31 protein-coding genes and 1 pseudogene are annotated in these 42,237 nt (G+C 39.8%); 13 read left to right on the forward strand and 19 right to left on the reverse strand.

Annotation, left to right across the window (positions count from 1 at the left end; translation table 11 throughout):
- Positions 1-530: 530 nt before the first annotated feature.
- The 6 genes from FHS60_RS10555 to mazG all read right to left on the reverse strand — a co-directional run bounded on the left by FHS60_RS10555 (position 531) and on the right by mazG (position 7,489).
- Positions 531-791 (reverse strand): integrase core domain-containing protein, encoded by a 261-nt coding sequence (locus FHS60_RS10555; protein ID WP_183698026.1) that lies wholly within the window; start codon positions 789-791, stop codon positions 531-533.
- Positions 716-1,384 carry a DDE-type integrase/transposase/recombinase gene (locus tag FHS60_RS09605; protein ID WP_183697978.1) on the reverse strand — a complete coding sequence of 223 codons (669 nt, stop codon included), beginning with the start codon at positions 1,382-1,384 and terminating at the stop codon, positions 716-718. Before FHS60_RS09605 ends, FHS60_RS10555 begins: the two co-directional genes overlap by 76 nt.
- Before the next feature lie 38 nt (positions 1,385-1,422).
- Positions 1,423-1,797, reverse strand: coding sequence for a transposase (locus FHS60_RS09610; protein ID WP_183697980.1), 375 nt, complete (start codon positions 1,795-1,797; stop codon positions 1,423-1,425).
- Positions 1,798-2,106: 309 nt separating this feature from the next.
- The gene (locus FHS60_RS09615; RefSeq protein ID WP_183697982.1) at positions 2,107-4,380 is read right to left on the reverse strand and encodes a GumC family protein; all 2,274 of its coding nucleotides are present in this window, start codon (positions 4,378-4,380) and stop codon (positions 2,107-2,109) included.
- Between the two features lie 147 nt (positions 4,381-4,527).
- On the reverse strand, positions 4,528-6,531 hold the full coding sequence (locus FHS60_RS09620; protein WP_183697984.1) for a family 20 glycosylhydrolase: 2,004 nt from the start codon (positions 6,529-6,531) through the stop codon (positions 4,528-4,530).
- Positions 6,532-6,661: 130 nt separating this feature from the next.
- The gene (gene mazG, locus FHS60_RS09625) at positions 6,662-7,489 is read right to left on the reverse strand and encodes a nucleoside triphosphate pyrophosphohydrolase (protein ID WP_009346673.1); all 828 of its coding nucleotides are present in this window, start codon (positions 7,487-7,489) and stop codon (positions 6,662-6,664) included.
- A gap of 160 nt (positions 7,490-7,649) precedes the next feature.
- Here mazG and FHS60_RS09630 point away from each other — a divergent pair, with 160 nt between their 5' ends.
- From FHS60_RS09630 to FHS60_RS09645, 4 genes are all read left to right on the forward strand, one after another.
- Complete coding sequence (locus FHS60_RS09630; protein WP_183697986.1) at positions 7,650-8,564, forward strand: ribonuclease Z; 915 nt, start codon at positions 7,650-7,652, stop codon at positions 8,562-8,564.
- A gap of 103 nt (positions 8,565-8,667) precedes the next feature.
- Entirely contained in the window at positions 8,668-10,650 is a 1,983-nt protein-coding gene (locus FHS60_RS09635; RefSeq protein ID WP_009346671.1) for a fructose-bisphosphatase class III, read from the forward strand.
- Positions 10,647-11,855, forward strand: coding sequence for an L-serine ammonia-lyase, iron-sulfur-dependent, subunit alpha (locus FHS60_RS09640; RefSeq protein ID WP_009346670.1), 1,209 nt, complete (start codon positions 10,647-10,649; stop codon positions 11,853-11,855). Before FHS60_RS09635 ends, FHS60_RS09640 begins: the two co-directional genes overlap by 4 nt.
- Before the next feature lie 103 nt (positions 11,856-11,958).
- Entirely contained in the window at positions 11,959-12,501 is a 543-nt protein-coding gene (locus FHS60_RS09645) for a 30S ribosomal protein S16 (protein ID WP_009346669.1), read from the forward strand.
- Between the two features lie 270 nt (positions 12,502-12,771).
- Here FHS60_RS09645 and FHS60_RS09650 read toward each other — a convergent pair.
- From FHS60_RS09650 to lon, 4 genes and pseudogenes are all read right to left on the reverse strand, one after another.
- Positions 12,772-13,995 (reverse strand): annotated as a pseudogene (locus tag FHS60_RS09650) (DEAD/DEAH box helicase); the annotation flags it as partial.
- A 12-nt stretch (positions 13,996-14,007) separates the two neighbouring features.
- A complete protein-coding gene (locus FHS60_RS09655; protein WP_183698028.1) occupies positions 14,008-15,123 on the reverse strand; it encodes an LptF/LptG family permease in 1,116 nt (371 codons plus the stop codon).
- A gap of 96 nt (positions 15,124-15,219) precedes the next feature.
- Positions 15,220-16,377, reverse strand: a complete 1,158-nt coding sequence (gene tgt, locus FHS60_RS09660; protein WP_183697990.1) for a tRNA guanosine(34) transglycosylase Tgt — start codon at positions 16,375-16,377, stop codon at positions 15,220-15,222.
- The gene (gene lon, locus FHS60_RS09665; RefSeq protein ID WP_183697992.1) at positions 16,364-18,829 is read right to left on the reverse strand and encodes an endopeptidase La; all 2,466 of its coding nucleotides are present in this window, start codon (positions 18,827-18,829) and stop codon (positions 16,364-16,366) included. The genes tgt and lon overlap by 14 nt, the downstream gene beginning before the upstream one ends.
- A 147-nt stretch (positions 18,830-18,976) precedes the next feature.
- On the opposite strand from lon, the gene FHS60_RS09670 reads away from it, so the two are divergent.
- The 4 genes from FHS60_RS09670 (at position 18,977) to dnaB (ending at position 24,421) form a co-directional block, all read left to right on the forward strand.
- The gene (locus FHS60_RS09670) at positions 18,977-19,675 is read left to right on the forward strand and encodes a tRNA1(Val) (adenine(37)-N6)-methyltransferase (protein WP_183697994.1); all 699 of its coding nucleotides are present in this window, start codon (positions 18,977-18,979) and stop codon (positions 19,673-19,675) included.
- A gap of 145 nt (positions 19,676-19,820) precedes the next feature.
- Complete coding sequence (locus FHS60_RS09675) at positions 19,821-20,741, forward strand: peptidoglycan DD-metalloendopeptidase family protein (protein ID WP_183697996.1); 921 nt, start codon at positions 19,821-19,823, stop codon at positions 20,739-20,741.
- Between the two features lie 650 nt (positions 20,742-21,391).
- Complete coding sequence (locus tag FHS60_RS09680; protein WP_183697998.1) at positions 21,392-22,825, forward strand: hypothetical protein; 1,434 nt, start codon at positions 21,392-21,394, stop codon at positions 22,823-22,825.
- Between the two features lie 123 nt (positions 22,826-22,948).
- Positions 22,949-24,421 carry a replicative DNA helicase gene (gene dnaB / locus FHS60_RS09685; RefSeq protein ID WP_420837966.1) on the forward strand — a complete coding sequence of 491 codons (1,473 nt, stop codon included), beginning with the start codon at positions 22,949-22,951 and terminating at the stop codon, positions 24,419-24,421.
- Here dnaB and FHS60_RS09690 read toward each other — a convergent pair.
- A complete protein-coding gene (locus FHS60_RS09690) occupies positions 24,418-25,311 on the reverse strand; it encodes a glycosyltransferase family 2 protein (protein ID WP_183698002.1) in 894 nt (297 codons plus the stop codon). The genes dnaB and FHS60_RS09690 overlap by 4 nt on opposite strands.
- 196 nt (positions 25,312-25,507) lie before the next feature.
- Between FHS60_RS09690 and FHS60_RS09695 the strand changes: the two genes are divergently transcribed.
- From FHS60_RS09695 to udk, 5 genes are all read left to right on the forward strand, one after another.
- Positions 25,508-25,711, forward strand: coding sequence for a winged helix-turn-helix domain-containing protein (locus FHS60_RS09695; RefSeq protein ID WP_009346659.1), 204 nt, complete (start codon positions 25,508-25,510; stop codon positions 25,709-25,711).
- Between the two features lie 216 nt (positions 25,712-25,927).
- On the forward strand, positions 25,928-27,739 hold the full coding sequence (locus tag FHS60_RS09700; protein ID WP_183698004.1) for a BatD family protein: 1,812 nt from the start codon (positions 25,928-25,930) through the stop codon (positions 27,737-27,739).
- Between the two features lie 7 nt (positions 27,740-27,746).
- Positions 27,747-28,484 carry a tetratricopeptide repeat protein gene (locus tag FHS60_RS09705; protein ID WP_183698006.1) on the forward strand — a complete coding sequence of 246 codons (738 nt, stop codon included), beginning with the start codon at positions 27,747-27,749 and terminating at the stop codon, positions 28,482-28,484.
- 24 nt (positions 28,485-28,508) lie between these two features.
- The gene (locus tag FHS60_RS09710; RefSeq protein ID WP_183698008.1) at positions 28,509-29,132 is read left to right on the forward strand and encodes a hypothetical protein; all 624 of its coding nucleotides are present in this window, start codon (positions 28,509-28,511) and stop codon (positions 29,130-29,132) included.
- A gap of 102 nt (positions 29,133-29,234) precedes the next feature.
- Positions 29,235-29,861, forward strand: a complete 627-nt coding sequence (udk, locus tag FHS60_RS09715; protein WP_009346655.1) for a uridine kinase — start codon at positions 29,235-29,237, stop codon at positions 29,859-29,861.
- A gap of 398 nt (positions 29,862-30,259) precedes the next feature.
- On the opposite strand, the gene lpxA is transcribed toward udk, so the two are convergent.
- The 8 genes from lpxA to FHS60_RS09755 all read right to left on the reverse strand — a co-directional run bounded on the left by lpxA (position 30,260) and on the right by FHS60_RS09755 (position 41,994).
- Complete coding sequence (gene lpxA, locus FHS60_RS09720) at positions 30,260-31,057, reverse strand: acyl-ACP--UDP-N-acetylglucosamine O-acyltransferase (RefSeq protein WP_183698010.1); 798 nt, start codon at positions 31,055-31,057, stop codon at positions 30,260-30,262.
- A 22-nt stretch (positions 31,058-31,079) separates the two neighbouring features.
- The gene (locus FHS60_RS09725) at positions 31,080-32,465 is read right to left on the reverse strand and encodes an efflux transporter outer membrane subunit (protein WP_183698012.1); all 1,386 of its coding nucleotides are present in this window, start codon (positions 32,463-32,465) and stop codon (positions 31,080-31,082) included.
- A 58-nt stretch (positions 32,466-32,523) separates the two neighbouring features.
- Complete coding sequence (locus tag FHS60_RS09730; protein WP_183698014.1) at positions 32,524-35,730, reverse strand: efflux RND transporter permease subunit; 3,207 nt, start codon at positions 35,728-35,730, stop codon at positions 32,524-32,526.
- 19 nt (positions 35,731-35,749) lie between these two features.
- Positions 35,750-36,919 carry an efflux RND transporter periplasmic adaptor subunit gene (locus FHS60_RS09735; RefSeq protein ID WP_183698016.1) on the reverse strand — a complete coding sequence of 390 codons (1,170 nt, stop codon included), beginning with the start codon at positions 36,917-36,919 and terminating at the stop codon, positions 35,750-35,752.
- 283 nt (positions 36,920-37,202) lie between these two features.
- Complete coding sequence (locus FHS60_RS09740; protein WP_183698018.1) at positions 37,203-38,489, reverse strand: bifunctional folylpolyglutamate synthase/dihydrofolate synthase; 1,287 nt, start codon at positions 38,487-38,489, stop codon at positions 37,203-37,205.
- Between the two features lie 39 nt (positions 38,490-38,528).
- Entirely contained in the window at positions 38,529-39,698 is a 1,170-nt protein-coding gene (dnaJ, locus tag FHS60_RS09745) for a molecular chaperone DnaJ (protein ID WP_183698020.1), read from the reverse strand.
- A 5-nt stretch (positions 39,699-39,703) separates the two neighbouring features.
- On the reverse strand, positions 39,704-40,297 hold the full coding sequence (locus FHS60_RS09750; protein ID WP_183698022.1) for a nucleotide exchange factor GrpE: 594 nt from the start codon (positions 40,295-40,297) through the stop codon (positions 39,704-39,706).
- An 80-nt stretch (positions 40,298-40,377) separates the two neighbouring features.
- Positions 40,378-41,994, reverse strand: a complete 1,617-nt coding sequence (locus tag FHS60_RS09755; RefSeq protein ID WP_183698024.1) for an ABC-F family ATP-binding cassette domain-containing protein — start codon at positions 41,992-41,994, stop codon at positions 40,378-40,380.
- Positions 41,995-42,237 lie beyond the last annotated feature (243 nt).

The following is a 42,237-nucleotide window of genomic DNA, read 5'->3' on the forward strand; positions in this document are numbered from 1 at the left end:
TGGCTTTACCTTTGTACTCAGTACGAGCATATGAGTAGTTCTTAACACCATATGCCTGATATAATAAGCTGTCGTTCATTTCTAATGAGGTTGGGCAACCACAAAGATAATGAATAGACAGCTTTTATTTTATAAGAAAAAAATAATACCAACGCAATTCGGGGATGAACCAGGTAATTTAGAAATACAATAATAGTATTTGTAGATTTCCTTATCGTATTTTGGGACGGAATAAGGATAAATTTCATTGTATTACTCATTTAGGTAGCCTTATTGCTCTGTCCTGAAAAAGGTTAACAGTTCTGTTTGTTAAAATATCTTTTGGTTGACAGCTCCTGAAGTTAAGTTTATGGGAGGTTGTCATTGTTATTCCTAAATCTGTTTTAGGTTGACACTTGCCTTATGGTGGCAAAGATAAGGATTTTTAATTTATTTGGCTTTCTATTTTATTTGCGATGGCTGCTAGAGGTATGAAAAACACCGAGGGGGTGCTGTCGGCAGGAGGCGAGTAGCCCCCGAGAGACATTGTGCTATGCTGCTTGTTCTAATAAGCGTTTCATTTCTTCGAGAGGTGTCCTCATTTCTAAACTTTGATGGGGGCGTACTCGATTGTATATATCAACGGCTTTTTGCACGAGTTGCTTTACTTCCTCGAAGCTCTTTTCTTGTGTTTCAAAGAGCCATCCGTTCTTTACGGTGTTGTTGATTCTCTCTGCTAGGGCATTTGTAGAGGGTCGCCTGTTTGAGTCATACTGGCTCTTATTCCGAGGTCTTTCAATAGCGCAATGTATTCATTGCAGCAATATTGAGTGCCTCGGTCGGAGTGATGGATGAGCCCTGTTAGGTTGACATGGTTGACTCTATAGAAGTCGATAGCTTTCTTCATGGCTTCTATGGGGCCGTCCTTGGATAAAGTGGGATGGAGCTGCCAACCTACTATGACTCTTGAGGCGGCATCTGTTACCAGTGAGAGGTATGCCCAACCTCTTTGAGTGGCAACATAGGTGATGTCGGCAACACAGAGTTGACCGAAATGGGTGGGCTTGAGTTTTGGGGTTGTATTAAGTAAGTCATCGAAAATGAAATAATTATGATTTGAAAAGGTTGTCCGAGGCCGTTTGCGGTAGCGCTGACACAGGCCGTTGGAACGGAAGAGATTGTAGCATTGGTCGCGACCAATGGAGAACTTAGATTGGAACTTGCGACGACACAGTTCATAGAGTTCGCGCATGCCTGCTTTGGGGAGGTCCTTGCGTAGCTCTGTGGCATATAGGACGATACTCGTTCCTAGGATTTCCTCTTCTTTTTCTTGATTTATATACTTGTAATAACCTTGTCTGCTTATGCCAAGATAATCGCAGAGAAAGGAGACATTACGCCGCACGAACGTATTCTCTTCCTAGCTCTGAGACAAAGTATTGATTACTTGGCATCGCGTTTTTTTCGGATGGGGATATTAAACATTTTCTCCGCTAAATCTATCATGGTGGAGTTGGCTAAACATCGCAATTCGGATTCAGAAAGAGCCTTCTTAAGGCGCTTAATCTCTGCCTCATAGGCTTTGCGCTCTTTAGAGAGTTGAGACTGGAGTTTATCGACAGTATTCGGGATTTTTGTTTCTTTCATAAGTCGTTCGATTGTAGAGAGATCAGGAGTGCCATATTGCTTGCAAATATAGCGGAAGGTGGTATAAGGAACTCCACGACTACGTGAAAAGTTTTTAGCGTCCATACCGCTCTGCAGGTAAGAACGCAACAACAGGACTTTCTCTGTTTCGCTGTACTTTAATCTTGACATAATCTTTTTTTGAGTTTATGAACTGTCAACTTATTTAGTACAGGACAAGAAGAATCTAGGTTGTCAATAAAAGTTGCGCTTAGAGGATGATGCTTTAAAAACTTTCTTACGTTAGAAAAAATATGATATATTTGAGTCCTGAGCGACGACGAAATTATGAATAATATTGAGAGTAATCCTTTTTCTGAATATAAGAGGTAAAAAACGATTCTCTAAATGCCTTATCTTGAACATTTAGAGAATCGTTTGGAAAAGAAACTGTATTTCTCACTGTGAGAGCTTGCTATGTTAGGGGGATCTATTAATCAATTATTCATCGCTAGTTTGTCCGTAATGTCCATAATTACCATAGCTATAACCACCATATCCGTACGAGTAACCGTAGCGATAGCTTCCGTATTTACCGCTAATATAGTTAGCGCCATTAAGGATAATAGCCATATTATTATAGCTGCTCTCCTTGTATAGTTTCTCAATTTCTGGAACGAGACGGCGATCCATAACACCAACGCGGATAACAAAAAGAGTTGCATCACAATGGGGCTTTATAATAGATGTATCGGCAACAATCTCAATAGGTGGGCAGTCGAGATATATGTAGTCGTACTTCTCTCTTACTTCTTTCATGAGTGCTGTCAATCGACTAGACTGTAGAAGCTCTGTGGGGTTAGGAGGTACTATGCCTGATGGTAAAATATCGACATTCTCACCAAAAGCATTTTTGACGATCAGTTCATCTATATTGTCTGTGATGCCACTAAGATATGCACTAACTCCATTCTTTGTTCGTTGTGGAAGCATTTGAGACAAGGAACAACGGCGAATATCCATATCTACGACAAGAACACGATGATGATTGAGTGAAATGGTTTTAGCAAGATTAGCTGTAATAAAGGTTTTACCAGAACCTTGATTGAAACTCGTTACCATAATTACTTGTGGCTTCTTATTTGTTACACCATCTGCTTTGTTTGTGATGGCTCCCAAGAAGTAGTGTAATTTTGTTCTTACAATACGGAATGATTCGTTTACCATATTGCGATTGCCTTGCTTAATGACAATTTCACGTTGCTTGTGTTGTGTCTTTTGCCACCAGTGGTTGCGAATGTCCAAGTTGGGAATCTCACCAATAAAAGGAATGTTGAGGAAGTCAATATCTTTGCGTCCACGGACTGTTTGATTTAGGTATTCGCGTAGCCATAGGAGGAAGCCTGGAACAACAAAACCAATAAATAAAGCTATTAACAGAATGCGGCTTCTCTGAGGAGATGTGGGGGCATCGCTACCAAAGGGGGGTTGGATAATACGAGTATTCCATGCCGTGTAAGTTTTTGAGAGCTCATTTTCTTCGCGTTTTTGCAGCAGATAGATGTAAAGGCTTTGCTTTACATCCTGCTGACGCTTAACGCTTTGCAGGTCTTTTTCGAGTTTAGGATTGAGTGCAATCTTATTGTTAGTTTCTGCTTCGGATCGTTGATAGTTTGCGATCTGTGACTTTATCTGTGCTATTGTATTTTGAACAGAGCGAAGAATGGCTGTCTTCAGTTGCATCAATTTTACATCGCTCTTTTTCACTTCTGAATTTTGCTCGTTACTGTTAGCTGCAATATCATTGCGTGCCAGGAGCAATGTATTGTATGCCTCGATTTGAGACTCTATATTTGCGTTGCCTACAGTATTAAGAGGAAGTAATTGCTGCTTGGAACTATTGTTTCGTAGTGACTGTTCTAGGAACTGCGTCATACTGAGCTGATTCTGTAATTCGAGCGAACGCTTATAGTTATCATTAGACTGAGACATATACATAGAGGTAGAAGCCTGCACATCAGGGGTGAGGTTGCGGCTTCGGATGCTGGCAATGTCGGAATCAACGTCACCAAGTTCTTTTGTTAGATTGCTAAGACGCTCGTTGATGAATTCACTTGTTGATTCAGCCATCCGGTTTTTATCCTTCACCCAGTTGTCATTATAAACACTGATAAGAGAACGAAGAATATCTTCGGCTCTTTCAGGGTTTTCATCATTTAGTGAAAGATCAATAATTGATGATTCTTCATCAGTCTGACCTACAGATAATCTGCTAGAATACATTGTCCCAACAGACTTTACATTATACTTATGTACTGTAATTTCTTCTCCAATCCATTTGTTGGAAAAGGATGGAGTAAGATCGATTTGTAAAGCACCATAAGGACTCTTGAACGTAATCCCAATAGGGGCTGTAAAGTCGTTTTCATGACTGAAATCGTAGAGTCTTACATGGGTCTTATCTACAATTTTAAGTTTGAAAGTAAAGGTTTGTTGTTCTGGTAAGTCTTTAAATTGTAGTGTTACAGGAGCATCATTATAAAGAGGACGCTCACGCAAGCGTTGAGGAACAGTCATCTGCAAATCCAAGTGAAGGCGTCTCACTGCCTCTACCATATTTTCAGATGCACTAATTGTTTGGATTTCATTTCGAATATTAGTATTGGTTACCCCAATTCCTAAATTTTGGAAATCCTTAACAGTGGAGTAGTTTGTGGATTTTTCATCTTTTACTAATAAAGAGGTCGCTCGGGTATAAATGGGAGGAGTCGTCATAATTTTATATACAGCGACACTTAAACTCACAAGAACGGCAAATATAAACCAATACCAGTGAGATAGGAAAAGTAGACTTAACTCTTCAAGTTTTATTCCGCCTTTATTTTCTTGTCTGATTTCTTCCAATTCTTCAGCTTGCATATTCTATTTTTTTTGTGTTACAGATATTACGAGGTTACTTACGTTGCTCTTAAAATTTCCAGTCTTTTGGCACGGGAAGAAAAGTGTACGTTGATAGTATAGCGCATTCTTTTCAATGGGGGCATACACAGTAGGAGTGAATTCGGCACCAGGCATAACGTTGAGCTTATTCTCTGGGTATATAGCCCAAACTTTTTGTGCACCAAGAGTCTCCTTGTGGTTACCATCAATATATAATTGCGTTTCTCGATTTGTCATGATAATACGGATGTTCACTTTTCCTTGTGTAGGTAAGCGATAGTTAAAGCAATTGAGATACCCATCACGTGCGAAGCCTAATTTTCCTTGTTCTGGATCTGCCAAGTAGAAAACTGAGTTATTGCTCTGAGTGAGTATAGTTCCATTATTTTCTTTACAACAATCAATATCAAAAGAAACAGTGTTGCCATATCCTGCTTCAATCACAGGCAAAATTAATGACGAATTTGGATAAATACTGCAGAGTTTTAAAGTGTCCTCGGGCAAACGTCCTAATTCATTAACCCCAGGTGCCTCAGATAGTTTTGTACGTAAAGAATCAAACGTAGCATACGACAGGGTAGTCTTTTGACCAGTCCAGCATTTCACAGAAAGGGTTTGCAATGCAGGATAAAGACGATCGTGAATGTCCTTTGTCGAAATACCATTACCATAATGGTCATTCCAAATAGCAAACATGCCTCCTCTAATGGCTGGATCTTGTTCTTCGAATTTCTTATTACCTATTTGGGCAGGAGTCCAATTATTGTACAAGAATGGGCAATTAAGATAATCATAATAATATCCAGCAGCAGGTACAATATATACATATCCATCAGGAATAGAAACTAGTTCATAGCCTTGTTTTTTCATTTCTGTTGGATTTGCATAGCCATTATACCAAATGTTCATTAAGACGCCTTTGCTTCTAACCTCAGTTTCTCCGTTTGCGTGGGTGAGAGCTCCCCATAGCATTGGCTGTTTTCCATATTTCTCAATAAGGGCTAGATAATGATCCGTAAAGGCTCGGAATTTCTCTACAACCTTTTTGTCTGAATTATTATATTCATCTGTTCCTATATTTATACGTGGGCCTCGAAATACTGGATCTTTTCCCTCGAGGTATTCTTTGTAGAGCGCATCAAGGAAAGTGTACGTTTTAGGATTAAAAAGGTCTAGGTGATCTTTACCATAATTTTCTGAAGCAATTTCAGGGCAATAATGAGTAAAAGCTAACGCATGTGCAGGGGCATCGATTTCAGGAATAATTTCTACATGATGTTCTTCTGCAAGCTTCTGCAAATCGCGAAACTCCTGTTTTGTGTAGCTTCCATCTTTTGCTGTAAGACCTGGATATGTGTCACATTCAAGTCGAAAGGCGGCTGGGGTTTTATCCCAGTCGTTTTCGAAATATTGGCGAAACCCATTATCATTAAGATGAATTTGAAGTGTATTCATCTTATAGTAGGACATGATTTTTACTAAATTTCGTAAATAATCGATAGGCATAAACTTGCGGGCTACATCAATCATTAGTCCACGCAATTTATATTGTGGAATATCGCGAGCTGTACCCTTCTTTAGTAGTCCATCTTGATTTATCATTTGAAGAAGAGTTTGTGTTCCCCAAAAGACACCCGTATTTGAGTTAGCTAATACGCAGATGTTGTTGCCGATATTTAATTTATATCCTTCATTCCCTAATGTTCTATCGTTAATAATCTCAAGGATAATATCTCCTTCTTTTTTTTTATCTTTGGCTAGTAGAAGTTTTTTGCCTGTTAGTAAGTTGTATTGTTCTACTAGCTGTTTAGCCGTTGAAGTGAGTTGACTAGACCGTATAATAACTCTGCCGCTTAGTTTGGAGATCCCTTGGCTAGCGGTCCATTCAGTTAATTCTGGTATAATAAAAGGTTTTACGCTTGATTGCGCTTTTGAGATTGTTGCAAAAAGCAATATTCCTATTATTAAGGCTAAAAGTCTTTTCATGTAAAGAGATTTTGCATTTAATATATGTGGGCAAAAATACGAACTTATTGCCAAATAGCAAAGTTTATGCAAGTTAAGGAGAGAGTCTTTAAGCTGAAAAAATGTAATGTTACATAGTGAGGTGGACTTTTTATGCTTGTTGTTTGTTGTAGGATTTATGCTGCCCTTTGCGTTTTGCCTCTTCCCAAATTTCGTTCATCTGACTAAGAGTAAGATCTTTTAGTTGAATGCCTTTTTTTAAGGTTTGTTCTTCTAGATAATTAAACCTTTGTGTGAATTTTTGGTTTGTGCACTCTAGTGCATTATCTGGGTTGATATGATAAAGGCGTGCGGCGTTTATAAAGCTAAATAAAATGTCGCCAAATTCTTGTGTTGCTTTTTCTATATCTTGCTTTTCTATCTCTGCTTCAAACTCCTGGATTTCTTCTTTTACTTTATCCCAAACTTGTGAGCGTTCTTCCCAATCAAAGCCTACTCCACGTGCTTTATCTTGAATCCTATAAGCTTTTATGAGCGAGGGCAGTGCTTCTGGAATACCACCTAAAACTGTTTTATTTCCATCTTTTTCCATAGTTTTTAGTTGCTCCCACTGTTTAGTAACCCCTTCTACCGTACTCACTTCTATTTTCTCTTCTCCTTGAGGAGGGAAAACATGAGGATGACGGAATATGAGCTTATCACAAAGTTGGTTGCAAACATCTGCTATGTCGAAGTTTCCATCTTCGCTCCCAATTTTAGCATAAAAGACAATGTGAAGAAGTACATCTCCAAGTTCTTTACAAATGTTTTTGCTGTCTCTATGTAAAAGAGCATCACACAATTCATATGTTTCTTCAATGGTATTAGAGCGCAAACTTTCGTACGTTTGTTTGTGATCCCAAGGACACTTTTCTCTAAGTGTATCCATTACATCAAGAAGGCGTCCAAAAGCTTCTAATTTTTCTTCTTTGCTGTGCATTTTATATAATCTTTTGTTTGCAAAATTATAATTTTCTTCTGTAATAAACAGGTTAACTCAGGTGTGTCATTGTTTACAAACTTGTATTGTTTCTATGAATTTCTTTTCTTTATACAAATATTCCGGCTAAATTCGCGCTCTATTAAGGAAGAGAAAACGAATGGAAAAATTTGAAATTCATATATTGGGATGTGGAAGTGCTTTGCCTACATTGAGACATCATCCAAGTTCTCAAGTGATAAACTTGCGAGAAAAATTATTTATGATTGATTGTGGCGAAGGAACACAAATTCAGTTTAGGAAAACTCGTTTAAAATTCTCTCATCTTAATACGATTTTTATTTCTCATACTCATGGAGACCATTGTCTTGGACTTATTGGGCTTATCCAGACCTTTTCAATGTTGGGACGCACAGCTCCTATCCATATATATGGACCACAAGATTTGAAAGATTTTTTACAGCCACTTTTAGAATTCTATAAAAAGAGTATAGGCTTTCCTGTGAATATTCACTGTGTGAACTCTAGGATAATGGATTTGGTTTATGAGGATAGGAGTGTAGAAGTGTATACGATTCCTTTGTCTCATAGGGCGTTATGTTGTGGCTATCTTTTCAGAGAAAAACGAGTCCTGCCGCATATCCGTAGAGAGATGATCAATTTTTATGGAATTCCTAATTATGCAATTAATAGTATAAAAGAAGGAGCGGATTGGATTCTACCTAATGGTGAATGTATTTCCAATTCGAGCCTAACTTTTCCTGGAGAAGCTCCTAGAAGCTATGCTTATTGTTCTGACACGTGCTACCTTCCTAAATTAGCTGAGGTGATTACAGGAATAGATCTATTATATCATGAGGCAACTTTTTGTGAAGAAAATGCTGCACGTGCTCAAGAAGTGATGCACACCACAGCACGCCAAGCTGCTATGCTAGCTAAGTCTGCAAAAGTTGGAAAGTTGATGCTTGGGCATTTCTCTGCTCGATATGAAAATGAATCTACTCTATTAAAAGAAGCTCAGCAAGTTTTCCCACAGACAATATTGGCGAATGAGGGCTTGGTTGTTAATGTCTAATGTTATTCACTTGGGTACTTATGCTTTCAAGAATTTCAATAGCTCTCCGTATTATCTATTGAAAGAAAAATACTTATTTTTGCATAAAGAATAAGATATAATTATGACACATCCCAATTTAAAAAGTGTATTAGATAGTGAGCGTTACTTGCGTTTACTAGCACGAGATTTTCCGACTATATCAAGTGTTACTACAGAAATTATAAACCTAGAAGCTATATTACATCTGCCAAAGCCTACAGAACATTTTATGGCAGATCTTCATGGGGAAAATGAGGCATTCCAACATGTTCTTCGCAATGCTTCTGGTAATATTAAAAGAAAGGTACAAGAGTTGTTTTCTAATTCTTTAAGAGATAAGGATATGACGGACTTGTGTACTTTAATTTATTATCCTGAACAGAAACTGGAATTAGTAAAGCAGACAGATAAGAATATAAAAGATTATTACCAGACAACGCTAAACCAACTGATAGCTGTATGCCGTCGAGTTTCATCGAAGTATACACGTTCAAAAGTGCGAAAGAGTTTACCTTCAGAATTTACATATATAATAGAAGAACTCTTGCATGAATCAACAGAAGATCATAATAAGGAGGCGTATGTAAATGTCATTATTCAAACGATTATTGGCACTAAACGGGCCGACCAATTTATTATAGCTCTTTGTTATCTTATTCAGCGTATGGCTGTAGATCAATTGCATTTATTGGGTGATATTTTTGATAGAGGTCCAGGTGCCCATCTAATTTTAAACACTTTAGAAAATTACCACCATTGGGATATACAATGGGGGAATCATGATATCCTATGGATGGGAGCTGCAGCTGGAAATCCAGTCTGTGTTGCCAGTGTACTACGTTTATCCTTACGCTATGCAAACATGCAAACGCTAGAAGAAGGCTATGCTATAAATCTTTTGCCACTTTCTACCTTTGCAATGGAAACTTATTCTGAGGATCCTTGTGAGATTTTCATTCCTAAATTAGAGGATACAGGAAGGAATTTGAGTGAAAAAGAAATCCACCTGTTAGCTCAGATGCATAAAGCAATTGCGATTATTCAATTTAAACTTGAAGGTCAGCTTTATGAGAAGTATCCCGAGTGGGAAATGAAAGACCGTGGAGTTCTAGCGGGGATTCATGATAAAAAAGTCTCTCTTTATGGTAAGGACTATGGTTTGTTAGATTCTTTTTTTCCAACGCTGGATGAATTAAATCCTTTTATGCTTACAGAAGAAGAGAGTTGGGTTGTTGAACGCCTCGTTCATAGTTTTGTTATTAGCGATAAACTCCAGCGTCATGTTCAATGTCTTTTGTCGCATGGCTCTATGTGGGGAGTATACAATTCTAATCTACTATTTCATGCTTCAGTACCACTTAATTCTGATGGTTCTTTACGAAAAGTAAAAGTATGTGAGAATGAGGTTGGTGGGCAAGAATTGATGACTCTTGTTGAACAAGAAATTCGTGCAGCATTTGATGATGGTCTTGATGCTGCAGAACGGCAACAAGCCTGTGATTATTTTTGGTATTTATGGTGTGGCCCTAATAGCCCACTATTTGATAAGTCGAAGATGGCTACTTTTGAGCGTTATTTTGTTGCTGAAAAAGAAACACATGAAGAAGAGAAAGGCTTTTATTATCATCTTCGAGAACAAGCAGATGTTTGTGACAATCTGATGGATGCTTTTGGTGTAATAGGAAAGCATCGACATATTATCAACGGGCATGTTCCTGTGAAAGTTGGTTCTGGAGAAAATCCAATTAAGGCAGAAGGTCGTTTGATGGTAATAGATGGTGGATTTGCTAAGGCCTACCATCATACAACAGGAATTGCTGGTTACACTCTTGTGTATCACAGTCGTGGTTTCCAATTAGTTCAACATGCTCCATTTAAGAGCACTGAAGATGCTATAGCTAATGGTACAGACATCAAGAGTACCATGCAAATTGTTGAAATGATGGGACATCGCGAAATGGTAAGTGATACAGACAAAGGAGAAGAACTAAGAGGACAGATTGTTGATCTTGAGAAATTGCTGATCGCTTACAGAAGAGGTATTATCAAAGAAAAAGAATTATGAAAAGTCTAAGAGAACTCTTTAGAATAGGGCAGGGACCTTCTTCTTCGCACACAATGGGACCAAGATTTGCGGCTGAAAAGTATTTAGCTCTGCATCCAGAAGCACAAAGATTTCGTGTTACTTTATATGGTTCACTTGCGGCAACAGGGCGCGGTCATTTAACAGATTATGCTATTCAACAAGTTTTTGGAGAAACTTGTGAAATTATTTGGCGAGCTGATATTATGCCAAAGTTTCATCCAAACGGAATGATGTTTGAATGTGCTGGTGCTTTGGCAGAATATGGTGATCCTTGGACTGTTTATAGTATTGGAGGTGGAGCTTTAGCTGAAGAAGGAAGCGAAGCTTTAGAAACTCCTGATGTTTACGACCTCAACCATCTTAGTGATATAAAGCAATGGTGTGAGCAACGAGGAAAATCTTATTGGGAATATGTAGAACATTGTGAGGGGCCGCAGATTTGGAGTTATCTCGATAGAGTCTGGAAAACAATGGAAGCATCTGTTGAGAGAGGTTTAGTTCATGAAGGTGTACTTCCTGGTGTATTAAATTTACGTCGTAAGGCTCCCGATTATTTTATTAAAGCGATGGGGTATGGAACTAGTTTGCAAACACGCGGTCTTGTCTTTGCTTATGCTTTGGCGGTGAGTGAGGAAAATGCAAGTGGTGGAGAGATCGTTACTGCTCCCACTTGTGGTAGTTGTGGTGTGGTTCCTGCAGTTTTGTATCATATTGCTAAATCTCGTAAGTTTCCAGAGCAGCGAATTCTCCATGCCTTAGCCATCGCTGGATTAGTTGGTAATGTGGCAAAAAGCTTAGCAAGTATTAGTGGAGCAGAATGTGGATGTCAAGCAGAAGTGGGAGTCGCCTGTGCTATGGCTGCCGCTGCTGCTAACTATATTTTCGGTGGTAGCCTTGCTAGTATAGAATATAGCGCAGAAATGGGATTGGAGCATCATTTAGGGATGACCTGTGATCCTATATGTGGGTTAGTGCAGATACCTTGTATAGAGAGGAATGCTCATGCTGCAGCAAGAGCATTAGATGCTAATATATATTCTACTTTTGCAGAAGGTCTTCATCGTATTAGTTATGACAAATGTGTCGAAGTGATGAAAGAAACCGGTCATGATCTTCCTTCTGTTTATCGAGAAACAAGTGAAGGTGGGCTTGCAAAAGGATATAGTCGTGGTATGGGAAGTTAAAATGTTTTGCATAACTATTGTAGTATAAGAAAAAAGAAGTAACTTTGCGGCCGCTATTACGAGTTAATGGCATACAATTCAAACTAATAAAATTTAATTAAAAATGGCAACAAGAATTAGATTGCAGCGTCACGGCCGTAAAGGTTATGCTTTTTATAGCATCGTAGCTGCAGACGTAAGAGCACCACGTGATGGTAAGTTTATCGAAAAGATTGGTACTTTCAATCCTAATACCAATCCTGCCACGGTAGATTTGAATTTTGAACGTGCTCTTCATTGGATTGAGTGTGGTGCACAACCCACAGATACCGTTCGCCACATTCTCAGTGCAGAAGGTGTTATGTTGATGAAGCATCTCAATGGTGGTGTACGCAAGGGGGCTTTTGATGAAGCAGCTGCAAAAGCTAAGTTTGAGGCTTGGAAGGACGCTAAGGCGAAGAAGGCTGAAGCTGATAATGTCAAGACCGCTGCTGAGAAGAAAGCTGCTGCTGCAGCACGCTTAGAAGCTGAAAAAAAGGTGAAAGAGAAAATTGCTGAAAAAGTAGCTGATAAGAAGGCTGCTGAAGCAGCTGCTAAGGCAGAGGCAGCAGTTGAATCTGTTGAAGAAACAGTAGTTGAAGTAACTGAAGCTCCTGCAGACGCATAAAATAAAAAATAATACTACAAGCAGCCCTCTTTGAGGGCTGCTTGTTCATAAGATCTTATATTCCTTGAAAAAAATATTTTCTGATATTCAGTGAATTAATTTGTACACTCTTAATAAATCTGCAAGTGTTTTTTTCTTTACGGTAAGAAACTTGCATTTTATGGTTTATTCCCAAATTGCGTTGGTATTATTCTTGAGTCCCATTATCAATGTAGGACAGTATCGTTTCTAGTGCAATTTCCTTATTATTTCTTCATCTGTAGTATTGGACTTTTGGTTGCATCTACTCTTATTTCTTTTTCTATTATGAGTATTGCGCCCTTTTCCTCTTTGTTTTTCTGGATCCTTAAGTCCTTCAGGTAGAGGTGTTCGTGCTAGTTTTTCCTTCAGTAATTTTTCAATATTATGGAGAGCAAAGAGGTCTTTTTCTCCAACAAGTGTCACTGCAATGCCGTTGCGGCCAGCACGGGCGGTTCGGCCAATGCGATGAACGTAATCCTCAGCATCGCGCGGAGCATCATAGTTAATAACCATTTGTATGTCGTTAATGTCAATGCCACGTGCCACAATATCTGTTGCAACAAGTATGTCTGTGTGACCTGCCTTAAATTTCAACATCACTTCATCGCGTTGCTGTTGGAGCAAATCAGAATGCATTGCTTCGCAATTAAAGTGAGCACGTTTTAGGAGAATATGGAGTTCTTTTACTTTTTGTTTGGATGAACAAAAGATGATGACGCGTTCCGGTTTACACTGCTTGAAAAGATGACGGATAATCGTATTCTTATCCGTTTCCCTACATACATAAATGCTCTGTTGGATTTTCTCTGCGGGTTTACTAACTGCAAGTCTGATTTCTTCCGGATTGTGCATAATGCTACGAGCAAATTTGTCGATAGTATCTGGCATGGTGGCGGAGAAAAGGATTGTTTGTCGCTTTTCTGGTAGCTGTTTTACGATTTTTAGAATATCGTCTGAAAATCCCATATCCAACATACGATCAGCTTCATCGAGGATAAGATGAGTTGTATGACTCAAGTCAAGATTCCCCAAATCAAGATGAGTGAGGAGGCGTCCAGGTGTGGCGATGACTATATCTGCGCCCTGTTTGAGGCTGCGTTTTTCTTGTTCGAAGCGCACTCCATCATTGCCACCGTAAACGGCGATACCGTTAACACTGACATAGTATCCAAATCCCTGCAAGGCTTGATCAATTTGTTGTGCTAATTCCCGCGTGGGAGCCATGATAAGACAATTAATGGCTTCCGCGGGATGGGGCTCTCTTTTCAGCAGTGTCAAAATAGGTAGTAAATAGGCCGCAGTTTTACCCGTGCCTGTTTGTGCTATACCAATGATATCTTTTCCCTCCAAAATTGTTGGAATACAACGGGCTTGAACGGGCGTACATTTTTCAAATCTCATGTCATAGAGGGCATCTAGAACATCATCAGAGAGAGCTAAATCCTCAAAATAAATATCTTCGTTTTCTTTCATATAATCATAAATTTATTGTGGAGTGCGTTTGTATAAAACAAAAGCAATAATGGCAAAAATAATGTTAGGCATCCATACACTTAGCATAGGCGACATATTTGCGTTAATAGCAAAGGTTGCACTCACCGTTTGAAAAAGGATGTATCCGAAGCTAAGAGCAAGCCCTACACCAATACTTGTTCCCATGCCGTTCTTTCTTTTCTCCGTGGAAAGAGATACGCCTATCAATGTGAGGATAAATGCGGCAAAAGGCATAGCAAATCGTTTATGATATTCCACTTCAAAGGTGCTAATACCTGCTGCACCGCGCAACTTTTGTTTATCAATAAATTCGCTCAGTTCAGGCAAGGTCATAGTTTCTTGCTGATTGCGTACGAAAAAAAAGTCACGAGGCTCCATCATGATGGTACTATCTAATTTGTCTCCTCGTTCCACTTTTTCGCACATACCGCGCAGCGTACGTTTTTCGTACATTCGTAGTGTCCAACTATAACGTTTATCTGCCAGCGTATCGTATTCAATGGTTTGTGCAGTAAGGCGAGATACGAGTTTTTTACCAGAAATCTTATCTAGTGAGAAGCCATAACCACTTTTTGTTTGGTTGTCGAAGTGTGTAATATAAGCAAAAACTCCCGTATCTACCTGCATTTGTATGTTGTCAATACTTGTAACGTCTTTCTTTTTGATGTAATGATTCTCAAAATTCACACGCGCAACATTGCCACGTGGAATAATATAAGCTCCCAAAAAGAAAGTGGTGACAGCAATGAGAGTTGCAGAAATCATATAGGGGCGAAGCAAGCGTTTAAAGCTCATACCCGTAGATTTCATAGCTATTATTTCAGAGTTGCCTGCTAGCTTTGTCGTGAAAAGTATAATAGCAATGAAGACAAATAATGGGCTGAAAAGATTGGAGAAGTAGGGGATGAAGTTGGCATAATAGTCGAAGATTATTTTATTCCAACTTGCATGACTTGAAGAAATCTTGTCAATCTTTTCGTTATAGTCGAAGATTACAGCAATGGTAATAATGATGGCTATCAAGAAGATATAGGTGGAGAGAAACTGCCACATGATGTATCTATCAATGCGCAGAAATCCTATCTTTATGAGCAAATTACCGAACATCTCCTTGAGAGAAGACTTCCTTTTGGCGGTCTTCTCTTTCTTATCTCTTCTCCATTTGAAGTGTGGAAATGTTATCTTCTTCATCTTATTACGAAATTATAAGCGGCGGCTTAATTTCTCAACCATCATTTTTTTCCATGTAGAGAAGTCATTTGCAAGAATATGCTTGCGAGCTTCTCGTACAAGCCAGAGATAGAATGCCAAATTATGGATACTACCAATCTGCATAGCAAGTAACTCTTTAGCCTTGTACAAGTGATGGAGATATGCTTTGGTATAAGCTAAGTCGACGAAGCTTGTACCATTGGGATCAACAGGAGAGAAGTCTTTAGCCCATTTAGCATTACGCATATTTATAATACCTTCTGAAGTGAAGAGCATAGCGTTGCGACCATTGCGCGTAGGCATTACACAGTCGAACATATCTACACCGCGTTCGATGCCTTCCAAGATATTGACGGGAGTCCCAACACCCATCAAGTAGCGTGGTTTGGCTTGTGGTAAGATATCATTGACAACTTCTATCATTTCATACATCATGTCCGTAGGTTCGCCCACAGCAAGTCCGCCAATAGCATATCCCTCTGCATCTAAGTCTGTTACAAAGTGCGCACTTTCTTGTCGTAGATCTTTATAAATACAGCCTTGAACAATAGGGAAGAGTGCCTGATGATAGCCGTACTTAGGTTGAGTACTATTGAATTGAGTTACGCAGCGTTTCAACCAATTATGCGTGAGTGTTAAGCTTTTTCGTGCATAAGCATAGTCTGCTGTTCCTGGCGGGCATTCATCGAAAGCCATCATGATATCTGCACCTATTGTTCGCTCTATATCCATCACTCGCTCAGGAGAGAAGAAATGCTTTGAGCCGTCAATATGAGAGCGGAATTCGCAGCCATCTTCAGTGAGTTTTCGGATTCCTGTGAGTGAAAACACTTGGAATCCTCCACTGTCTGTAAGCATAGGGCGGTCAAAGCCATTAAACTTATGCAATCCTCCTGCAGCTTCTAAGACTTCAAGCCCAGGGCGCAAATAGAGGTGATAAGTATTTCCCAAGATGATTTGTGCATTGATATCGTCCTTTATCTCCCTCAGGTGTACAGCTTTAACACTACCCACTGTTCCGACAGGCATAAAGATTGGAGTTTCAATAGTTCCGTGGTCAGTTTCAATGCGTCCAGCTCTAGCTGCAGAGTTGGTATCAGAATGTTGAAGGGTGAAGAATCCTCCAGCTCGCTTATCAGTGATGGTCATTATCTTCTTTTATGTCAAGGTTGATAGCGTCGTCTACTTTTTCTTTGAGAAGAGCAATGTCAAGAACTTCAAACACATTCTCAACAAAGTGGAATGTCAATCCATCAATATATTTTTGATTGATTTCCTCAATATCTTTTCTATTTTCCACACTCATGATGATATCTTTAATGCCAGCCCGCTTAGCAGCAAGAATCTTTTCTTTAATTCCACCAACGGGAAGAACGCGGCCACGCAATGTGATCTCACCCGTCATGGCCGTATTCGCGCGTACCTTTCGCTGGGTTAGAGCAGAAGCTAAAGAAGTGGCAATTGTGATACCTGCGGAAGGACCATCCTTTGGTGTTGCTCCTTCTGGTACGTGTACGTGGATGCTCCAATGGTCAAAGATATTACTGTCCAACTTGAGCTTTTCTGCATGAGCTTTAATGTATTCTAGTGCTAAAACAGCACTTTCTTTCATTACGTCACCCAGGTTTCCTGTCAGTGTAAGTTTGGGAGCTTTAGAGTGGCTTATACTTGTTTCTATGAATAGAATTTCTCCCCCCACACTTGTCCATGCCAAACCTGTAACTACTCCTGCGTATTTATTACCTTGGTATTTATCGCGGTTGAATAATGGTTTGCCTAGTAACTGCTCTATATTGGCAACATCAATACCTATGTCCTTAAATTTATTAGACTCTTCTATCTCAGTGAGGTAAGCCATCTTGCGATAAATTTTGTCTAATTGCTTCTCAAGTTGACGCACTCCACTTTCTCGGGTATAATTCTCAATGAGAAACTCGAAGGCTTTGGGCTTAAATTTAACCTTCAGTGGAGAGTCTGCATTTATTTTCAGTTCTTCTTCTATTTTCGGAATTAAGTGGCGTTTAGCAATCTGTATTTTCTCCTCTGTTAGGTATCCCTCCACCTCTATAATTTCCATGCGGTCAAGTAAGGGGGCAGGAATATTCTGAAGAGAGTTAGCTGTTGCAATAAAGAAAATATTGGAAAGATCATAATCTACATCCAAGAAATTATCATGGAAAGCTTTATTCTGTTCTGGGTCGAGAACTTCAAGTAAAGCGCTTTGCGGATCACCATTAAAATTGCGATCACTTACCTTATCAATTTCGTCAAGGATAAATACGGGATTGTCTGTAGCTGCTTTTTGTATGCTTTTGATAATACGCCCAGGCATTGCACCTAAATATGTTCTGCGATGTCCACGGATTTCTGCTTCATCGTGTACACCTCCCAAGCTGATACGTACGTATTGCCGGCCTAGCGCGTCAGCGATAGATTTTCCCAAAGAAGTTTTACCCACTCCTGGAGGGCCATACAGACACAGGATGGGAGCTTTCATGTCGTTGCGGAACTTCAAAACAGCCAAATGCTCCAAGATGCGTTCCTTGACCTTCTCCATTCCGTAGTGATTGCGATTCAGAACTTTCTCTGCATGTTTGATGTTGAGATTATCTTCCGTTTGTATTCCCCAGGGTAAGCTCACAAGTGTTTGTGCATAGTTGAGTTCTATGTTATAATCTGGGCTCTGGGGAGGAATACGTTGTAATTTCTTCAGTTCTTTATCGAAGATTTCACGTACTTTCGGTGGCAGATCGAGGAAACCGGCCTTATTTATTAAGTCTGTAACGTCTTCATTTTGTTCATCGCCCAATTCGCTCTGAATATTCTTAATCTGTTGTTGGAGGAAAAAATCGCGCTGTTGCTTATCTAGTTCCTCACGTGTTTGATTTTGAATATTTTGTTTGAGAATAGCAAACTGAAGTTCACGATTGAGTATAGAGAGCAATTTATAACCTCGCTGGCATTGGTCGTTTTCGTTTAAGAGTGTTGCTTTTTCATCTAGTTCAAAGGGTAAGTTCGTACATATAAAATTGAGAAGAAATACAGGATGGCCGATATTTCTAATAGCGAAAGCAGCCTCTTCTGGATATGCTTCAGAGATATGGACAAAGCGAATAGTCGTGTCTTTGCAAGCATCAGCCAATGCTCTGTATTCTTTATCATCCTTACTAGGTAAAATGTCCTCCAACTTCTCAACGTGTGCACGAATATAGGGCTTTTGGCGAGTCTCGTCTCCCAAACGGATACGACCAAAGCTCTGCAAGATTGCAGACTTGTTGCCGTTGGGAAGTTCTATGACGCGCATTACCTTTGCTACAACAGCAATGGGGTAGAGGTCAGAAACATGAGGTGTTTCAACACTTGCATCACGTTGGCAGCCAACAGCAATGACAGTACCTTTTTTTTCGGCTTGCTCTATGAGGCGAAGAGACGATTCTCGTCCAACAGTAACTGGAGCAACTACGCCGGGGAAAAGCATCAAGTTACGCAGTGGCAAGACAGGTAGAATCTCATCAAAAGGTGTTGCAAACAACTGCGCAATATCTCCCTCGAAATCAGCAATGAGAGAGAATGGATTAGCGGAAATATCTTTTTCGTTCATGATAAATCTTTCGACAATGAGAGAATAGAAAAATAAAAGATCCCAAAATGGAGAGCAAAGATAGCTTAAACGCCTCGAAGCACCAAAGGGCAATAAAAGATTGTCGTTGTTTCATACTATTTTTAGCACTTTTAAGTTTATAATGGTATGACAGATTACTTTGAGTTCAAACAATTCAAAATATACCATGATCGTTGTGCGATGAAAGTGGGAACAGATGGGGTGCTTCTTGGAGCTTGGGCGGAAGTTTCTGAATCCAGCCGAATTCTTGACATAGGTTGTGGCTCTGGACTTGTCACCATTATGGCAGCTCAGCGTTCTCAAGCAAATGTATATGGTGTTGAAATAGAGAGGAATGCAGCAGTACAAGCTATAGGAAATGCAGCGAGATCACCATGGGGGAGGCGTATCCATATTGTGTGCGAAGATATTTGTAATTTCCAAGATTCCACAGGCTTTGATACTATATTGGTTAATCCCCCTTTTTTTGAAGAAGAGCTTCTTCCACCCGATGCTGCACGATCCAGTGCGCGTCATACTGCTAGCTTGAGTTTCGCCAGTTTATTACAACAAGTTGCCCGACTTTTACGTGATACAGGACGCTTGTATGCTATCATTCCTACTGCTGCTCGTGAAAGTTTTATGCTGGAAGCTGTTGCTAGAGGTTTCTTTCTTTATCATTTAACCCACGTGGTTACTCGTCCTCTTAAAGCACCCAAGCGTTTGTTGTGTGGTTTTTCAAGAATTGACACTGCCTTCACAGAAGATACTTTACTATTGATGGATGAAAACGGGCGTCGATCTGAACAGTATCAGCAACTTACAAAAGATTTCTATATACGCTGAAAAAAATCTTTATTTGCGATCTAGATATGACTAATTTAACTAAATTTTTGAATATACTTATTGTCAGTATTCTATAAAGTCGTAACTTTGTGACCAATACATATAATAAGAAGCCTTTTTGCTTCCCCAATTGTAACACGAACGAATGAATTTTTCAGCACTTCGAAAACTTGGCTTAGGTGTTTTTTTCTTAGGATGTACGCTTTCGGCTACTGCCCAAGATATGATATCTATGCAAGCCCCTATCGATAGAAAAGTACGCTCTGTTGATTCTTTAGCACTCAATCGACTAATTCAGCGCGAGAGCGTGGAAAAACCTTCGGGCGACCTTTATTCAAGTTGGAACACCACGCGCACTCATTGTTATAGCCAAGATCAGATTCCAGAAACTTATCGTATTGATTTACGTAATTTTGCAATGCCGACCGACAGCCGACGCATTACAAGTAGAGTCGGCTATCGATCTTCATTTCGTCGCTATCATAAAGGTCTAGATATAAAGGTCTATATTGGCGATACCATCCGATCTGCATTTGATGGCCGAGTGCGCATCGTTGATTATGAGGGAGGTGGATATGGAAACTATATTGTTATTCGCCATAACAATGGATTGGAAACAATCTATGCGCATCTCTCCAAGCATCTGGTATCTGTTAATACTTATGTGAAGGCTGGCGAACCCATAGGTTTAGGAGGTAATACTGGACTCTCTTCAGGAAGTCATCTTCATTTTGAATGTCGTCTGTTAGGTGCTGTTATAAATCCTGAATTACTCTTTGATTTCCCTAACCAAGACGTGACGGGGGACTATTTTGTATTCCACAAGAATGGTAATCCAAATATGTTTACTGGAGTTGCCTCAATAGCTAGTAAAAAGAAAACAGAGATGGCTGCTCAGACAGAGCCTATGCCTGAAGTTGCTCCTTCTCGCTACCACAAGGTAGCCGTTGGAGAAAACTTAACTTCTATTGCTCGTAAGTTAGAAATTTCGCTTGATGCCTTGTGTAAAGCAAATCATATTTCTGTCACAAGCCATATTCGACCAGGACAAATTTTGAGATATTAAGAAGCTGTCGTTTGTACGCTTTATTTTATATACGGCCTAATGGGTATATATTCTCTTGATATTCCCATTAGTTTTTTTCTTTTCTTCTTTTGGTTCTAATCTTTTGCTAGTAAGATTATGATTCTTATTTTATTTCGCAGCAAAGTATTACGAAAATTAAAGTATTTCTATCTCTCTTATGTTTATTGAGAATCAAGAAAAAAGTTTTCAAATGTCTTTTCTTATAAGTCTTTTATAGATTCGGTATTTTTATCCTTGTTCTTTTTGAAAATTGAATAAGGATATCAGCTGACATCTTTATTGCATTTAAAAATCCCCTTATTTTATTTTCCCTTTGTATAGGAGAAAATACTTCCTTAGTTAGAATCATAATATTTCAAATTTGCGTTACTTCATTCGAGGGTAGAAACTTCAATCTTCAGCTATTCTGGAGAGCATAGATTGGATATAGATTGAGAAATAAAAAGGTGCTTAGCGTCTCTTTATCTTGTATTCTCTGCCTTTTGTTATGCGTGAAAAATAATTTCGACTAATTCTTTTTTATTTATGGTAGCATAAATATTTGAAGCATCTCAATGTTTTTCTGAATAATAATTATTATTATCGGAGTTTCTATGTAATAATTGGTAATGATCTTCGTTATCTTTATTATGAGCAAGTTTTTCTACATTTTTGCATTACTATTTGTTGCTATCGGCTGCGTAGATGATGATCAATATATTATTTCTAATAGTGCATCTCTACGTTTCAATAGAGACACTCTTTCGCTTGACACGATATTGGCAGGATTTCCCACTCAAACGGATACTTTCAAGGTATATAATCCCAACAATAAATCAATCCGTCTTACTCGAGCGTGGTTAGAGAGAGGAGCTAGTTCCCCTTTCCGTGTCAACATTGATGGCGAGATGCTGGCCAATGGTGTCGGAATCGATTTTGAGATCGCGAAGAAGGATAGTATGTTTGTTTTTTTCTTTCTCAATACTCCAGAAATCAATAAGGATATTCCTGAGCTAGTACAGGACCGTCTCTTTTTCCAAACGGAAGGGGGAAAAGTGCAGAATGTAGTGTTGCGAGCATACGCACAAGGAGTCTATCGCCTGAAAGGGCTCACCATTTCGTCGGATACAACCTTTACGGCAAATCGTCCTTATCAGATTTTTGATAGTTTGGTAGTAGAACAAGGAGCTACACTGAAATTGCTTGCAGGTGCACGCCTTTATTTCCATCCAGGTGCAAGTCTTATCGTGAGAGGAAAATTACAATCGGAAGGTAGTGCACAACAAAACGTGGTATTGCGTGGCGACCGTTTGGGGAATATGCTCAGCGGCATCCCTTATGATCGCATCCCCAATCAATGGGGTGGTGTTTATTTTGCTGCTGAAAGCTATGAGAATAGTTTGATGTATACAGACATACATAGTGGACAATACGGCATTCGTTGTGATAGCTCGGATGTCTCGCAAACTAAACTGACAATGAATGGCTGCATTGTTCATAACGTTGCTCGTGATGGACTTTCCTTGAAGTCTAACAAAGCGATTGTTATCAATAGTCAGTTGACCAATGCTGGTGGTGATTGTGTGAGTATCAAAGGGGGAGATGTTCAATTTATTCATTGTACCATAGCTCAGTTCTATCCTTTAGTAGGCGGCGATGGAGTGGCTCTACGTTTCTCGAATTATGATGGTAGCTATAGTCTTCCTCTGACAACGTTGAATGTCTTCAATACAATAGTGACTGGACGGAATAAAGACGATGTGCAGGGTTTGCAACAGGAAAAGGAGAGTAATATAGCTTTTAATTATTTGTTTAGAAACTGCTTGTTGAATACCGAGAAAGTTGCTGATGAGCGTTTCTTGAATTGCTTTTGGGAAGAAGATAATCCGAAAGATTTTTCTAACTCGAAAAACTTTATTCCCGTCTTTAATTACGACAAATTGATCTTTACTTTTCAGCTAGATAATTTGTCTCAAGCAGTAGGGCACGCAGACATTGGGATAAGCAATAATTACCCTACAGATCGTATGGGGCGTTCTCGTTTGCAGGATAATGCGCCCGAGATTGGTTGCTATGAGCGGTAGTGATAATCTTCATAGCTTTAGCTCTCGTAGTGTAGAAATAGTATTACTTTTGCACCTAAAATATAAGTAGAGACTATGCCCGTAACAAATACTACTCGTCGTTCGCGAAAGGCTCAGAATGTTATGCCAATACAAGATGACCTAGGTCGTCTGCAACCGCAAGAACCGAAGTTTGAACAAGCTATTTTGGGTGCTTTGATGATTGAGAAAGAAGCCTTTTTTCGTGTTTCTGACATCCTTCGCCCCACATCTTTCTATGAGCACCGCCACCAACTGATTTATACTGCCATTCAGCAGCTTTACCACGACGAGCGCCCTGTTGATATACTCACAGTTACAGAGCAGCTCAATAGGGAGGGCAAGTTAGAGGAGATAGGTGGGCCTTTCTATATCACTCAGTTGAGTGGTATGGTGGCAAGTAGTGCGCACATAGAGTATCACGCGCGAATTGTTGCTCAAAAAGCCCTTGCGCGCGAATTGATTACTTATACATCAGGGATACAGTCGAAAGCTTTTGATGCAACAACCAATGTTGACGACCTGATGCAGGAGGCAGAGGGAAAACTTTTTGAACTTTCACAATCTAATGTCAAAAAGGATTATACCAGTATTGAGCCTGTTATTAGAGATGCTATAGAGCAACTGAAGGCTGCGGCTGCACGAAAGGATGGTTTGAGTGGTATTCCTTCGGGCTATCACGAGCTAGATAGGATGACTGCCGGTTGGCAAAGGACTGACTTGATTATCTTAGCAGCACGTCCTGCTATGGGTAAGACAGCTTTCGCCTTGAGTATGGCCCGCAATATAGCGATTGACCAAAAGATCCCTATGGCTTTCTTTTCGTTGGAAATGTCCAACGTTCAGCTTGTAAATCGTCTTATAGCGAATGTCTGTGAGATACCTAGTGAAGAAATTCGTAATGGTCAGTTGAAAGAATACGAATGGCCGCAGCTAGACTCTAAGATACGTTTGATGGATGGTGCAGAACTGTATATTGACGATACGCCCAACCTTTCGGTTTTCGAACTCCGAACGAAGGCGCGTCGCTTAGTAAGAGAACATGGTATAAAGATGCTTATGATTGACTACTTGCAATTGATGAATGCGAGTGGCATGTCTTACAATTCTCGACAAGAAGAGGTAAGTACCATTAGTCGTTCGTTGAAAGGATTGGCGAAAGAGTTGAATATTCCTATTATTGCTTTGAGTCAGTTGAATCGTGGTGTTGAAGGACGTGAGGGAATCGAAGGAAAGCGCCCTCAATTGAGTGATTTGCGTGAGTCGGGAGCCATAGAGCAGGATGCCGATATGGTTCTCTTTATTCATCGTCCAGAGTATTACCATATCTTTGCTGATGAGCATGGACGCAATCTCAAAGGTATGGCACAAATCATTATTGCAAAGCATCGTAATGGTTCGGTCGGTGATGTGACGCTACGTTTCAAAGGAAAATATGTGCGTTTTGAGAATCCTGAAGACGACCAGGCTATACCTTTACCTGGAGAAGAAGTAAATATCATTTCTTCGAAGATGAATCAATCTCTCCCGCAAGGATTTGATGATATGCCACCAGCTCCTAATGAGGTTCCGTTCTAAAGTTGGGAATAATAAAGTAACTTATACGTATTGAGAAGGAATACTTTTGGACGAGAGCCTAAAAGATTCCTTCTTATTTTTTTACTAAGAAGTCGGAATAAAAGGCGTAAGAGCCATGTCGTATGTAATCTTTCACAGATTGAATGATATCTTGAGGTTCCTGCTCGTAGCTGCATGGGCATTCCTAAATGTTTTAATGTTCTTAGTGAGGCTTCTGTCTTTTTTAGAAAATCCAAACTGCTGTCTATTCCTGCATGAATGAGCGGGTTATCAATGTGGAGTATATTACATTTCTCTTTTTCTAGAGTAATACCGAGAAGTGCATCTTCATATCCGTATTCTTTGCAACGCTCATCGAAAGGAAATCTCTCAAGAATATCCTTTTTGAATAATGCATTGAAGGTTGTGAATGCATCATAGGGATGACTGTTTCTGTATTGAGCCGAGCGACGTTTTTGTGCATTGTATTCATACGCATAGCGTAGTTCATGCTTCCTTCGTGGGTTGCCTTGTGGATTTTGTAGTGACCCACAAATCACATCTGCTTCGTGCCTATGTGTCCAATAAGTTCGGATAAAGTCTGGAGTGCAAACTTCAGCATCGTCGTCAATGAGAATAACCCATTTGTACTGGGCCATTCCAACTAGAATATTGCGATTGCGTGCTCTTCCCGTATTTTTCTGTTGATGAATAAGCGTGCAGGAAGATATGTTTTCTAACTTTTTTCTCAAAGTTCTATAATGTTCTTCAGTGGAACAGTCATCACTCACGACAATTTCATACATAAAATCCGTTGGTAGCTCTTTGTGCAACTCTTGGCATTGTGTGCTTAAGTTGTCAATTAACTTAGAGCAATCGTATTCAAATGTAGGAATAAGTATAGAAAACATTTTATTGAGGAATACTTGCTAGATACAGATTACAAAAATAGTAAATCACAATGAAATATATGAATTATTTTATAGAAAGTATGTAAGATCTCATGGCAAACTGTTAATGATGTAAATATTACATTGAGAAAAGATTATCTTTGTCGCAAGGAAATAAAACAAAATATCTCCATTAAAAATCATTAAATTCAAGTTTATGTTTCAAGAAAAAGCTGGCGAATTAGCTGGAAAAATTTGGGAAGCTCTTAATGTAAATGGAGAGCTTTCAGGCAAAGATTTGAAGAAAGCAACAAAAGTGCGTGCCGACAAAGACCTCTATTTGGGTTTGGGCTGGTTACTTCGTGAAGACAAAGTCGTAGTAACTGAAGAAGATAAGGACATCACTGTTGTTTTGAAGTAAGTAAACGATAAAGCTAATATTTATTAGTCTTTATTGAACATAGCATTTTAAAGCTATGCCATCTTTTCCAGGTGACATAGCTTTTTTAGCACTGTAGATAAGCTGCTCTTTATAAAACTTCTTTTTTTGAACTCTTCTTGATTTCTTTGCTCTCGGCAGGATATTTGTTTATCTGCTTGGCAAGCAGTATTTTTGTAAGCAAAATTGTGAATAAGAATGATGAGGTATATTTTCTTTGCTGTTTTTTCGCTGCTTCTATCTACCTTGATGTCTGCTCAATCCCTAGTCATTAAGGCTCCATCTGTGGTTGATAGAAGTGAAAACTATTTTCGTGTGCAATTTGTAGTAGGAAGTTCTGATGTGAAAGATTTTCGTGGTCCTTCTTTTTCAGATTTTGAGGTTCTTTCAGGCCCTAATGTATCTACGTCCAATAGTATTCAAATGATAAATGGACGTACAACGTCCTCTTCTTCTACAACATATACATATATATTGTCACCACGCAAGAATGGAGTGTTTAAAATAGGCACTGCTTCTGTGACATTGAACGGACGCGTTCTTCATTCTCCCCCCTCTGTTCTTCGTGTGAAGGGAACAGCGAGTGCTGCAAATATGTCCTCCAAATATCAGCCTTCTTCTTCCGGCCAAAACGCTGTACAAAATGTGGGTTCAGCAGTAACTACTAAAGACTTGTTTATAACTGTTACACCGAATCGTAAGCGAGTATTCGAGCAAGAGGCAATTTTATTAACTTACAAGATTTATTGTCGGCTAGGGGTAGGGCTCAGTAATATTATGCTAACGCGTAAACCAGACTTTAAAGGTTTAGTATCTCAAGAGATTCCTGTTAAAAGCATACAAATGAGTAATGAGTTGGTAGGGGGAAAATCATATCGAGCAGGTGTAATCTATCAGTATGTTATTTTCCCACAAAAAACGGGAAAAGTGTCTATTCCGAGTCTTTCGTTTGATTGTGTTGTAGCGCAGCAAGAGCAATATTCTGAACTTTTGGATGCGTTCTTTGATAGTGGTATGGTAGGTGTGAAAGTAAGGCGTCAAGTTCTAGAAACAAATATCGAAGTCTTGCCTTTGCCTAAACCTAAACCTGCCAACTTTTGTGGTGGTGTAGGTCAGTTTAAGCTCACGAGTAGTTTGCAGACAAAAGTGCCAAGATCTAACGATGTGGCAACTTACCGTTTGACGCTTCGTGGAACTGGAAATTTGAAACTTATTCCTGCTCCTGTTCTGACTTTTCCGACGGATTTTGACTCATACGATCCCAAAACGACTTATCATACGACAGTAACATTTTCGGGAACAACTGGAGAGGTTTATTATGATTATACGTTTATTCCTCACAATGTAGGAAAATACGAAATACCCGCAGTCGATATGCAGGTATTTAATCCTGCGACCCAGCGTTATGAGACATTACATATAGATGCGCTCAAATTGAATGTAGAGAAAGGCGTTCGGTCTAAGGAAGAAGCTCAAGAGGAGCTGGCTCTTAGAAAGAGCGATATAAGCCCAATAATTGTAGGGCCTGTTTCTGCCTGCGATTTAGATAGTCCTTTTTGGGTTGGAAGTTGGTTTTTTTATATCTCCTCCTTATTGGTTCTGCTGTTGGGCTTTGCCGGAAATAAGTTTGCAGGGCGGTATATTTCTCAAGTCCGTGATATTTCAGGGCGTAAACGTGATAAAGCAGGTCGGGTGGCAGAACAGCGCCTGAAAGCTTTGGCTACAAAGCTTCAAGTTACAGATAGTTCAGTATTTTATGAAGAGTTTTCTCACATACTTCAAGAATATGCAGATTCTAAGTTCCATATAGCGATAAGTGACTTTAACAAGAAAAGTATTCAGCTTTATCTTCACAAAGCAGGGATTGATGAGGCTGTCGTCGAGAGGTTTGTTGGAATTGTTTCGGAGTGCGAATATGCTCGCTTTGCTCCTTCTGGAGAATTGTCTCGTCAAGAGCTATTGAGTAAGGCTTTTGATGTATTAAATAAAATGGAAATAAAGAAAAGATGAGAAGTTTATGAAATCCCATTTCTATATATTGTTGTTTTGGTTATTGGGCTTTGTAGCTACTATGGCGCAAAAGCAAACGGCAGATAGTCTTTATGCAGCAAAGAATTATGTGGAAGCTACGCGCATTTATGAAGCTGACTTGAAGAAAAGTCCCAATGTGGCAGAGTATAACAATTTAGGTAATGCCTATTATCGGCAAGATAATTTACCGCATGCTATTCTTAACTACCAACGCGCTTTGCGTTTGGAACCAGCTAATGCAGGTATACGTCATAGTTTGGAACTTAGTCAAATAAAATTACAAGATAAGTTTGATGCGCCTTCTGAAATGTTTTTTTTCGCACTGATTCGAAACATTCGTACATCTCTCAATCCTGATGCTTGGGCTCTTTGGGGGCTTTCTTTTCTGTTTCTTGCATTTGTTGTTTTAGCGCTCTTTCGTTTTGTGAGAAGTGTGTGGATGCAAAAAGTTTCTCTCTTCTCCCTTATCTTGGTTGCGATCCTAAGTTTGGCTAGCCTTACTTTTGCTTATCAACTGCGTTATCAATACTACAATAAGCAGTTGGGCGTTGTGATGAAAGATTGTGAACTTTTTGATGGTGCAGTAGCCTCGACTCGCAAGTTGCGGACATTGCATGAGGGAGTAACAGTGGAGGTTTCTTCAGAAAGTGGAATGTGGCTTCAAGTTATTTTGCCAGATGGAACAAGTGGCTGGTTAGAAAAAGCTGCTTTGGAAAAAGTTTGATAGAAAAATATTCTATAAGATCTTATGCAGTATCATTCCTTATTTCTCGATAGTTTAGCATCTGTATTGTCGCATCCTGCGTTGTGGCTACCATTGATGCTGCTCTTCGTGTATGTGTTGATACGCAATAATAATTTGCAAGAGCTGTTGCTGATATTCGTTCTGTTATTTGCTACTGTATTGTTGGCTAATCAAGGTATATATATACTTCAGAGTTATTTCTCTCCTAGCACACTATCAAAGACAGCGGTTATTCTTGCATTAAATTATCATCGGGAAGGAGTAGGACTTTTAGCCATTCTTATTCCAGCTGCGCCCGCCGTTGGAATCTTTCTAGCTTTCCTTGTGAGACATCGAAATTTAATGCTATGTCTTGCTGCATGGAGTCTTCTGAATAGTTGGACACGGTTGTATTTGTCGATAGTAAGTCCGTTAGAATGGGGGAGTGAATTTATTGGTGAGCTTCTTTTAGGCAGTTTGATGTATATACTTTTCTTGAAATTGCACAAACGTATCAATTCATCACATTTAGTAAGAATTCATGCCGTTAGAACTCTTACTGGTTATTCAGAGGCTGATGTTCGTTTGATTGTTTTAGGCCACGCTCTGACATTTTTGCTCATAGCATTCCTTGCCTTTCTTTCGTAGGAATCTCTAGATTCTTTGTTTTTCCTTATTTTTGCTCTATCTTTGCATTAACCTATTTTAAATAGGAGTAAACAACGGAAATAAAGCAAATAGATCTTTACGATGATTGTTATAGGTATTGCAGGCGGAACTGGTTCTGGAAAAACAACGGTAGTGCGCAAGATAATGGAACAACTACCAGCTAATCAAGTGTCCATAATCCCACAAGATTCTTATTATAAGCGTGCTCCTGAGGGCGTAGCCCTTTCAGAATTGCGCAAGATGAACTATGATCATCCCGATGCTTTTGATTGGGATTTGTTGGAGCAGCAAATCAAAGAATTAAAGGAGGGGAGAGCAATAGAGCAACCCACTTATAGTGTTCCAATCTGTGATCGTTTACCTGAAACTATACATGTAGAGCCGACCAATGTTATTATTATAGAAGGTATCATGGCTTTGTATCGCAAAGAGATGCGCGACATGATGGATTTGCGCATATATGTAGATGCAGATTCCGATGAACGCCTCATTAGAGTTATAGAACGTGATGTGGTTGAGCGTGGACGCACGGCCCGAGTAGTGATGGACCGCTATTTAAAAGTGCTTAAGCCTATGCATCGTGAGTTTATTGAGCCCACTAAAGAATTTGCTCACCTCATTATTCCCCAAGGAGGTGAAAACGTTCGTGCCGTAGAAATCATGAAAGTTTATATTGAAAAGATTTTGCGTGAACAAGCAAAAAAATAAACTGCAGATTGGCAGAAATTCCTATCCGCAATATCTATAAGCAGATATTGCGGTTTTTTTATTTGTCAGAGTTATTTTTCTATCTGCTCTTTTATAATCTCTATAAGTCATTTGTTAAATTCGCTTTACTAGGTTGTTTTACAGTCTTTTATCGCTGTTGAAAATACAATAAGGATGTTGGCCGACAGAATAAGGATATCAGCTGATATCCTTATTGTATTTGCAAATTTAATAAGGATATTTTTGATGCTCTTAGAGATAAAAACGAGAGCGATTTTCTTTGTTTACTCAGCTGCAAAGATGCTACTCTATAGATTTTAGAAAACAATAAAAAAGACACGGAAAGTTCTTTACTTTCGTGTCTTTTTATGTGTCTTATATTGTGAGTTTAAGTGTTATTATTCTTCTTCTTTGATTCGTCTCACAATGCCCCGTTCTGAGCCTTTGATGAAATTGACGATATTGTCAATTTCTTTGCTCTGTGGAATCTGCTGTCCAACACGGATGAGGGCATCTTCAAGAGAAAAGTTGCCCATATATATGAGACGATAGGTATTGGAAATATGGCGAAGAATTTTTTCACTGAGACCCACATATTGTGAGAGAATGTCAGCATTTACCCCGTGGTATGTCGCAGGATTTCCACCAAGAATGATATAGGGTGGAATGTCCTTCCTTGTACGGCAGCCGTTTTGTACAAGGCTGTACCGACCTACACGGACTTTATGTTGTAGGATAACTGCCGATGAAAGGATGACATGGTCTTCTATTAAGCAATCTCCGGAAATCTGCGAATGAATTCCAACAACGCAGTGATTACCTATTTGTACATCATGGCAGATGTGCACGCCATCCATGATGAAGTTTTCATCACCAATGGTTGTAGCATGGTCTGCATCTAGAGATCCAGATATTACTACATTTTCGCGAATGGTATTGCCGTTGCCAATAACTATGCGACTGTCTCCTCCCTTGTAGCGGAAACTCTGTGGTTCTGCTCCTACTACTGCATTTTCAAAGATGCGATTGTCAGAACCGATAGTAGTACGTGGGAGGATTGATACATGAGCGTGAATGTCGCAGTTGTTGCCAATGACGACATTCTCACCAATTACTGCAAAAGGTCCTACTTTGATGTTCTCGCCTAGTTGTACCGAAGCAGCAATAGAGGCAAGTGGGCTAATTTGATTTGCCATAAGTTAGAGGTTAAATAAAGGTTTAGTCGCGGCCACCGCCGAGTGCTTGATAGAGGCTGATGACGGCTTGGACTTTATCGAGTTTTGCACTAATGAGATTCAGCTGAGCTTGAAGAAGGCTTTGTTGAGCAGTAAGTGTTTCAAGATAAGATACAGAATTGTCGTTCTTGAAAATGAAATCGGTGGTTTCAACACTCTTCGTGAGTTCTTTTACTAGTTCCTTATTGCCGTCAACGCGGAGCTTTGCCGCATTATAGTTGTCGATAGCTTCGTTCACTTCGTTTCCCGCATCAAGAAGTTTTTGCTCAAAACTGAGTGTGGCACTTTCTTGTTGAGCTTTAGCAATGTCAAGATTTGCACGAAGTTTTCCTTGTGCAAAGAGCGGCTGAACAAGAGAAGCTACAGCAGACGCTAGTATTTTCCCTGGGTTCACAATGCCCAAGCCTCCACTATTTGTCCAAGATGCTGCACCAGAAAGTGTGATTTTCGGATAGAAAGCACCACGCGCACCAAGAACTCCGTAGAAGGCATACGCCATTTGAAGTTCTGCACTTCTCACATCTGGTCTATTGGAGAGCAACTGCATAGGAATACCTGCAGAAAGTGTCGAAGGAAGTTTGACGTCTTCCAATACTCCACGCTCTATGGTGTATGGAGATTCATGAAGAAGCGCACAGAGAGAATTCTCTACTTTCTGAATACTTGCTTGCATTGTGGGAATGGTTGTAAGAATAGAAAGTCGGTTGGCTTTTGCTTGTGAGACAGCAGAGCTATTAGTGAGTCCTGCCTTAAACATCGTTTCCATTGCTGCTACATTTTTATCCCAAAGTTCTGCTGTAGCTTTGGTTGTTGCAAGTTGGGCATCGAGCATCTCAAGGGTGTAATAGAGATTGGCAACAGAAGCAATAATTGCTGTGCGTGTGGCCTGTTTGGCAGCACGCGTTTGCATCAAGCTCTTTTCGCTCTGTTTCTTAGCATTGCGCAATGTGCCAAAAGCATCAATTTGCCAGCTGGCTTGTACAGGAACGCTGTAAGTCTTTGTTGCCTTACTAAAGTCCCAGCTTGTAATTGTGCCTTGAGGGGATAGACTTACGCTAGGAAGAAAAGCCAAACGACTAATCTTTAATCCAGCTTCAGCTTGACGAATGGTTAAGTCAGCCTGGCGTAAGTTTGTGTTATTGGTAATAGCCTTCTCTATGAGATTTTGAAGGCGTGAATCAACAAACACCTCGCGCCATGGCATATTCCCAAAGTTTGTAGTATCGGCATCAGTAATGTTCTCTAGCTTGGAAGAATCTCTATAGATATTATTAGGTATCTTCACATCTGTTGGACGTTGATAATTCTTATAGAGACCGCAAGACGAGAGGGTAGCACTTGCTATGATTACAAAAAGAAATTTCTTCATAATTTTTATCTTGGAAAGAAGCTCTGTAGGGAATTTATCCCAACTGGCTTCATAGAGATTATTTTTTTGTGTACTGCTCAATGTCTGCTTCTGCATCGCTATTGTCAATATCCTCCCAAACCATGGGTTTAAAACGCTCTTGAATGGACTGGAAAATGACAAATAAGGATGGTACGAAGAAAATTTGGCAAATAACGCCTACTAACATACCTCCGACAGCTGTTGTACCGAGAGATCTATTTCCGTGAGCACCAACACCGAAGTTGAACATCAAAGGTAAGAGTCCGACGATCATAGCTAAGGATGTCATCAAGATCGGGCGTAAACGTGCCCCAGCACCGAGAACGGCAGCCCAAGTAATACTCATTCCCATTTTGCGGCGTTCGATGGCAAACTCTACAATAAGAATTGCATTCTTTGCTAGAAGTCCCATTAACATGATCAACGCAATCTGTACATATATGTTGTTAGATGCATTATCGAAGATTGGAAGAATCTGGTTTATACCACCCATTATCCACAAGAATAGGAATGAACCGGCAAGTCCGAAAGGAACAGAAAGCAGTACCGCCCAAGGAAGGATGTAGCTTTCATACTGTGCAGCAAGAAGGAGGTAGATGAAGAGCAAACAGAGGATAAATACATAGATTGTAGTATTCGACTGGCTATTCTGTTCGCGAGTCATACCAGAATATTCGTAGCTATAGCCTGCTGGGAGATTCTGAGCTGCTGTTTCCTCAATGGCTTTCATAGCCTGTCCAGAAGTGTAGCCACTAGCCGGTGAACCGTTGACGGAAATAGATGTGTACATATTAAAACGGTTGATATTATCAGGACCGTAAACACGCTTGATGGACATGAATTGCGTGATAGGGGCCATTACACTACCATTGCGCACCATGATATTTTTCAAGCTCTCCGTATTGATTCGCTTGTCACCTTCAGCCTGTATCATAACACGATACAGTTTACCGAAACGGTTGAAGTTGGAGGAGTAAAGACCACCAATATAGCCCTGCAGCGTTGTGAGGATATCGCTAGGTGTTAAGCCTGCTTTCAAACATTGTGCAGGATCAATATCAATAAGATATTGTGGGAAATTAGGACTAAAGGTCGTCTGTGCTTGTTGAATCTCGGGACGTTCTTGCAACTTTGCAATAAAATCTTGCGTTACCTTGAAGAACTTGTTCAAGTCATCACCTGTTCGATCTTGGAGGGAGAAAGTGAAACCATTTGTGGTACCATACCCCATAATCATAGGTGGCTGGAAGAACAGCACTTTTGCATCCTTGATAACATCGCGTGAGCGAAGCAAGAATTGAATGGCTAAAATCTGTGAATTTTCCCTCATGGAACGTTCCGACCATGGTTTAAGCTTGATAATAATAGACCCATAGCTCGCACCTTGTCCACCAGTCATGCCATAGCCAGAAATGAGTGTATGACTTTGTACTGCTGGGCATGCTGCAACAATGCTATCAACCTGAGCTAATATTTTGTCTGTGCGATCTTGAGATGTTCCTGGAGGTAGAGAGATAGAGCCCATGATGGTACCAGTGTCCTCAGATGGTATCATATCATCTGGTGTGACTTTCATGAGGAACGTAAGTCCTGCAATACCTATGATTACGGCCGAAATAGCAATGATTGGATGGCGGCATATCTTCACAACCGAGTTCTTATATTTGCCGAGGATTCGGTCGTACGACGTATTAAAAGCAGTATGAAATTTGTCTATGAAACTCATCTTTTTCTCTTTTCCATCCTTGTCGTGTGCCTTCAAGAAGATGGCGCATAGGGCAGGTGATAGTGTCAGCGCATTTAGCGCAGAGAAGAATATGGAGATTGCCATTGTTAGACCGAATTGGCGATAGAATGTTCCTGATGTTCCACTGATAAAGCTCACCGGAATAAATACGGCCATCATGATGAGCGTGATGCTGACAAGGGCACCGCCCAACTCGCGCATGGCATCAATGGAGGCCTTCTTTGTTGAAGAGTAACCTTGGTCTAACTTGGAATGGACACCTTCTACAACAATAATCGCATCGTCGACCACAATAGCAATGGCTAGGACGAGAGCGTTCAATGTAAGTAGGTTGATAGAGAATCCTAAGAGATTCATGCCGAAGAAGGCACCAATCAGACTGACAGGGATAGCAATAGCTGGGATAAGCGTAGAACGCATATCTTGCAAGAAAATATAGACAACTAAGAATACCAAGATAAAGGCTTCAAGTAAAGTCTTGATAACTTCTTCTACAGAAGCAAAAAGGAAGTCGTTTACATTTTGTGCTTGTACAAACTGCATTCCGCTAGGAAGAGAGGCAGATTGGGTATCAAGGAATTTAGTGATATTGCTGACAGTTTCTGTTGCATTTGTTCCTGAGAGCTGGAAGACAATACATGTGACGGATTTATGGCCATTTACCTTACCGCCAAAGCTATAGCTACTGCTACCTAATTCTATTTTTGCAACATCTTTCAAGCGGAGAACTTCTCCGTCTGGTAATGCTTTGATGACAATATCGCCAAACTCTGTTTCAGTCGAAAGACGTCCTTTCCAAGTAAGCGTATACTGGTAGGTTTGATTTTCTCTTTCACCTAACGTGCCAGGAGCAGCTTCAATATTCTGAGTCGCTAAGGCTGCAGTGACATCAGAAGGCATGAGGTGATACTCTGCCATTTTAGCAGGATCTAGCCAGATACGCATGGAGTAGTCCGCTCCCATAACCATAGCTTCGCCCACACCTTTAATACGCTGAATCTGCGGGACAACATTGATCTTTGCATAGTTGTCAAGGAACTCTTGCGAGTATTTATCTTCCATGTCAACGAGAGAGAAGACAACTAGCATAGAGCTCTGACGTTTTTGAGTAATGACACCGACACGCGTTACTTCTGCAGGGAGAAGACCTTGCGCCATGCTTACACGGTTCTGCACATTGATGGCAGCCATATCAGCATCAGTTCCTTGTTTGAAAGTAATGGAGATATTTGCCTGACCAGTATTTGTTGCAGTGGATGTCATATAGTCCATATTCTCAACACCATTGATCTGTTCTTCCAAAGGCATGATAACAGAGTTGAGTACAGACTGAGCATTTGCACCAGTGTATGAAGTTGATACAGAAACAGTTGGTGGTGCAATTTCTGGATACTGCGTAATAGGCAGTGATGTGATACTGATGATACCGAAGATTACGATGAAAATCGAAATAACGGTAGACAGTACTGGCCGATTTATAAATCTATCTAATGACATAATGTCAATACTTTAAGTGTTAGAACGGAAGCTTTCCGTCTTTTATGTCTTTTGCAGCTTGTGCTCTTTTTTCTGCTGCTTGTTGAGAGGTGATAGGTTTGATTTCCATATCATTTTTTAGGTTCTGAATACCTTCAATGACAATGCGGTCACCTGCTTTCAATCCACTTGTTACATAATAGTATGTACCATCGTTCTGTTCCTCAATGGTGACTTCTGTGCTCTTAACTTTATTTTGCGTACCGACGATATAAACAAATTTCTTATCTTGAATTTCTGTGACTGCTGCTTGAGGAACTCTAATTACATTGCTGACAATCGTCGGCAGCAGAATATTACCTGTTCCTCCACTATGGAGTAAATGACGACTATTAGAGAATGTTGCGCGCATTTGTACGGCACCTGTTGACTGGTTTATTACACCACTGATGGCATCTACCGTTCCTGTTTCATCGTATATAGTCCCGTCTGCTAACTTCAATCGAACGGCTGGCATATTTTTGATTGCCGCTTTCACACCTCCGTTGCTAGTGCGGGCCATAGCTAGAAGCTGTTTTTCTGTCATTGAGAAATAAACATGAACACGCTCTATGTCGCTAACTGTTGTGAATGCTTCAGTCATAGAAGGGCCAACAAGCGCACCAACTTTATAGGGAAGAAGGCCTATGACACCATCTGCTGGACTACTCACAGTACACCATTTAAGATTATCGCGCGCACCTGCCAATTGTGCTTGTGCACTTGCTAGTTGTGCCTGTAGTGCTTGTAATTGATTTTCTGCCGACTTCATAGCATAGTCACTTATAATCTGCTTGGAATGGAGAAGGCGCTGATTAGCTACAGTGAGCCGTTGAGTGGAAATATTTGCTTGACATACTTTGATTTGAGCTTCTGCGGCTCTCACTGCTGCAACATACTGTTCGCTGTCCATCGTGAATAATGTTTGTCCACGGTGGACAGTTTGTCCTTCAGCGACATAAATCTGAGTAATATTACCTGAGATTCTTGGACGAATCTCAATATCTTGAATTCCCTTTATCGTTGCAGGATAAGTTGTGTTTAAGTCTGCACTAGACGTGTTGACAGTTTCTACAGCATAACTGTTGTCAGCGTCTGGCATACCTTGTTGTTTCTTGCTGCAGCTGGCAAATAGTATGATGCCGAGTGCTAAATAGGCAAATCTTCTCATAATTCTTTTTATCTATGATGTTTTTTATTTTTTAGTAGTCCTAATTATCCATGGTTCTCTTGATGAGTTGTATGCAAATATATAGATTTTACGGTTACAAAGATACTGTAGAAACTAAGAATAATTACATAGTTTTCTTGGTGTTTTTGGGGGACTTACAGTATTTTAACAAATATATAAAGGAATGTGCTAACTTCTGTTGACATAATTGATAGTTCTTGCTCAAACAGATGTTAGCACGATATTTAGTGGATATTCTTAGTTCCACTAAGGAGAGTCTTTACTATTGAGATAGATAAGATAAAAGATCAGAAACAACAAAATTACTTCCTCCTACAAAAATAAAATCATTGGGTGAGGCTTCGCGAAGAGCTTGTTTGTAAGCATCTTCTACTGTTGTAAACTTTTTCCCTAAAAGTGTATGTTGTCCAGCTATTTTATTAATTTGTGATTCAGTAAGTGCTCTATCAACGCTGGCGTGAGCCCAATAGTATTGTGCGGCTTTTGGGAGAGTTTCCAAAACACTATCAATATCTTTGTCGTTGGCCATGCCGAATACAACTCTAAGAGTTTGTTCTTGGCTGATTTTCGTCAATCGCTCTCCCAAGTATTTCCATCCTCCTGCATTGTGTCCTGTATCACAAACAACAGTAGGTTTTTTTTGTATATATTGCCAGCGTCCCATGAGTCCTGTTGTTTCACATACTTCTGCAAAACCTTTTAGAATAGCTTGTAGTGGAATCTTGAAATTATCTAAATGCTTGATTGCCGTAAGAATTGTATTTGCATTTTTATCTTGGCAATCTCCAATTAAAGCACCATATATCTCTCCATAAATGGTTGTATTATAAACTTTAAAGTCTTTTCCATTGATAAACGTGTTCAGTACAATAGGAGAGTCTTCTGCAAAGATTATTTTAGTGTCTGATACTCTGGCCCTTTCTTCAAAGACAGGCCGAGTTTCTAGAACTGTTTCTCCAATAACTACAGGGATGCCTTTTTTTATGATACCTGCTTTTTCACTTGCAATTTCTGCAAGTGTGTTTCCTAAAAAAATCTGGTGATCTAAACTTATGTTAGTTATGATAGAGAGTTCAGGGCTAATAATATTAGTACAATCTAAACGTCCTCCCAATCCGACCTCAACAATCGCTACATCCACTTTTTCTTCTGCAAAATATTTAAAGGCCATAGCCGTTGTAATTTCAAAGAACGATGGATGAAGTGGTTCGAAGAAACTTCTTTCTTTTTCTACAAAATCAATTACATATTGCTCTGAAATCTTTTTTCCATTGATGCGGATTCGCTCACGAAAATCTAATAGGTGCGGGGAGGTAAATAGACCAACTTTATAGCCTGCAGCTTGAAGTATTGCCGCTAGCGTATGGCAGCAACTTCCTTTCCCGTTTGTTCCTGCTACGTGAATGCTGCGAAAATTATGGTGTGGGTGTCCAAAGTGTTCATTAAGAATCTCAGTTGTTCTTAATCCAGGCTTATACGCTCCTGCTCCAAGATTTTGGAAAAGAGGTGTTACAGTGAATAAATAATGAATAGCCTCTGAGTAATTCATATTGAAAAAGCTCCTTTCTGCTGAAAGGAGCTATTATAATTATGTGTTGAAATAATTCTTGAAAGTTTTGAAAATCTTTTCCTTAATAGATTGAGAGCTTTGGATGTTCTCACTGTTTTTTAAATCTTCAAAAATTTTTTTCTCTGCCTTTGATAAGGTCTCAGGGATATAGATACTGATATTGACAATAATATCTCCAGTCCCATAGCCATACCCCTTGATAGCAGGTAATCCTTTGCCGCGAAGTCGAAGCGTTGTTCCAGGTTGTGTACCTGCTTTTATGTTTATTTTTGCCTTACCTTCAATGGTCGGGATTTCAACGGAATCTCCTAGGACGGCTTGAGGGATGGTTAGTAATAAATTGTATATTAAATCCTGCCCATCGCGAATTAGTTCAGGGTGAGGGATTTCTTCAATGACTACTTGAATATTGCCAGGAATGCCATTGTGCTTTCCCGCGTTGCCTTTTCCATGGGCTTTAATAATCATGCCTCCAACAACACCTGCAGGAATCTTTACTTCTACAATTTCTTCGCCTTTGACGATTCCTTCACCATGGCAATGGCTACACGGCTTTTTGATTACAGTTCCTTCTCCATGACACGTTGGACAAGGTTCCTGTACTTGAGTCATACCAAAGAAAGATTGCCGAGTATGTAGTACATAGCCACGTCCTTTACAGGTGATACAGGTTTCAGGCTTATAGTCCTTTTCACATCCGCTTCCGTGGCATTCACGGCAAGTCACATCTTTTTGAACTTTATATTTCTTTGTGATGCCTTGAGCCATTTCTTGCAACGTGAGTTTTGCCTTAACTCTCAAGTCGCTGCCTTGATATTTACGCGATCCTGCACTGCCTGCATCCTCGAATGAGCTGCTGAATCCACCAAAGCCTCCGCCAAAACCAAATTTTTGTGCAAAGTTGCGGATAATATCATTAAGATCCATGCCGCCTGCATCGAATCCTCCAAATCCTCCGGCACCGCCATCAACACCTGCTTTTCCAAACTGGTCGTATCTAGCGCGCTTGTCTGGATCACTCAAAACCTCATAGGCTTCAGCTGCCTGTTTAAATTTTTCTTCTGCTTCTTTGTTATTGGGGTTGCGATCCGGATGATATTTTATGGCCGTGCGGCGATAGGCCTTTTTTATTTGATCTATTGTTGCATCCTTTTCGACACCTAGAATCTTGTAGTAGTCTTCTTCCATGTTTTTTATTGACCTACAGCCACCTTTGCATGGCGTATGACTTTGTCGTTAAGCGTATAACCCGTTTGAACGCAATCTATTATTTTCCCTTTTTGTTCTCCATCGGTTACAGGAACCATAGCAATGGCTTCATGAAAATCTGTATTGAAATCCTGATTTTGTGTCTCAATTGCTTTCAAACCTTGCTTTTCCAGCGTGTTGCGGAATTTCTTGAAAACAAGATCTAGCCCCTCTTTGAGAGTCTCAATATTTGTGTTTTCTTGAATATTCTTTTCGGCACGCTCCAAGTCGTCCAAAATGGGGAGTAACGAGGAAAGCGTTTTTTCTCCTCCATTGAGAATAAGTTCTGCCTTTTCCTTTAGCGTACGTTTTCGATAGTTGTCAAATTCTGCAATTTGGCGCAGTAGTTGGTCTCTTAATTTTTCGTTTTCTTCTTCTACTGCTGCAAGTTGCTCTTCTGTCGTAAGTTCTTCTTTTTGAACCTTTCCTTCTTCATCAGCTTGAAGAGTTGTTTTGTCAGTTTGGTTGTTTTGCTCTTCTGCTGTATCTTTCGCTTGGATTTCTTGTTCCTCTTTATTATTGTGTTTTTTTGTTGACATAATATATAATATAATAATGAATGTATGTTGTGTGGGCAAAACAAATTGTGTGCCAGTTTTATTTAAGAGAGATGACTTGTTTATTTTGCGTACATCTTATTTCTCAATTCCTTGATATGTTCATCATGGATATAATCTTCATAATTCATTAATTTATCAATGCAACCATTAGGCGTAAGCTCTATGATGCGATTTGCAATGGTATTGATGAATTCATGGTCGTGACTGGCAAAAAGGATGTTACCTTTAAAGAGTTTCAGGTTATTATTGAATGCCTGAATACTTTCCATGTCCAAGTGATTGGTTGGTGTATCCAGTATTAGGCAGTTTGCATTGTTGAGTTGCATACGTGCTATCATACAACGCATTTTTTCACCACCACTGAGTACACTAACTTTCTTCTGAATGTCTTCATCCTTGAAGAGCATTCGTCCTAGGTAAGCTTTAAAGAATACTTCATTGCCTACACTAAATTGGCTAAGCCAATCAAGCATATTCAAATCAGTATTGAAAAATTTTGTGTTATCTAAGGGGAGATAAGCTGTTGTAATAGTGACGCCCCATTTATAGCTACCTTGTATCGGCTTGGTGTTACCATTGATCATTTCAAAGAGGGCAGTCATAGCACGTGGATCGTGGCTGATAAATACAACCTTTTCGCCTTGTTCTATATTGAAAGTAACATCGCTGAACAAAACTTCTCCATCTTCTGTTGTGGCTTTTAGATCGTTAACTTCAAGGATTTGATTGCCTGGTTCACGTTCCATCTGGAAGATGATGCCTGGATACTTGCGTGTAGAAGGTTTAATTTCTTCAACATTGAGTTTTTCCAACATCTTCTTACGGCTTGTTGTCTGACGACTCTTAGCAGCATTGGCAGAGAAGCGACGAATGAATTCTTCCAACTCTTTTTTCTTCTCCTCTGACTTCTGCTTCTGATTTTGGGCTTGGCGTAGTGCAAGCTGAGAGGATTCATACCAGAAAGAATAGTTACCAGCATAGAGCGTAATTTTTCCGAAGTCAATGTCAACAGTGTGTGTGCAGACTTGGTCTAGGAAATGGCGGTCGTGACTAACTACAAGCACAGTATGCTCAAAGTTGCCTAAATAGTCTTCTAGCCATTCTACAGTTTCAAGGTCTAAATCATTAGTTGGCTCATCCAATAAAAGGTTGTCGGGTTCGCCAAATAGTGCTTGCGCCAGCATGACGCGAACTTTTTCTTTACCAGAGAGTTCACCTACTAACTTATTGTGAAGATCAACCTTTATGCCAAGACCTTCAAGTAGGGAGGCAGCGTCATTATCAGCCGTATAGCCGCCCATCTCTGCAAATTTATCTTCCAATTCTGCCACTCGGATACCATCTTCATCGCTGAAATCTTCTTTTGAATAAAGGACTTCACGCTCTTTCATGACGCTCCACATTGTGGTATGGCCCATAAGTACTGTTTCTAAAACGCTATGCTCGTCAAACTTAAAGTGGTCCTGAGAGAGGACGCTCAAGCGTTCACCTGGTCCTAATTCAATACTACCTTTCGTAGGCTCTAATTCACCGCTGATGGCTTTTAGTAGCGTTGACTTTCCTGCTCCGTTGGCACCAATAATGCCATAAATGTTGCCATTAGTGAACTTCATATTCACGTCTTTATATAAGACGCGCTTTCCAAACTGGATGGCCAGATTTGTAACTGTAATCATTCTTTGAGTTTTCTTTTTGCGTGTGCAAAGTTATATTTTTTTCACGAGAGGGCAAAGTGGCGCTCTATACATGGTCTGAAATAGAGTTAGTTGATAATGTCTAAAGCAAGATCTATACGGGGTAAACATTCGATTCTGAATTTTATTAACCCCAATTCGGTTTAAGAAACGCTTTTTCATGAGTTTGTTAAACCGCACACGCATCCTTTCGGCCTTGACCTAAAACCGAAGTATAATTGTTTC

The sequence above is a fragment of the Alloprevotella rava genome (genome assembly GCF_014195585.1).
Taxonomy (GTDB): Bacteria; Bacteroidota; Bacteroidia; order Bacteroidales; family Bacteroidaceae; genus Alloprevotella; species Alloprevotella rava.

Excerpts from the sequence above, each read along its gene's own strand:
- lon (WP_183697992.1), bottom strand. The coding sequence starts at position 18,829 with ATGAACGAAAAAGATATTTCCGCTAATCCATTCTCTCTCATTGCTGAT.
- FHS60_RS09755 (WP_183698024.1), bottom strand. The coding sequence starts at position 41,994 with ATGATTACAGTTACAAATCTGGCCATCCAGTTTGGAAAGCGCGTCTTA.
- dnaJ (WP_183698020.1), bottom strand. The coding sequence starts at position 39,698 with ATGGAAGAAGACTACTACAAGATTCTAGGTGTCGAAAAGGATGCAACA.
- FHS60_RS09740 (WP_183698018.1), bottom strand. The coding sequence starts at position 38,489 with ATGAATTACTCAGAGGCTATTCATTATTTATTCACTGTAACACCTCTT.
- udk (WP_009346655.1), top strand. The coding sequence starts at position 29,235 with ATGATTGTTATAGGTATTGCAGGCGGAACTGGTTCTGGAAAAACAACG.
- FHS60_RS09670 (WP_183697994.1), top strand. The coding sequence starts at position 18,977 with ATGACAGATTACTTTGAGTTCAAACAATTCAAAATATACCATGATCGT.
- FHS60_RS09645 (WP_009346669.1), top strand. The coding sequence starts at position 11,959 with ATGGCAACAAGAATTAGATTGCAGCGTCACGGCCGTAAAGGTTATGCT.
- FHS60_RS09655 (WP_183698028.1), bottom strand. The coding sequence starts at position 15,123 with ATGTTCGGTAATTTGCTCATAAAGATAGGATTTCTGCGCATTGATAGA.
- lpxA (WP_183698010.1), bottom strand. The coding sequence starts at position 31,057 with ATGGCAAATCAAATTAGCCCACTTGCCTCTATTGCTGCTTCGGTACAA.
- FHS60_RS09610 (WP_183697980.1), bottom strand. The coding sequence starts at position 1,797 with ATGTCAAGATTAAAGTACAGCGAAACAGAGAAAGTCCTGTTGTTGCGT.
- FHS60_RS09735 (WP_183698016.1), bottom strand. The coding sequence starts at position 36,919 with ATGAGAAGATTTGCCTATTTAGCACTCGGCATCATACTATTTGCCAGC.
- FHS60_RS09750 (WP_183698022.1), bottom strand. The coding sequence starts at position 40,297 with ATGTCAACAAAAAAACACAATAATAAAGAGGAACAAGAAATCCAAGCG.
- FHS60_RS09680 (WP_183697998.1), top strand. The coding sequence starts at position 21,392 with ATGAGCAAGTTTTTCTACATTTTTGCATTACTATTTGTTGCTATCGGC.
- FHS60_RS09620 (WP_183697984.1), bottom strand. The coding sequence starts at position 6,531 with ATGAAAAGACTTTTAGCCTTAATAATAGGAATATTGCTTTTTGCAACA.
- FHS60_RS09630 (WP_183697986.1), top strand. The coding sequence starts at position 7,650 with ATGGAAAAATTTGAAATTCATATATTGGGATGTGGAAGTGCTTTGCCT.
- FHS60_RS09675 (WP_183697996.1), top strand. The coding sequence starts at position 19,821 with ATGAATTTTTCAGCACTTCGAAAACTTGGCTTAGGTGTTTTTTTCTTA.
- FHS60_RS09690 (WP_183698002.1), bottom strand. The coding sequence starts at position 25,311 with ATGTTTTCTATACTTATTCCTACATTTGAATACGATTGCTCTAAGTTA.
- FHS60_RS09635 (WP_009346671.1), top strand. The coding sequence starts at position 8,668 with ATGACACATCCCAATTTAAAAAGTGTATTAGATAGTGAGCGTTACTTG.
- dnaB (WP_420837966.1), top strand. The coding sequence starts at position 22,949 with ATGCCAATACAAGATGACCTAGGTCGTCTGCAACCGCAAGAACCGAAG.
- FHS60_RS09705 (WP_183698006.1), top strand. The coding sequence starts at position 27,747 with ATGAAATCCCATTTCTATATATTGTTGTTTTGGTTATTGGGCTTTGTA.
- FHS60_RS09700 (WP_183698004.1), top strand. The coding sequence starts at position 25,928 with ATGATGAGGTATATTTTCTTTGCTGTTTTTTCGCTGCTTCTATCTACC.
- FHS60_RS09730 (WP_183698014.1), bottom strand. The coding sequence starts at position 35,730 with ATGTCATTAGATAGATTTATAAATCGGCCAGTACTGTCTACCGTTATT.
- FHS60_RS09615 (WP_183697982.1), bottom strand. The coding sequence starts at position 4,380 with ATGACGACTCCTCCCATTTATACCCGAGCGACCTCTTTATTAGTAAAA.
- FHS60_RS09640 (WP_009346670.1), top strand. The coding sequence starts at position 10,647 with ATGAAAAGTCTAAGAGAACTCTTTAGAATAGGGCAGGGACCTTCTTCT.
- FHS60_RS09725 (WP_183698012.1), bottom strand. The coding sequence starts at position 32,465 with ATGAAGAAATTTCTTTTTGTAATCATAGCAAGTGCTACCCTCTCGTCT.
- FHS60_RS09695 (WP_009346659.1), top strand. The coding sequence starts at position 25,508 with ATGTTTCAAGAAAAAGCTGGCGAATTAGCTGGAAAAATTTGGGAAGCT.
- tgt (WP_183697990.1), bottom strand. The coding sequence starts at position 16,377 with ATGACCATCACTGATAAGCGAGCTGGAGGATTCTTCACCCTTCAACAT.
- FHS60_RS09710 (WP_183698008.1), top strand. The coding sequence starts at position 28,509 with ATGCAGTATCATTCCTTATTTCTCGATAGTTTAGCATCTGTATTGTCG.
- mazG (WP_009346673.1), bottom strand. The coding sequence starts at position 7,489 with ATGCACAGCAAAGAAGAAAAATTAGAAGCTTTTGGACGCCTTCTTGAT.